Source organism: Paenarthrobacter sp. CC6, from assembly GCF_040560085.1.
Lineage (GTDB): Bacteria > Actinomycetota > Actinomycetes > Actinomycetales > Micrococcaceae > Arthrobacter > Arthrobacter nicotinovorans.
Map to the genome: position 1 here is coordinate 169,732 of NZ_JARDAN010000007.1, position 55,301 is coordinate 225,032.

General features: G+C 63.7%; 59 protein-coding genes (2 of these 59 only partly in view). 36 read left to right on the forward strand and 23 right to left on the reverse strand.

The window, feature by feature from the left end:
- Nucleotides 1-633: the 3' portion of an MBL fold metallo-hydrolase gene (locus PV760_RS07650; RefSeq protein ID WP_018778306.1), read on the forward strand. Its footprint begins 18 nt before the window's first position; the window shows 633 of its 651 coding nt (coding positions 19-651); its start codon lies off the left edge, out of view; the stop codon is at nt 631-633.
- Nucleotides 634-708: 75 nt separating this feature from the next.
- On the opposite strand, the gene PV760_RS07655 is transcribed toward PV760_RS07650, so the two are convergent.
- Nucleotides 709-2,427: a DEAD/DEAH box helicase gene (locus tag PV760_RS07655; protein WP_018778305.1), complete on the reverse strand. Its 1,719-nt coding sequence runs from the start codon at nt 2,425-2,427 to the stop codon at nt 709-711.
- Between the two features lie 413 nt (nt 2,428-2,840).
- Nucleotides 2,841-4,235 (reverse strand): MFS transporter, encoded by a 1,395-nt coding sequence (locus tag PV760_RS07660; RefSeq protein WP_039243009.1) that lies wholly within the window; start codon nt 4,233-4,235, stop codon nt 2,841-2,843.
- Here PV760_RS07660 and soxR point away from each other — a divergent pair.
- Together soxR and PV760_RS07670 are read left to right on the forward strand one after the other, a co-directional pair.
- Nucleotides 4,234-4,758 carry a redox-sensitive transcriptional activator SoxR gene (soxR, locus tag PV760_RS07665; protein ID WP_193590066.1) on the forward strand — a complete coding sequence of 175 codons (525 nt, stop codon included), beginning with the start codon at nt 4,234-4,236 and terminating at the stop codon, nt 4,756-4,758. The two genes, PV760_RS07660 and soxR, sit on opposite strands and share 2 nt — an antisense overlap.
- 109 nt (nt 4,759-4,867) lie before the next feature.
- Complete coding sequence (locus tag PV760_RS07670; protein WP_018778302.1) at nt 4,868-5,584, forward strand: SAM-dependent methyltransferase; 717 nt, start codon at nt 4,868-4,870, stop codon at nt 5,582-5,584.
- On the opposite strand, the gene PV760_RS07675 is transcribed toward PV760_RS07670, so the two are convergent.
- Nucleotides 5,581-6,618 carry an Lrp/AsnC family transcriptional regulator gene (locus PV760_RS07675; RefSeq protein WP_018778301.1) on the reverse strand — a complete coding sequence of 346 codons (1,038 nt, stop codon included), beginning with the start codon at nt 6,616-6,618 and terminating at the stop codon, nt 5,581-5,583. The two genes, PV760_RS07670 and PV760_RS07675, sit on opposite strands and share 4 nt — an antisense overlap.
- A gap of 139 nt (nt 6,619-6,757) precedes the next feature.
- Between PV760_RS07675 and PV760_RS07680 the strand changes: the two genes are divergently transcribed.
- Together PV760_RS07680 and PV760_RS07685 are read left to right on the forward strand one after the other, a co-directional pair.
- On the forward strand, nt 6,758-7,975 hold the full coding sequence (locus PV760_RS07680) for a M20 metallopeptidase family protein (RefSeq protein ID WP_039243011.1): 1,218 nt from the start codon (nt 6,758-6,760) through the stop codon (nt 7,973-7,975).
- Between the two features lie 25 nt (nt 7,976-8,000).
- The gene (locus PV760_RS07685; RefSeq protein ID WP_018778299.1) at nt 8,001-9,293 is read left to right on the forward strand and encodes an MFS transporter; all 1,293 of its coding nucleotides are present in this window, start codon (nt 8,001-8,003) and stop codon (nt 9,291-9,293) included.
- A gap of 76 nt (nt 9,294-9,369) precedes the next feature.
- Here the strand turns inward: PV760_RS07685 and PV760_RS07690 are convergent, their stop codons facing one another.
- Nucleotides 9,370-10,632: an MFS transporter gene (locus PV760_RS07690; protein ID WP_235338964.1), complete on the reverse strand. Its 1,263-nt coding sequence runs from the start codon at nt 10,630-10,632 to the stop codon at nt 9,370-9,372.
- A 91-nt stretch (nt 10,633-10,723) separates the two neighbouring features.
- A complete protein-coding gene (locus tag PV760_RS07695; protein ID WP_354627491.1) occupies nt 10,724-11,941 on the reverse strand; it encodes an FG-GAP repeat domain-containing protein in 1,218 nt (405 codons plus the stop codon).
- A 158-nt stretch (nt 11,942-12,099) separates the two neighbouring features.
- Between PV760_RS07695 and trmB the strand changes: the two genes are divergently transcribed.
- From trmB to PV760_RS07710, 3 genes are read left to right on the forward strand one after another with little or no spacing between them, the layout of a single operon-like run.
- Nucleotides 12,100-13,005 (forward strand): tRNA (guanosine(46)-N7)-methyltransferase TrmB, encoded by a 906-nt coding sequence (gene trmB, locus PV760_RS07700; protein ID WP_039243016.1) that lies wholly within the window; start codon nt 12,100-12,102, stop codon nt 13,003-13,005.
- Between the two features lie 21 nt (nt 13,006-13,026).
- Nucleotides 13,027-13,419, forward strand: coding sequence for a hypothetical protein (locus tag PV760_RS07705; RefSeq protein ID WP_079581949.1), 393 nt, complete (start codon nt 13,027-13,029; stop codon nt 13,417-13,419).
- Entirely contained in the window at nt 13,419-13,904 is a 486-nt protein-coding gene (locus tag PV760_RS07710; RefSeq protein ID WP_354627492.1) for a type II toxin-antitoxin system RatA family toxin, read from the forward strand. The genes PV760_RS07705 and PV760_RS07710 overlap by 1 nt, the downstream gene beginning before the upstream one ends.
- A 31-nt stretch (nt 13,905-13,935) precedes the next feature.
- On the opposite strand, the gene PV760_RS07715 is transcribed toward PV760_RS07710, so the two are convergent.
- On the reverse strand, nt 13,936-14,607 hold the full coding sequence (locus PV760_RS07715; RefSeq protein ID WP_193590070.1) for an anti-sigma factor family protein: 672 nt from the start codon (nt 14,605-14,607) through the stop codon (nt 13,936-13,938).
- Nucleotides 14,604-15,101, reverse strand: coding sequence for a sigma-70 family RNA polymerase sigma factor (locus PV760_RS07720; protein ID WP_064722530.1), 498 nt, complete (start codon nt 15,099-15,101; stop codon nt 14,604-14,606). The genes PV760_RS07715 and PV760_RS07720 overlap by 4 nt, the downstream gene beginning before the upstream one ends.
- Before the next feature lie 151 nt (nt 15,102-15,252).
- Between PV760_RS07720 and PV760_RS07725 the strand changes: the two genes are divergently transcribed.
- Nucleotides 15,253-15,762, forward strand: coding sequence for a COG4315 family predicted lipoprotein (locus PV760_RS07725; protein ID WP_018778290.1), 510 nt, complete (start codon nt 15,253-15,255; stop codon nt 15,760-15,762).
- Between the two features lie 56 nt (nt 15,763-15,818).
- Nucleotides 15,819-16,022 (forward strand): hypothetical protein, encoded by a 204-nt coding sequence (locus tag PV760_RS07730; protein ID WP_018778289.1) that lies wholly within the window; start codon nt 15,819-15,821, stop codon nt 16,020-16,022.
- 105 nt (nt 16,023-16,127) lie between these two features.
- Here PV760_RS07730 and PV760_RS07735 read toward each other — a convergent pair whose 3' ends face one another.
- Nucleotides 16,128-16,976: a DMP19 family protein gene (locus PV760_RS07735; protein ID WP_039243022.1), complete on the reverse strand. Its 849-nt coding sequence runs from the start codon at nt 16,974-16,976 to the stop codon at nt 16,128-16,130.
- A 165-nt stretch (nt 16,977-17,141) separates the two neighbouring features.
- On the opposite strand from PV760_RS07735, the gene PV760_RS07740 reads away from it, so the two are divergent.
- A complete protein-coding gene (locus PV760_RS07740) occupies nt 17,142-20,591 on the forward strand; it encodes a DEAD/DEAH box helicase (protein ID WP_110505249.1) in 3,450 nt (1,149 codons plus the stop codon).
- 25 nt (nt 20,592-20,616) lie between these two features.
- Here PV760_RS07740 and PV760_RS07745 read toward each other — a convergent pair whose 3' ends face one another.
- From PV760_RS07745 to PV760_RS07765, 5 genes are all read right to left on the reverse strand, one after another.
- Entirely contained in the window at nt 20,617-20,889 is a 273-nt protein-coding gene (locus PV760_RS07745) for a hypothetical protein (RefSeq protein ID WP_018778286.1), read from the reverse strand.
- A gap of 68 nt (nt 20,890-20,957) precedes the next feature.
- Nucleotides 20,958-22,136 (reverse strand): MFS transporter, encoded by a 1,179-nt coding sequence (locus tag PV760_RS07750; RefSeq protein WP_039243025.1) that lies wholly within the window; start codon nt 22,134-22,136, stop codon nt 20,958-20,960.
- The gene (locus PV760_RS07755) at nt 22,133-22,798 is read right to left on the reverse strand and encodes a GntR family transcriptional regulator (protein ID WP_354627493.1); all 666 of its coding nucleotides are present in this window, start codon (nt 22,796-22,798) and stop codon (nt 22,133-22,135) included. Before PV760_RS07755 ends, PV760_RS07750 begins: the two co-directional genes overlap by 4 nt.
- A gap of 111 nt (nt 22,799-22,909) precedes the next feature.
- Nucleotides 22,910-23,710, reverse strand: a complete 801-nt coding sequence (locus PV760_RS07760) for a GNAT family N-acetyltransferase (RefSeq protein ID WP_079581941.1) — start codon at nt 23,708-23,710, stop codon at nt 22,910-22,912.
- Between the two features lie 189 nt (nt 23,711-23,899).
- Nucleotides 23,900-24,250 (reverse strand): hypothetical protein, encoded by a 351-nt coding sequence (locus PV760_RS07765; RefSeq protein WP_018778282.1) that lies wholly within the window; start codon nt 24,248-24,250, stop codon nt 23,900-23,902.
- 107 nt (nt 24,251-24,357) lie between these two features.
- Between PV760_RS07765 and PV760_RS07770 the strand changes: the two genes are divergently transcribed.
- Both PV760_RS07770 and PV760_RS07775 read left to right on the forward strand, forming a co-directional pair.
- Nucleotides 24,358-25,008: a CG0192-related protein gene (locus PV760_RS07770; RefSeq protein ID WP_039243028.1), complete on the forward strand. Its 651-nt coding sequence runs from the start codon at nt 24,358-24,360 to the stop codon at nt 25,006-25,008.
- Between the two features lie 203 nt (nt 25,009-25,211).
- Nucleotides 25,212-25,634, forward strand: a complete 423-nt coding sequence (locus PV760_RS07775) for a hypothetical protein (protein WP_055972688.1) — start codon at nt 25,212-25,214, stop codon at nt 25,632-25,634.
- Nucleotides 25,635-25,697: 63 nt separating this feature from the next.
- Here PV760_RS07775 and PV760_RS07780 read toward each other — a convergent pair whose 3' ends face one another.
- Nucleotides 25,698-26,018 (reverse strand): DUF3040 domain-containing protein, encoded by a 321-nt coding sequence (locus PV760_RS07780; RefSeq protein WP_227453578.1) that lies wholly within the window; start codon nt 26,016-26,018, stop codon nt 25,698-25,700.
- A 272-nt stretch (nt 26,019-26,290) separates the two neighbouring features.
- Between PV760_RS07780 and PV760_RS07785 the strand changes: the two genes are divergently transcribed.
- The 15 genes from PV760_RS07785 (at nt 26,291) to PV760_RS07855 (ending at nt 40,185) form a co-directional block, all read left to right on the forward strand.
- Nucleotides 26,291-26,695: an L-asparaginase family protein gene (locus tag PV760_RS07785; protein WP_231949124.1), complete on the forward strand. Its 405-nt coding sequence runs from the start codon at nt 26,291-26,293 to the stop codon at nt 26,693-26,695.
- 488 nt (nt 26,696-27,183) lie between these two features.
- On the forward strand, nt 27,184-28,110 hold the full coding sequence (locus PV760_RS07790; RefSeq protein WP_275776408.1) for an ABC transporter substrate-binding protein: 927 nt from the start codon (nt 27,184-27,186) through the stop codon (nt 28,108-28,110).
- Nucleotides 28,107-28,898: an ABC transporter permease gene (locus PV760_RS07795; protein ID WP_018778276.1), complete on the forward strand. Its 792-nt coding sequence runs from the start codon at nt 28,107-28,109 to the stop codon at nt 28,896-28,898. The genes PV760_RS07790 and PV760_RS07795 overlap by 4 nt, the downstream gene beginning before the upstream one ends.
- Entirely contained in the window at nt 28,895-29,737 is an 843-nt protein-coding gene (locus PV760_RS07800) for an ABC transporter permease (protein ID WP_354627494.1), read from the forward strand. Before PV760_RS07795 ends, PV760_RS07800 begins: the two co-directional genes overlap by 4 nt.
- A complete protein-coding gene (locus PV760_RS07805; protein ID WP_039243034.1) occupies nt 29,730-30,503 on the forward strand; it encodes an ABC transporter ATP-binding protein in 774 nt (257 codons plus the stop codon). Before PV760_RS07800 ends, PV760_RS07805 begins: the two co-directional genes overlap by 8 nt.
- A complete protein-coding gene (locus PV760_RS07810) occupies nt 30,469-32,103 on the forward strand; it encodes an aldehyde dehydrogenase (protein WP_354627495.1) in 1,635 nt (544 codons plus the stop codon). The genes PV760_RS07805 and PV760_RS07810 overlap by 35 nt, the downstream gene beginning before the upstream one ends.
- 14 nt (nt 32,104-32,117) lie before the next feature.
- Nucleotides 32,118-33,080 (forward strand): PDR/VanB family oxidoreductase, encoded by a 963-nt coding sequence (locus PV760_RS07815; RefSeq protein ID WP_209783749.1) that lies wholly within the window; start codon nt 32,118-32,120, stop codon nt 33,078-33,080.
- A gap of 40 nt (nt 33,081-33,120) precedes the next feature.
- Nucleotides 33,121-34,104 (forward strand): VOC family protein, encoded by a 984-nt coding sequence (locus PV760_RS07820; RefSeq protein ID WP_354627496.1) that lies wholly within the window; start codon nt 33,121-33,123, stop codon nt 34,102-34,104.
- Nucleotides 34,091-34,885: an alpha/beta fold hydrolase gene (locus PV760_RS07825; protein ID WP_064722521.1), complete on the forward strand. Its 795-nt coding sequence runs from the start codon at nt 34,091-34,093 to the stop codon at nt 34,883-34,885. The genes PV760_RS07820 and PV760_RS07825 overlap by 14 nt, the downstream gene beginning before the upstream one ends.
- Nucleotides 34,882-35,625, forward strand: a complete 744-nt coding sequence (locus PV760_RS07830; RefSeq protein WP_055972697.1) for an SDR family oxidoreductase — start codon at nt 34,882-34,884, stop codon at nt 35,623-35,625. The genes PV760_RS07825 and PV760_RS07830 overlap by 4 nt, the downstream gene beginning before the upstream one ends.
- Before the next feature lie 49 nt (nt 35,626-35,674).
- A complete protein-coding gene (locus PV760_RS07835; protein WP_039243036.1) occupies nt 35,675-36,511 on the forward strand; it encodes an SDR family oxidoreductase in 837 nt (278 codons plus the stop codon).
- Between the two features lie 28 nt (nt 36,512-36,539).
- Complete coding sequence (locus PV760_RS07840; protein WP_354627497.1) at nt 36,540-38,237, forward strand: thiamine pyrophosphate-binding protein; 1,698 nt, start codon at nt 36,540-36,542, stop codon at nt 38,235-38,237.
- Nucleotides 38,238-38,867, forward strand: a complete 630-nt coding sequence (locus tag PV760_RS07845; RefSeq protein WP_354627498.1) for an alpha/beta fold hydrolase — start codon at nt 38,238-38,240, stop codon at nt 38,865-38,867. It abuts the gene before it with no gap.
- On the forward strand, nt 38,860-39,081 hold the full coding sequence (locus PV760_RS07850) for a recombinase-like helix-turn-helix domain-containing protein (protein ID WP_018778265.1): 222 nt from the start codon (nt 38,860-38,862) through the stop codon (nt 39,079-39,081). The genes PV760_RS07845 and PV760_RS07850 overlap by 8 nt, the downstream gene beginning before the upstream one ends.
- 3 nt (nt 39,082-39,084) lie before the next feature.
- The gene (locus PV760_RS07855) at nt 39,085-40,185 is read left to right on the forward strand and encodes a Rieske 2Fe-2S domain-containing protein (protein WP_354627499.1); all 1,101 of its coding nucleotides are present in this window, start codon (nt 39,085-39,087) and stop codon (nt 40,183-40,185) included.
- 97 nt (nt 40,186-40,282) lie between these two features.
- On the opposite strand, the gene PV760_RS07860 is transcribed toward PV760_RS07855, so the two are convergent.
- Complete coding sequence (locus PV760_RS07860) at nt 40,283-40,807, reverse strand: cupin domain-containing protein (RefSeq protein WP_018778263.1); 525 nt, start codon at nt 40,805-40,807, stop codon at nt 40,283-40,285.
- Between the two features lie 217 nt (nt 40,808-41,024).
- Between PV760_RS07860 and PV760_RS07865 the strand changes: the two genes are divergently transcribed.
- Nucleotides 41,025-41,573 (forward strand): MarR family winged helix-turn-helix transcriptional regulator, encoded by a 549-nt coding sequence (locus PV760_RS07865; protein ID WP_354627500.1) that lies wholly within the window; start codon nt 41,025-41,027, stop codon nt 41,571-41,573.
- Nucleotides 41,574-41,580: 7 nt separating this feature from the next.
- Nucleotides 41,581-42,390 (forward strand): aspartate dehydrogenase domain-containing protein, encoded by an 810-nt coding sequence (locus PV760_RS07870; protein WP_039243041.1) that lies wholly within the window; start codon nt 41,581-41,583, stop codon nt 42,388-42,390.
- Between the two features lie 32 nt (nt 42,391-42,422).
- On the opposite strand, the gene PV760_RS07875 is transcribed toward PV760_RS07870, so the two are convergent.
- The 7 genes from PV760_RS07875 to PV760_RS07905 all read right to left on the reverse strand — a co-directional run bounded on the left by PV760_RS07875 (nt 42,423) and on the right by PV760_RS07905 (nt 49,275).
- Entirely contained in the window at nt 42,423-42,851 is a 429-nt protein-coding gene (locus PV760_RS07875; RefSeq protein WP_018778260.1) for a heat shock protein transcriptional repressor HspR, read from the reverse strand.
- 11 nt (nt 42,852-42,862) lie between these two features.
- The gene (locus PV760_RS07880) at nt 42,863-43,840 is read right to left on the reverse strand and encodes a DnaJ C-terminal domain-containing protein (protein ID WP_210077636.1); all 978 of its coding nucleotides are present in this window, start codon (nt 43,838-43,840) and stop codon (nt 42,863-42,865) included.
- Nucleotides 43,841-44,009: 169 nt separating this feature from the next.
- On the reverse strand, nt 44,010-44,669 hold the full coding sequence (locus PV760_RS07885; protein ID WP_018778258.1) for a nucleotide exchange factor GrpE: 660 nt from the start codon (nt 44,667-44,669) through the stop codon (nt 44,010-44,012).
- A gap of 2 nt (nt 44,670-44,671) precedes the next feature.
- Nucleotides 44,672-46,537 (reverse strand): molecular chaperone DnaK, encoded by a 1,866-nt coding sequence (dnaK, locus tag PV760_RS07890; RefSeq protein ID WP_018778257.1) that lies wholly within the window; start codon nt 46,535-46,537, stop codon nt 44,672-44,674.
- Between the two features lie 314 nt (nt 46,538-46,851).
- Nucleotides 46,852-47,742: a DUF817 domain-containing protein gene (locus PV760_RS07895; protein ID WP_354627501.1), complete on the reverse strand. Its 891-nt coding sequence runs from the start codon at nt 47,740-47,742 to the stop codon at nt 46,852-46,854.
- Nucleotides 47,735-48,526, reverse strand: coding sequence for an oxygenase MpaB family protein (locus tag PV760_RS07900; RefSeq protein WP_354627502.1), 792 nt, complete (start codon nt 48,524-48,526; stop codon nt 47,735-47,737). Before PV760_RS07900 ends, PV760_RS07895 begins: the two co-directional genes overlap by 8 nt.
- A gap of 23 nt (nt 48,527-48,549) precedes the next feature.
- A complete protein-coding gene (locus PV760_RS07905) occupies nt 48,550-49,275 on the reverse strand; it encodes a TetR/AcrR family transcriptional regulator (protein ID WP_354627503.1) in 726 nt (241 codons plus the stop codon).
- Between the two features lie 147 nt (nt 49,276-49,422).
- Here PV760_RS07905 and PV760_RS07910 point away from each other — a divergent pair, with 147 nt between their 5' ends.
- The gene (locus tag PV760_RS07910) at nt 49,423-50,355 is read left to right on the forward strand and encodes an NAD-dependent epimerase/dehydratase family protein (RefSeq protein ID WP_354627504.1); all 933 of its coding nucleotides are present in this window, start codon (nt 49,423-49,425) and stop codon (nt 50,353-50,355) included.
- Between the two features lie 20 nt (nt 50,356-50,375).
- On the opposite strand, the gene PV760_RS07915 is transcribed toward PV760_RS07910, so the two are convergent.
- Nucleotides 50,376-51,227 (reverse strand): phytanoyl-CoA dioxygenase family protein, encoded by an 852-nt coding sequence (locus PV760_RS07915; RefSeq protein WP_354627505.1) that lies wholly within the window; start codon nt 51,225-51,227, stop codon nt 50,376-50,378.
- A 112-nt stretch (nt 51,228-51,339) separates the two neighbouring features.
- Here PV760_RS07915 and PV760_RS07920 point away from each other — a divergent pair, with 112 nt between their 5' ends.
- From PV760_RS07920 to PV760_RS07940, 5 genes are all read left to right on the forward strand, one after another.
- On the forward strand, nt 51,340-52,173 hold the full coding sequence (locus PV760_RS07920) for a helix-turn-helix transcriptional regulator (RefSeq protein ID WP_354627506.1): 834 nt from the start codon (nt 51,340-51,342) through the stop codon (nt 52,171-52,173).
- 178 nt (nt 52,174-52,351) lie between these two features.
- Complete coding sequence (locus PV760_RS07925; protein WP_354627507.1) at nt 52,352-53,410, forward strand: WD40 repeat domain-containing protein; 1,059 nt, start codon at nt 52,352-52,354, stop codon at nt 53,408-53,410.
- Nucleotides 53,338-54,396, forward strand: a complete 1,059-nt coding sequence (locus tag PV760_RS07930) for an NHL repeat-containing protein (protein ID WP_354627508.1) — start codon at nt 53,338-53,340, stop codon at nt 54,394-54,396. The genes PV760_RS07925 and PV760_RS07930 overlap by 73 nt, the downstream gene beginning before the upstream one ends.
- A gap of 26 nt (nt 54,397-54,422) precedes the next feature.
- On the forward strand, nt 54,423-55,217 hold the full coding sequence (gene nagB / locus PV760_RS07935; protein WP_354627509.1) for a glucosamine-6-phosphate deaminase: 795 nt from the start codon (nt 54,423-54,425) through the stop codon (nt 55,215-55,217).
- Nucleotides 55,218-55,261: 44 nt separating this feature from the next.
- Nucleotides 55,262-55,301: the 5' portion of a CPBP family intramembrane glutamic endopeptidase gene (locus PV760_RS07940; RefSeq protein WP_354627510.1), read on the forward strand. It continues 809 nt past the right edge of the window; only the first 40 of its 849 coding nucleotides appear in the window; it begins with the start codon at nt 55,262-55,264; its stop codon lies beyond the right edge, outside the window.

A 55,301-nucleotide genomic window follows, 5' to 3' on the forward strand; every position in this document is an offset into this window, starting at 1 on the left:
TCACTACGTGACGTCACCATTCGCAGCATTTCGGTCAGCGAGATGAACAACAACGTGTACCTGTTGACGTCAAAGTCCACAGGGGCGCAGGTGTTGATCGACGCCGCCGACGACCTTCCAGCCATCCAGCAGCTTCTGTCGGAGTCCGCGGGCGATTCGGCCGAGCCCACCAAGCTGGTCCGGATAGCAACCACCCACCAGCACTGGGATCACGTCCGTGCGCTGGCGGAGCTGGTGGAAGTCACCGGGGCCACCACGTCAGCGGGAGCGGACGACGCCGATGCGTTGCCGGTTCCGGTGGATGTCCGGCTTGGTCACGGCGACGTTGAGCGGTTCGACGACATCGAGCTCACGGCGGTCCACCTGCGTGGACATACCCCTGGCTCGATCGCCTTCGTGTACCAGGATCCGGACGGGCCGGCCCACATTTTCAGTGGAGACTCGCTGTTTCCGGGAGGCGTCGGCAACACACAGAAAGATCCTGCACGCTTCACTTCTCTGTTGAACGACGTGTCGGAACGACTGTTCGACGCCTATCCGGACGATACCCTGGTGCACCCGGGCCATGGACTGCCCACGACCCTCGGAGCCGAGCGGCCACACCTTGAGGAGTGGCGCGCCCGGGGCTGGTAGCACCTGGAGTTGCGGGGCCTGCTCTGCGCTCCATTCCTTCCGGAAAGCGCGTAGAGCGGGCCTCACAACGGGAGGTTAGCGGCCGCGGCGCTCGTTCGAAGCAGGAGCCGACGCGCGGCGGGGACCGCTGCGTGCCGGACGGCCTGCGCCGGATCCACCGCGACCGGAGTTGCCGGAACCCGAACCGTAGGATCCACCGGACGTAGCGCCCGTAGCGGAGGACCATACGGCCTTGTTCCCACCGGTACGCGTAGAGGTGGTGGATGCCGTGCGAGGAGCCGAAGCTGCGCGCTGGCCGGTAGCCGGACGACCACTGCGGCCGCCCTGGCCCTGCGAGCCCGGGACGTCGTTGCGGTGAGTGGCACCGGACTTGCCGCGGCCACGTGAGCTGCGGGCGACGTCGTCGTTCATTGCTGCGCGACGCTCGGCGCGGTTGACGTCGGTGCGAACCGGCTCAGCCGCGACCTTGCCACGTCCGTTGCGACCACCACGGCCGCCGGCCGTGGGAGCAGCCTGTGTGGAACGGCGTGCACGCTTGCGCTGTGCGTTCGCGCCGGTGGACGTGCCGCCACCCTGCGGGGCTTTCGCCGCGAGGAGTGCTGCACGGGTGCGGGGATCGACCTTGTCGGCGATTTCGCCAACGAGGTCGGCAACCAACGGAGAGTTGGCAGTGACGCGCTCAAACGAAACGTCGACGCCGGCAGCCTTCATGAGCTTCTTGACGTCGCTCTGCTGCTCCGGAAGGGTCAGCGTGACCACGGTGCCATCGGAACCTGCGCGGGCCGTACGGCCGGAGCGGTGCAGGTATGCCTTGTGCTCTGTGGGCGGGTCCACGTGGATGACGAGTTCGACGTCGTCAACGTGCACGCCGCGGGCTGCGACGTCGGTTGCCACCAGGACGCGGACGTCACCGTTGGAGAACTCGGCAAGGTTGCGGTCGCGGGCGTTCTGCGACAGGTTGCCATGCAGGTCGACGGCGGGGATGCCGGCGTCGGTGAGGGTCTTGGCAAGCTTGCGGGCGTGGTGCTTGGTCCGCATGAAGAGGACGCGGCGGCCGGCGCCGGAGGCCAATTCAACAATGAGCTGCTTCTTGACGGTCTGGTCGTTGACCACCAGGACGTGGTGTTCCATGGTAGTGACAGCGGCCTGGGGATCGTCCACGGAGTGTGTCAGCGGGTTGGACAGGTAACGGTTGACCAGCTTGTCAACACCGTTGTCCAGCGTCGCGGAGAAGAGCAGGCGCTGACCCTGGGTGGGGGTCATGTCCATGAGCTTCTTGACCACCGGGAGGAAGCCGAGGTCGGCCATGTGGTCGGCCTCGTCCAGCACGGTGACCTCAACGGCTTCGAGGGTCAGGATGCGCTGGCGGATCAGGTCTTCGAGACGGCCCGGGCAGGCGATGACGATGTCGACGCCGGCGCGCAGCGCCTTCTCCTGGCGTGCCTGGGAGATGCCGCCGTAGATGACCGTGGTGTTCAGGCCCATGGCCTTGGCCAGCGGTTCGATGGTGGCGTTGATCTGGGTTGCCAGTTCACGCGTCGGTGCAAGGACCAAGCCCATGGGGCGACCGGGCTTGCGGAAATGCTTGGCTTCGCGCTCGGCCAAGCGGGCCACGAGCGGGATGGCGAAAGCGATGGTCTTGCCGGAGCCGGTGCGGCCACGGCCCAGGACGTCGCGGCCTGCGAGGGTGTCCGGGAGGGTCTTCACTTGGATGGGGAATGCCTCTTCGATGCCGTCTGCAGCGAGGGAATCAGCAATGGCCTTGGGCGTGCCAAGGGCAGCAAAAGTAGTCATAAACTTCATGTCTTTCGGGCGGTGTCCAGTTGCGGACATCGGCCCCCGACGCCGGTTGGGCCAGGGGTTCGCCGAGGAAAAGTCAGGTGGTCTACCGGTTCGCTGCAACAGCGGTGGCCGGGACCAAATAGAACGCGTTCATCGACGCAGGATGTGCCTCTCACATGAAAAATGCCCCGTCGCGCAGCCTTTCAGGCCACCTGCTTCAGGGCGTCACCGCACATCAAGTGTTCCTAGCTTAGCAGTGATGGGGGTGGAACCTTGCATCGCCCGGCGTTGCGGGGCCTGCTATGCGTGCTTCCGGGCGTGCAAAGCGCGCAAAGCGGGCCCCACAACTAACCTGCCCAGCGTTGCGGGGCCTGCTATGCGTGCTTCCGGGCCTGCAAAGCGCGCAAAGCGGGCCCCACAACGGGTCAGGCGTGGTGCGAGAGCTCCGGTTCGGCGTTCGGGGACTTGGTTGCGGCCGCGCGGGCGGCGACCCTCGGCGCCATCAGAACCCCGACGACGGCGATCACCGCCGTAAGTGCGAAGACCGCCGCAAACGGGTTCGTCGTCGTGAATGCCGCAAAGACCAGTCCTGTAGCGGCGAGGGACAGCGCACCGCCTAGGGAGTCGGAGATGGACATGGCCGCACTGTTGAAGCCCTGGTTCTCCTCGGTGGACAGCGCCAACGTCATGACGGACAAGCGCGGGTACATCAGTCCCATCCCGCCGCCGGCAAGGATCCACCCGCCAATGGCAACGGCGGCGGACAGCGCCAGCGCGGCCGTCACGAGGGTGAGGACAATGGCCACCAGCACCAGCGAGGCGCCGATCTTGATGGCGAGGTCATCAGCCAAGCGGGTGCCAAGCCGCCCCTGGATCGCCGACGCCCCGGCCCAGGCCAGTGCCGCACCGGTCAGGGTCAGCCCGGCAAACGTGGGCGTGAATGAATAGCGTTCGGTCAGGAGGTACGGCAGGTAGACCTCGGCTCCGAAGAATGCCGCCGACGCCAGGCCCCGGACCAGGATCACACTGGGCAGTCCCCGCCGGGCGGTCAGTGTCCCGCGCGGCACCAGCGGCCGGACAGCCACCACGGCAAGGACCAGCGCGACGACGGCAATCACCCCACCAACTCCCGGCACCTCAGCGGAGAGGTTCAGGCCGAGGACGGCAACAGCTGCGAGCGCCGCCCATCCCATGCGCCCGAAAGCCCACGGAACCGTTTCGGCGGGAGGCTCGGACGACATGCCCCGGACTGCCGGCACCACCATCAGCAGCGCTGGCACCACCAGGCCCACGACACCCAGGAAGACCCAGTGCCAGCTGCTCAGCTGGGCCACGACACCTGCGGCGAACGGACCAACGAGCGACGGAACCACCCAGGACGCGGCGAAGGCGGCGAAGATTTTCGGGTGCAGCTCGGGTGGGTACACACGGGCCACCAGCACGTAGAGGGCAACGGTCATCGCGCCGCCGCCCAGACCCTGTACCAAGCGCCCGAGCACCAGGATCTCCATGGTTCCGGCCATGCCGGCGATCAGCAGGCCGGCAACGAACAGTGCCACCGAGGAGTACAGGGGCGCCGCCGGACCCCGACGGTCGGACCAGTTGCCGGCCGCCACCATACCCATCACGCCAGTAGCCAGTGGTCCGGCGAAGGCAAGCGCGTAGAGGCTGGCTCCGTCCAGGTCCCGGCTCACGAGCGGCATGATGGTTGTCACTGCGAGGGACTCGAACGCGCTGAGGAATACCAGCGCGCAGGCCCCCACGGTGGCAAGGAGGTAGGGGCGGCCCAGGATTCCGGCCGTTGAGGTGTCTGAGGTCATGGACGCCAGCCTAGAACCTCAACTAATGTTGAGGTCAATCCAGCACACCCCTACCGGAAGAAGGTCCATGCCCACCGCCCCCGCCCACCGGCCACTGACCATTGGTGAGCTCTCCGAGCGCAGCGGAGTGTCGCCGTCGGCCCTTCATTTCTACGAACGCAACGGGCTTATCGAAGCCGAGCGGACAGCAGGCAACCAACGGCGGTACCGGCGTGACACACTCCGGCGCGTCGCGTTCATCAAGACCTCGCAACGGGTGGGACTGCCGCTTAGGGACATCCGGGAGGCGCTGAACTCGTTGCCCGAAGGACGCACGCCCACCAAGAGGGATTGGAGCAGGTTGTCGTTGCGCTGGCGGGAGGAACTCGACCAACGGATCGCAGCCTTGCAGCACCTGCGCAACGACCTCGACGGCTGCATTGGCTGCGGTTGCCTGAGCTTGAAATCGTGCACGCTGCAGAACCCGTCGGACGAACTCGGTGCGTCGGGCGCGGGGGCACAACGGTGGATGCTGCCGGACTAGCCAAACTGACTGCGGGGCAAAACTGCCTGCCGGGCCAAACTGCCTGCCGGCTTTGCCGAAACAGCAAAAGGCATTGCCTTCCGCTGCAGCCTCTTGGCACGCTTGGGTCATGACTGAACACACGCACGACGGCGGCACCCACCAGCACGGCCAACACACCCACGAAGGCGCCCAGCAAGGTGGCTTGAACCTCCATAAGGATGCGGACAACGCCGTGGACATGTGGGACGGAATGTATCGGGAGCGGCCGAAGATCTGGAGCGGGAATCCGAACCCGCAGTTGGTGGCCGAAGCCAAGGACCTGAAGCCCGGCAAGGCCCTCGACTTGGGCTGCGGCGAAGGCGGGGACGCTATCTGGCTCGCGAAGCAGGGCTGGACGGTTACCGCCCTGGACGTGTCCGCCGTCGCCCTTGAACGCGCGGCCGCGCACGCCGAGGAAGCGGGCGTCGCTGACCGGATCACGTGGCAGCAGCAGGACCTGACGGAATGGGAGCCGCAGCCGGACTTCGATCTGGTCTCGGCACAGTTCCTGCATTCGCCCCTGCTGCCGTGGCGTGATTCGGTCACCTCGGCCGCCGGGGCTGTGGCGCCTGGCGGGACATTGCTGGTGGTGGGGCATCACCCGCACGGCCTGCCGTCCTGGAGCCAGCACCACCACGAGGCCGGGCTTTTCTTCACTCCGGAGCAGCTGGCGGGTGCCCTGCGGCTAGATACCGAGCCGTGGTTCGTCCACGTGCTGACAGACCGGGCGCGGACGGTTTCGGGTCCCAGCGGTGAATCGGGCACCACCCTGGACACTGTCCTGAGGGCCACGAAGCGGGCTTAGGCGCCCTCCGGCAGCAGGTCTCCGTAGGGTGGTACGACTGTTCCCGTGGCGGTCGAGTCCGGGTTCAGCATCCACCCCACCCGTTTTGCCGTATTGAGCATCACCACGCTTTCCACCAACTCAATGCCGGGGATCCGCTGCTGGATGGTGAGCTCCATTTCCATGACATCCGCCAGCGAGCGCAGCCACATGATCATGGTGAAGTTGGTGCGCCCCGTGGTGGATGCGGAGAAGCGGATGTTGCGGATGGCCCTGAGCTCGGTGGCTGCGGCCTCGTGCTGACCTGCCGGGACATTGGCGAACCATTGGACGGTGATGGGGAAACCTGAGTACTGCTGGGCTATTTCGCAGCGGAAGGACAGCATGCGGCTGGCCAGGACGCGTCCCAGTTGGCGCTGCACAGTGGCTGGATTCCGGTCCAGCGCCCTGGCGATCTCGGCCGCAGTGGCGCGGCCGTCCCGGGCGAGGAACGGGATGAGCGCCAGGTGTGTCTCCGGCAAGGGCGCCACGACGGTGTCGGGAGAAGACGGGTTGGCGGATTCAGGTCCCGCCAGCGACCGCAATGCCTGCTGTTCCGCCTTGCTGAGCACATTGAGCCGCCACGCGTAGCCGCTGGTGTGGATCCGTGTACAAAGAGCCGTGTGGTACTTGGTAAGTCCCCGTACTTCCTTGAGCCGAGGCAACACCTGCGTGCTGAACTGTTCCAGGTCCTGGGTGATGACCGTCAGTGTCAGGTCGCGGTTACTGGCAGCTTCTTCCACTGTGATGACCTCGGGCAGTTGCGCGACGGCGGCGGTCACCTCGGGCCTGAGGTGCATTTCGCAGTCGATGTCCACCATGGCCAAGCACATGTCCTTGGGATCACCCATCAGATGCGCCGTGGTCCAGGCAGCGCCCGCAGCCCTTAGGCGGTCCCAGCGGGCTGCCAGGGTGGTGGCGTGGACGCCCAGGACGCTGCCGGCGTCGGACCAACTGATCCGGGGCGATATCTGCAAGGCGTTGACCAAACGCAGATCTTCTTCACTGAGCTCCATGAGCCCATTCTCCCAGAAGCGTGCATGAATCGTGTGCTGCAAGCAGCAAAATGCATATTTACAGTTGTTTTCGAGCATGTGAAGCAGGTCACCACAGAATGGCATAAGGAACACATCACCTTATGGATCAGGAGACTTCATGACACTCGCCGCCGACGCCAAAGAACTGCAAGGGGACATCGTCCGCCTACGCCACGACCTCCACCGCGAACCGGAGATCGGATTGCAGCTCCCCCGCACGCAGGAGAAAGTGCTCAAGGCGCTGGACGGACTTCCGTACGAGATCACCCTGGGGAAGGAAACGACGTCGGTCACCGCAGTACTGCGGGGAGGTGCGGCCCACGCTTCGGCTGAGAAGCCCGTGGTCCTCCTGCGCGCCGACATGGATGGTCTCCCCGTGCAGGAGAACACCGGCGTTGACTACACCTCCCGCGTGGACGGCGCGATGCACGCCTGCGGCCACGACCTTCACACCTCCATGCTCGCCGGCGCTGCCACCCTCCTGGCCGAGCGCAGGGAGCAACTGGCCGGCGACGTCATCCTGATGTTCCAGCCGGGCGAAGAAGGCTTCGACGGTGCCAGCTACATGATCAAGGAGGGCGTCCTGGACGCCGCGGGCCGACGCGCGGACACCGCCTACGGGATGCACGTCTTCTCCTCACTGGAGCCGCACGGGCAGTTCGTCACCAAACCCGGAGTCATGCTCAGCTCCTCGGACGGCCTCGTGGTGACCGTGCTGGGCGCGGGGGGCCACGGTTCAGCGCCCCACTCCGCCAAGGATCCCGTCACAGCCGCCGCCGAAATGGTCACCGCCCTGCAGGTGATGGTCACGCGGCAGTTCAACATGTTCGACCCCGTCGTCCTGACCGTCGGCGTCCTGCACGCCGGAACCAAGCGCAACGTGATCCCCGAGACCGCCCGGATCGAAGCCACCATCCGGACCTTCTCCGAGGAGTCCCGCCGGAAGATGATGGAAGCAGTACCCCGGCTGCTGCAAGGTATTGCCGCAGCCCACGGCCTGGAGGCTGACGTGCATTACCAAGAGGAATACCCCCTCACCATCAACAACGACGACGAGACCGCCACCGCCGAAAAGGTCATCGCCGGGATGTTCGGCGAGTCCCGGTACACCCGCATGGCCACTCCCCTGAGCGGTTCGGAGGACTTCTCCCGCGTCCTCGCCGAAGTCCCCGGCACGTTCGTGGGCCTCAGTGCCGTCGCTCCCGGAGCCGACCACACGACGTCGCCGTTCAACCACTCCCCTTACGCCACGTTCGACGACGGCGTCCTCACCGACGGTGCCGCGCTGTATGCAGAGCTCGCCGTATCCCGCATCGCAACCCTCTCCGGCAACTAGCCTCCCCACCCCCTTGGAGAATCACATGACCACCACCGTTGGAACGTCCACGGACGTCAAGGCCCACAAGTCGCATGTGCGGACATTGGTCGGCACCGGCATCGGCAACGCCGTCGAGTGGTACGACTGGGCCATCTACGCCACGTTCTCGCCGTTCATCGCGAGCGCGTTGTTCAGCAGCGCCGACCCCACCTCAGCCGTGCTGTCCACGTTGGCGATCTTCGCCGTCGGGTTCGTTGCCCGGCCGTTCGGCGGGTTCGTGTTCGGCTGGATCGGTGACAGGATCGGCCGCAAGACGTCCATGACCGTCGCTGTGGCACTCGGAGCTGTGGGCAGCCTCCTCATCGGTGTCGCGCCCACGTTCGAATCGGTCGGCGCCTTCGCCTCGGTGATGTTGCTGGTTGCCCGGCTCATCCAGGGCCTCGCCCACGGTGGCGAGCTGCCGTCGTCGCAAACGTACCTGTCCGAGATGGCACCCAAGGAACACCGAGGCTTCTGGGCGACCCTCATCTACACCTCCGGCACCGCCGGAATCCTGGCCGGGACGCTGCTGGGCGCCATCCTCACCGCTGTCCTGAGCAAGGGCGACATGAGCGCCTGGGGTTGGCGCATCCCGTTCCTGATCGGCGGCGCACTGGGCATTTACGCACTGTTCATGCGGGCCAAGATGAAGGAAACCGAAGCGTTTGAGGCCGAAGCTCCGCAGGAGAAGCGCCTGGCCATCTGGCCGCAGATCGTCAAGTACCGCAAGCAGGCCCTGCAGGTCATCGGCCTCACCGTTGGCCTGACGGTTGTCTACTACATCTGGGGCGTCGTGGCACCGAGCTACGCCGCAACCTCGTTGAAGATGGACCGCGGCGCGGCACTGTGGGCCGGCGTCATTGCCAACGTGGTGTTCATCGCGGCGCTGCCGTTCTGGGGCAAAATGTCGGACCGGATCGGACGCAAGCCGGTGCTGATCGCCTCCTCCGCCGGCGCTGCTTTGCTGCACTTCCCCATGACGTGGCTGCTCAAGGACTCGCCGTGGCAGTTGGCGGTGTCGATGTCCGTGATGCTGTTCTTCATCGCCGGCAGCGCAGCGATCGTCCCTGCCGTGTACGCCGAACTGTTCCCGACCCACATCCGCACCATCGGCGTCGGCGTTCCGTACTCCATCTGCGTGGCGGTCTTCGGCGGCACGGCCCCGTACCTGCAGACCTGGCTCGGCACCATCGGACAGGGCTACCTCTTCAATGTGTACGCCGTGATCCTGCTGCTGGTGGGTATCGCGTTCGCTGTCTCCATCCCGGAGACGAAGGGCAAGGACCTGACCGTCTAGCTACTTCGTTGCGAGGCCCGCTCTGCACGCTATTCCCAAAGCAGGGCGGTGGGGACGCCGAGTGGGTCTCGCAACGTTAGACGAAGCGGTCGCGGCCGGCCCGGTAGCCGAAGAAAGCCGCGAGCGAACCGACCACCAGGAACAGGATTCCCGCGGCTGCGAACCCGCCGGTGGCCTGATGGAGTTGCCCCACCATGAGAGTGCCGACCGAACCAACCCCGTAGCCCACGCCCTGCATCATTCCCGAAAGGTGTGCGGCCGTGTGGGCATCGCGGGTGCGGACCATGATCATGGTGAGGGCCACTGCTGTGAGCGAGCCTTGCCCCAGCCCGTTGAGGCCCGTCCAGACCCAGATCAGTTCAGTGGGACCGAAGATCGTCAGTGCGAAACCACCGCCGGTCATCAACGCCACCACCATATTGATGATCCGTTGATCCTTGAAGCGCGTCGCCAGGGCCGGGGCAAACAGGGAGCCGAGCATCTGCAGCACGATCGACACCGAAACAATGAGCCCGGCCGTTGCACCGTCGATGCCCCGGTCGCGCAGGATCGGCGCCATCCACGCGAACACGCTGAACGACATCATCGCCTGCAGCACCATGAACATCGTCACCTGCCAGGCCACAGCCGATTTCCAGACGTTCACGCCACCATGGACGGCTTGGTGCCTTACCGACGGTTGCTTGACGGCCAGCGGCAGGAACAGCAAAAGCACGACGGCGGCCGGCACCACCCAGAACCACAGCGCCGAAGTCCACTGGCCGGTTGCCGTAAAGACCGGATAAGTGAAGCCCGCGCCCAAGGCCGCGGACGCGCAGATCGCTGTGGTGTAGAGGCCGCCCATCAAGCCGAGGCGGTGCGGGAAATCCCTCTTGACCACGCCCGGCAGGAGCACGTTGCACAGCGCAATCGCAGCACCACAGGCCGCCGTGCCCGCGAGAAGCCCCGGGAGATGGCCCACGCCGGGTACGTCCACGGGCCTGAGCAGCAGGCCCGCAGTGAGGACAGCCATGGCGCCCAGGAGCACCCGTTCCGCGCCGAACCTGCGGGCCAGGATGGGGGCAAGGGGCGCGAAGACGCCCAGCAACGTGACCGGCACCGTGGTGAGGACCACCAGCGACCAACCCGGCAGACCGGCGTCGGACGTTATTTCCGGAAGGACCGCGGAGAAGCTGGAGAAGACCGTGCGGAGGTTCAGCCCGATCAGTACCAGGCAGATGCCCAGGTAGACCAGTCCTCTCCTGCCCCTGAGCTGCGTGGGGCCGGCGGCCGGTTCTTCATCGATCTCTGCATCGGCCGCAATCTCGGGCAGGACGGATTTCTCTGGGTAGCCGGGCATCTTCGAGGAGGTCACACGTCCTATTCTGTCAGCCACGTGTTGGGGACGCGTGATGGGGTCATTGTGACCAGCACGCGACCTCAGTTGCGGGCTAGATCAGGGTGTCGAAGTAACCCCAGCCCACGCCTATGTGCGTGTTTCCGAACAGGCCCGCTCCGAACTCCGAATTCAGGAAGAGCCGCATATCGCCTGTTTCATCGATCGCCACAATGTCGTTGAGGGGTTTCAGGGCCGAGTACCGGTTTCCGTAGAGCGGTTCGTAGACGCCGGCTCCGCTGATTTCGGTCATGAGCTCCCAACCGTGGCCCGCGATCGACGGCGGCTTCCAGCCACCGTTTCCGTCTGCGGGGTACTGGTGCAGGATGCCGGCGCCGTCCCTGGCATAGATGTCCACAGCGCCATCGCCGTCGGTATCGCCGGGGGTGGCGATCTTGTTCATCACGTCCCAGCCGGTCCCGACGCGTGATGGTGTCAGCCAGCCGCCGTCGCCGTCTCCCGGGTACAGGTAGAGGTCGCCGGCGGAGTCCCGGGCCAGGACGTCGTTGTTTCCGTCACCGTCGAAGTCCCCCGGGCCAACGACAGTGTCAAAGATGTTCCAGCCCCAGCCAACTTGCCTGGGCGGAAGCCAGCCGCCCTCCCCATCGCCTGGATAGATGTGCAGGGTTCCAGCGCTGTCACGGCCCAGGAGGTCGTTGTTTCCGTCGCCGTCGAAATCACCGGTGGAGAAAACGACGTCGAAAATGCCGAAGCCCCGGCCAACCACTCTTGGTTCTTCGATCGTGTGGTTGTAATAGGTGCACCCGGCGCCGGAAGGACACATTCGGTATTCGGACGAATAAGCATGCGGATAGAGGACCAACGTGCCGTCGTCCGTGCGGCCAAGGAGCTCGAAGTTGCCGCGCCCGGTCCAGCCCATGGAACGGCTGGAGGCGGCGATCGGAGCTGTTTCATCGCTCCGGAAAACTTCCTCTTCGGAGCACACGCCGTGGGCTGTGAACGAAATACGGTTTCCACGGTCTTCGGGGAGCAGTTTCAGGGATTCGCCTTGACGCCCGGCAGGCAGTGGCTCGCCGTTGCTCAGCCACTCCATGACGAAGCCATGCGGGGCCTCAGCTGTGGGCGGGCACACCTGCAGCCCATGGTCGGCGCTGCCGATGGTCAGTTCGGAACCCACGTAGGGCATGCCGAAGATTGGCGGAACCCAATCCTGGTAGTCCGCTGCAGCGGGAGCCGCGCCCAAGGTCGTCGAGCCCAACAACAAGGCGCCCAGTGCCGCCGACTTGAACGCAAATGACCGCAAGCTTCCCATGCTTTCCCCCAAGACCAGTGAGCGCCTCCAAGACCAGTAAGCGCGTCATTGGAGCCGAGCCTAACACTCCCCTTATTTTGATGGTGATGCTTCGTCCAAAGACAAGCGCCCGCCCCCTCGGCAGAGCCCCCTGCCCGAACCCAAGTATTCTGGAAAGGATGAGTGAAACCCCAGATTCCCCGCGCCCTGTCACCCCCGGCAGCCAGGCTTCCTTCGGTACCTACGGTGGCCGCCCGGTCAGTTTCGTGCGCCGCGGCACACGCCTGCAGGGTCGGAGGCAGGCGGCTTGGGAAGAGCACGCGGAGCGCTGGGCCATCCAGGTCCCCCGTCATGTCGCCAACACCTCCGTGCACCCGGATTACACCTTCGACGCCGAGGCTGTCTTCGGACGGAAGGCGCCCTTGATTGTCGAGATCGGTTCCGGACTGGGCGACGCCGTGGTTCACGCCGCCGAGCAGAACCCGGACAAAGACTTCCTTGCCGTCGAGGTTTACACACCCGGGCTGGCCAACACCATCATCAAGATCAACAGCCGGGGCCTGACCAACGTGCGCGTGGTGGAAGCCAACGCTCCCGAGGTCCTCGAATCGATGCTGCCTGCAGGGTCGGTCAGCGAACTATGGGTGTTCTTCCCTGACCCCTGGCACAAGGCACGGCACCACAAGCGCCGTCTCATCCAGCCGGCCTTCGCCTCCGTTGCTGCCAAAGCCCTCCAGAAGGGCGGCTACTGGAGGATTGCCACGGACTGGTCCAACTATGCCGTGCACGTCCGGGAAGTCCTGGCGGGATCCACGGAGTTCGAGAACATGCACGAAGGCGAGCGCAGCGGCGAGGAGAGCCCGTTGACGCAAGTGTGGCAGTCCGGCGTCGAATCCGTTGTGGGCGGTGCGCCCGTCAGGGAGGGCCGCGCGCCGGTCAGTACCGAGCACACCGGCCCGAATGAGGGAGTGGACGAAGAAGGCGGCTGGGCTCCCCGGTTCGAGGGCCGGATCCGCACGAGCTTTGAGAACAAAGCGCACGAGGCCGGGCGTATGATCTTCGACCTCACGTACCGCAAGCTTTAGCCAACGGACTTAGGGGGAATCATGAGCTACCAGCCACCGATCGACTACTACCAACAGCCGCAGAGACAAGGCACCCGGGGTCTGGGCGCCGGCATCACCAGCATCGTCTCCGCAGTCTTGTCGCCGATTGCCGCGGTGGTCAGTATTCCCCTTGGCCTTGCGGCCATCGCCTCGTCACTAAGCCGTTACAACCCGGATAACGACGCCTGGTGGATCGGAGCCCTGGTTCTGGCCGGGGTGGCCGTCCTGCTGTCCATTGTGGCCGTCATCAGTGGCCTCATAGCCGTCTTCCGGGCCGGGCGTATGAACGCAGCACGCATCACTGGAATCATCGGGCTGGCGATCATGGCGGTCAACGTCTTCGGCATTGCCTTCATGGTGTTCCTGGTACTCGGATCAGGGCAGGGATTCTGATGCCACAGGTACGCGCGGAACGCTTCATCCGTTTGGATCCTGAAACAGCTTTTGCCCTCTCCCAGACAACCGGCGCGTTCCGGCTCAAGTGGGATCCGTTCATTTCCGCGCAGGCATTCATGGATGGTGCCCAAGCAGCCGGAAAGGGTGTGCGGACCCGGACCGTTTCGCGCATGGGATTGAAGATGGTCAGCCAATACGTCTCCTACACTCCCCCGCGAAATGTGGGCATGACCATGGTGTCCGGTCCGTGGTTTTTTGAGAACTTCGGCGGCGGCTGGCGGTTCACCCCGGACGACGGCGGCACCCGGGCGGTCTGGAAGTACACCTTTTCGTGCCGGCCGGCGTTCATCAAGCCCGTCGCCGAGAGAGTCGGCGGTTGGCTCCTGGGTCGCGAGATCGAACGACGGATCGAGGCGTTCGCCCGTGCTTGCGAGGACCCTGCGTTGGTGGCTGAGTTGAAAGCCCAAGGCGCCGGCGCCTAGCTTCAGGGCACCTGGTTTCAAGACACCTGGTTTAGGGCACCGAAATGGAAGCCACCGTCTTCTGGGCCTCGTCACGCAGCTCAACCCCGGCGATCCCCGCCAACTGAACGGGTGTGGCACCGGTGATCTTGATCCGTCCACTCGGCGTGGCCGTCCAGCCGCAGGTGCGCTCTTCGGCGCCGTCGCGGCCCTTGACCCAAAGATAGAGAGTGCCCTCAAGCGGCATGCTCCGGCCCTCAACTTCAAGCTCAGTGCCCCAGGTCTTCTTGACCATGTCCACCGTCAGCTGCAAACCGCCGTCCGACTGCACCGAATAACTGGCATCCGGTTTCGGAGGCTGGTTCAACAACGGTCCGGCCAGGAACCCGACCGCGAGGCAAGCAGCGGCGACAGCGCCAACAAAAGCTGCCCACCGGCGTCGTGATTTCCGCCTTCGGACCGCCAGATCAACCAGGACCTTTTCCGGGAGCGGCTCCGGTTCCATTGCCAGCGGCGCAAGGGGTGCGGCCCCGGCGGCTGTGAGGGCCACCGCGTCGGCAGCGGGCACGGCGTCCAGGAGTGCAGGAAGGCTCGCGAGTTCTTCCAGTTCACGCCGACAGTCAGCGCATGATTCGAGGTGGTCCTCAAACGTGCGGGCTTCGCCGGGTTCCAAACCTCCCAGAAGGTAGGCGCCCAGCAACTGGTGGACGGAGTTGCCGTTCATCGTTCCACCCCCATTTCATCGAGGATTGTTCGGAGGGCCTTCACTGCGTAGAAAGCCCGGGATTTCACTGTTCCGGCCGGGATGTTCAGCTGAAGCGCCGCCTCCACCACTGTGAACCGTTGATAGTGCAAGGCCACCAGGACCTCGCGGTGCTCGACGCTGAGCCGGAGCAACGCCTCTTCCATGAGTACCCGGTTCAGGAGCTCGTCCACGCGTTCGGCGGCTGCGTTGTCCGGGAGGTCGTATTCCCCGGTCTCGTGCGGACGCCTCTGGGCTTTGCGGTAGTTGTCGATGATGACGTTCCGCGCTGTCCGGAAGAGGTAGCTGCGCAAACTTCCCGTGATCTGTGGTGCATGCTGCCAAACCTTGAGGATGGTTTCCTGCACAACGTCGTCGGCCTGTTGGGTGTCCGAGGTACAGCTGATGACAAACCTCTTCAGCGCCGTGCCGTGATCGCGGTAAATCGCAGCCACCACGTCTTCGTCCAACGGCATCGGCACCTCCCTCGTCCTGTTTCCGCAGCCCTTCGCCTATACGACGCGCCGAGCCCCAAAAAGGTTCAGCAAGCATGAACCATTCTCACCCGTCCGGCGTCGTAGGGGTTAGCGCCGGCCCTCCCGACCGGCTCGTCTCAAGGAGCTGGACATGAAGAACAAAGTTGGCTTTGGATTGGGTGCATTGATCGTTGCGGCAGCACTGGCGGGGTGCGGCGGCAGTTCGGGAACAAGTACTTCCGCTCCCCCGTCCGCGGCGTCCTCTTCCCCGGCCGCCAGCACCGCAGCTGGTGCTGAGATGAAAACGGCGTCGTCCAGCGCGGGGCAGATCGTGGTGGACAGCAAAGGGATGAGCCTCTACTTCTTTACCAAGGACGTGAAGGACTCGGGCACCAGCGCGTGCACCGGCGCCTGCCTGCAGGCCTGGCCCGTCTTCACCACGACGTCGGACGCGCCCGGCGTTGACGGCGTCACAGGAACGGTGGGAACCATCGCAACGCCTGACGGGAAGAAGCAAGTCACCCTCAACGGCATGCCCCTGTACTACTACGCCAAGGACAAAGCAGCCGGCGACGTCACCGGACAGGGCGTGGGCGGCGTCTGGTACTTGGTCAGCCCGAGCGGGGAGATGATCAAGGGCGCCGCGGCATCCGGATACTGAGCCCGGTACGGTTTCGCCCGTCCGTTAGACTGCCATTTACTCATTGGGGAGGGAAGATGGCAGCGAAAAACACAGCGAAGACACCGCCAAACCTGGGATTCCTTGCATTGCAGGAGGTCGCTTGGACTTTGGGGCTCATAGCCATGGCCATCAACGCGGCAAACCGCGGCTTTGACTGGATCTGGGTCGGCCTGCTCGTCTGCTGGCAGGCTTCCATAGTTTGGGGTTTCGTCAAGCTCAGCCGGGCCAGGACAAGCTAGCCCCAGAACGCGGGAGCGCGCCGAAATCGCCGGAGCGCGCCGAAATCGCCGGAGCGCCACGGCGAATCCGCAGCGCTCCGGCGTTTTCGGCTACATAGGGGCGAATTAGGCGTCCGCGAATTCCTCAGACTCTTCGAACTCCACGGCCGCGATGATTTCCTTCGTCTCCGGGTGGATCATGAAGGCCTCGTCGTCGTCCTCGATCATGAGGTAGTCCCCGTGGTCGGTGGAGAAGTGCCAGGCGAGGGTCTTCACGCCGTCGTGCTCGTAGTTGGGATCGCCCATGGTGATCTTCTCCAAGGAGTAGCCGGCCACATCGCACAATTCGCGGATGATGACCTCGAACTCGGGAGCGTTGGCGAGTGCTTCCTCTTCTGCCTCTGCCTGGCGCTCGGCCAGGTCCGGGATTTGGGCCACACGGGCAGCGATGTGTTCCTCGATCTCATCCTCGGAAAGAACCAGGAGCTCGGACTGGTCGCGCAGGTAGGCAGCGTTGAGATCGATGATGTCCTCTTCCTCAAGCAAGGCTTCGAACTCGCCGTCGAGTTCGTCCAAGGCCACAACCGCGGGAACGGGAGTCTCGGACTCATCCAGCTCGCCGTCCAGGTAGGCCTCCGCTTCCTCTTCCGTCAGCGCGTCAAACGCCGCAGCCGTTCGGTTGAAGAGATCCAGGTGCCGCTCAGCGCCCATGGCTTCGAGCCCGGCGCGGACATACTCATCAACTTCCTCACGCTCCGGCGCGGTGAAGACGTACTGGGCAAAACCGCCGGACAGCGCTTGCGTCAGATAGAAATCCACAAAGTAGCTGTTGAGCGCAGGGAGCGCGATTTCGTCGCTGTTGAGGAGCTCCTGGTACATCTGGTTCACGACGTTGACGTTGGAATCCACAACATCCGCATTGCCGGCTTCGAATCCGGTCTTGTTCAGGACGACGGGGTACTCGTTGGTAGTCATGGGGAATCCTCACTGCTGAAAGCTGATGGTGCTCCGGACACTTTCAACGTACGCGTGGGAGCGGCGCGGCAATCGAGGTTGAGGTTAACGGAGGGCGAAGTTTGGGAGCTGTTTTCTGCTGACTAAGATTGAGCAGATAACCTCCTGCCGAAAGTAGCCCGACGCATGCCGTCCCACACAGACGAATCCTGGGAACTGGCCATTCAGACTCCTGCCATTAACGACCGCTCCCTGGCGGCCGGACTGGCCTATGCCATGGGCAGCCGCGTGAGCGGGATTTCCTTCGACGCGGCAACCGGGCTCCTCCTCGGCAAGGTTCGGGGCAGCGGCCCGCAACCCTATTCGACGTCGGCCAAACTGGTCCGCAAGCCCGCCGGCTGGAGCTGCACTGTGGGTATCTGCAGTTGCCCGGTCCGGAAGGACTGCAAGCACGTCGCCGCGCTGCTCTTCACCGCCGAGGACCACCCCACCATCCGTTCCCAGCTCCTGTCGCAGGCGCCCGGAATCCAAACGTCGCGGCACGGCGCCATGGAACAGGGCGGCTCGGCCCGGCCTGCCTGGGAACAAGCCCTCAACAGGCTGATCGCCAAGCCCGGATCCGCACCCAGCGCGGCAGGAATCCCGCTCGCCCTCCAATTCGAAATTGAAGAGCCCGCGGCCCACTTCTCCTACACAGGACGCCGCGACCCCATGCGCAGCGTCCGCCAGCTCAAGGCCCGCCCCGTCATGATGGGCGCCAAAGGCAAATGGATCCGCGGCGACGTGTCCTGGAACAACCTCAGCTACATCAGCTTCCGGCGCGAGTTCAATGAAGTCCACGTCGAGTGGCTCCAAACATTCCTGGCCGCGCACGGTTCCAGCAACGGACGTCAGCAACCCTCCGGGGCGATGTGGCTGAGCCTCAACGACTTCGCAGCGAAGAACCTGTGGACCCTCCTGGCCGACGCCGCGAAAGCCGGCATCCCCCTCATCCACTCCGCTGGGAGCGAGCCCGTCCGCGTCGAGACCCAGTCCGCCGTCGTCGGGCTCAGCCTGGCGCGCCTTGACGCGGACGGAACCGAAAGCACAACGCCCGACGGCGGGCTGCAGCTCGCGCCGTCCGTCACCTTGGGCGGGGAAGCGGTGGACCCGGGAACCGTTGGCTTCCTGGGAAAGCCGGCCAACGGCATCTTCTTCACCCACGCCGGCGACACCCTGCCCGGCGTGCCACAGCAGAAGAACCTGATCACCCTCGCACCGATCGAGGGCGGCATCAGCGACGAGCTGCTGGAATTCGTCACCGAAGGCCAGACACTCCAGATCCCGGCCGAAGACGAAAGCCGCTTCCTCACCTCGTTCTACCCCAAGCTGCGGCAATCCACGCCAGTGCAGGCCGCTGACGAGTCCGTCGAACTGCCCACCTTGGCGGTCCCCACACTGTCCCTGCTGGCCAACTACGGCAACGACCATAAAGTCCGGCTGCACTGGGAGTGGCACTACAAGTCCGGCACCCTCGTCACGGCCCAGCCACTCTGGCGCCACCCCGACGACCGCGGCTACCGCGACGATCCCGAAGAAGCCCGCATCCTGGAGTCACTTGGCCGGCCGTGGGACGTGGTCCCGGCGCTCGCCGAGTCCGCCACCGGCGGCTGGGGTGCTCCGCGCCTGGCAGCTACCGCTGAACTGGGTGGACTGGACACGCTGGCGTTCACCGAAGAGGTGCTGCCCGCGCTCAAGGACCTGCCCGACGTCGTCGTTGAAACATCCGGCGACATCGCCGACTACCGCGAAGCCGCCGAAGCACCTGTTGTGTCCATCTCCACCAAGGAGACGGCCAGCGGCGACTGGTTCGACCTCGGTATCGTCATCACACTCGAAGGCGAACCCGTCTCATTCGCCGCCGTGTTCTCGGCCCTCGCAGCCGGGATGAGCCGCATGCTGCTGCCCAGCGGCGCCTACTTCTCGCTGGATCTGCCCGAACTCCACCAGCTGCGGGCCCTGATCGACGAAGCCCGTTCCCTGCAGGACAACCCGGACAACAAGGACGGCACCCTGCAGATCAGCCGTTTCCAGGCCGGGCTCTGGGACGAGTTGGCGCAGCTGGGGATCGTGGATGAACAGGCCGCCGCGTGGCGCGAGGCTGTAGGCGGACTGCTCGACGACGGCGTGACCGGACTGCCGCTTCCGGCCGGACTTAACGCTGAGCTTCGTCCGTACCAGCTCGAGGGTTTCAACTGGCTCAGCTTCCTGTACAAGCACAGCCTCGGCGGTGTGCTCGCCGACGACATGGGCCTGGGCAAGACCGTGCAGGCAATCGCGCTGATCTGCGCGGCGAAGGACCTGGCCGCTGAGACAGCGACCGCTGCGCAGGGTGCCTCTGCTGACGTGATCCCCCGGGCTCCCTTCCTGGTGGTTGCGCCCACCAGTGTTGTCAGCAACTGGGCACTTGAAGCGGAGCGCTTTGCCCCCGGGCTGGTGGTCCGCACCGTTGGTGAGACTTTCGCCAAGAGCGGCATGGCGCCGTCGGAAGCACTGACGGGTGCCGACGTCGTCATCACCTCGTACGCGCTCTTCCGCATTGACTATGATGCCTACGCCTCGTTCCAGTGGGCCGGGCTGATGCTCGACGAGGCCCAGTTCGTGAAGAACCACCAGTCCAAGGCGTACCAGTGCGCTCGGAAGCTCCCGGCAAGGTTCAAGCTGGCCATCACGGGTACCCCGCTGGAGAACAACCTCATGGAGTTCTGGGCACTGACCTCCATCGTGGCGCCGGGCCTGTTCCCGAGCCCCAAGAGGTTCGCCGAAAACTACCAAAAGCCCGTGGAGAAGAACGGTGACTCCGCGCAACTGGGCAAGCTCCGGCGTCGTGTCCGTCCGCTCATGATGCGCCGCACCAAAGAGCAGGTCATCAAGGACCTGCCGCCGAAGCAGGAACAAGTCCTTGAAGTGGTGCTGAACCCGCGGCACCAGAAGGTCTACCAAACGCATCTTCAGCGCGAACGGCAGAAGATCCTGGGACTGATCGACGACGTCAACAAGAACCGCTTCACGATCTTCCAGTCCCTGACCCTGCTCCGGCAGCTGAGCCTGGACGCCTCGTTGGTGGATTCCTCGCTGTCCGGCGTGCGCTCATCCAAGCTCGACGTGTTGTTTGAGCAACTGGAGGACGTGATCTCCGAGGGCCACCGCACGCTGATCTTCAGCCAGTTCACCGGCTTCCTAGGGAAGGTCCGCGAGCGCTTGGACGAGGAAGGCGTGGAGTACTGCTACCTCGACGGCAGCACCCGCAACCGCGGCGACGTCGTGAGCGAGTTCAAGAACGGTTCAGCACCCGTGTTCCTGATTTCGTTGAAGGCCGGCGGCTTCGGGCTCAACCTGACCGAGGCCGACTACGTGTTCCTGCTGGATCCTTGGTGGAACCCCGCGTCGGAGGCACAAGCCGTGGACCGCACGCACCGCATTGGACAGGCCCGGAACGTGATGGTCTACCGGCTCGTCGCGAAGGACACCATCGAAGAGAAGGTCATGGCGCTGAAGGCCAAGAAGTCGCAGTTGTTCGCGGATGTAATGGAAGGCGACGCGTTGGCCGGCGGATCGTTGACCGCCGAGGACCTGGCTGCGCTGTTCGCGGAGTAGGGGCGGGGCGCTGTCAGGTGCGATTTCATGCTTTCTCCCGGCCGGCGCCGGCCGGAGTCCCGGTGACCGTGATGTCCACGTCTTCCTCCACGCTGAAAAGACGTTGCCCGACGCCGTTGACGTAGACCCACATTCCGCTGCCGTCCGGCATGACAGCCACGACCACCCCGGGGTTGGGGGCGCCACCGGCGAGTCTCACTTCGACTTCATCGCCCGGCAGGAAGTACTCCCACGCCTTGTAGTACCGCACCGGCAAGGCATCCGGATCCGCCATCACGAACACGGTGCATTTCTCCATTGCGAACCGCCCCCTTACTTTCCCGCCTAATTAGCAGTGCGGCCAAGAGGCAGAACGTGACGGCGAAATCAGTCGTCCAGTCGGACACCCCGCAGCAGCAGCATCGTCCCGCCCACGGCAACTGCGGACGCCAGGAACACTCCCGCCGCGCCCATTCCGACGGCGACAACACCGATGGCACTGGGCAGCACCACTTGGCCAACCCTGTTGCCCGCCAATCTCAAGGCCAGCGCGCGACCCCGTTGGCCGGCGGGGGCCTGCGCTGAAAGCCACGACATGGTCAGGGGCTGCCCGATTCCCAACCCCAGGCCCAGGAACGCCATGACAACGAACAGCAGCCAGGCCGGCATCGGAATGGCCGCCACTGCCAGGGCCACGGTGGAGATGGCCAGGCTCAGGACCAGCAGCTTCATACGTCCCAGCTTGCGCGACATGCTGCCGAGGCCGATGCGGGAAACCATGGAGAACAACGCACGGACAGTCAGCATCAGACCCACGGTGGCCGCCGTCAGGCCGCGTTCGGCACCGAGGGCGGGAAGGTAAACGACGGTCAGGTCGACGACGGCCAGAACCGTCGCGCTCGTGGCAAGCGCCCGGGCTACGCCCGGTGTTCTCAGCAACGCGATCGCCCCGCCCTTGGGCGCGTTCCTGGCTTTGGCCCTGTTTGTCCGGCCGCTGACTTTGCGGGAAATCACGAACGTGGTCAAGAACAGCACCAGGCTCATGCCGACCGAAAGGATGAAGATGGCCTCGGTGTTCGGGTGCACGGTCGCGCCGCCCACCACTGAGATGGCCAACGGGCCGAGGGCCTGGCCCAGTGAGGCGGCGAACGTCAGATACCCGAATGCCGAGTCCAGGCGCGACGACGCCGCGTTGTTCGCCACCACCGCCTGTTGGCCTACCACGCACGCCAGTTGCCCCGCCCCAAGAAGCGCTGTGCCGGCCACCAGCGCAGCCACCGACGTTCCCCAAAACAGCAGGAAAGCAGAACAACCAAGAACGACGGCGGCCCCGATCGCCATGAGGCGACGCTCACCCAATCTGTCCACAAGTCCGCCGATTGGCAGCGCCAGCAGCAACGGGAAAACCGCATAGCTGGCTGCGAGGACACCCAACGCAAACGGCGGAACATCAAGTTCAAGGGCCCGATAGGTGGCAGCAGGGCGGACCAGGAAGGTCACCGCCTGGATCAATGCCGAGTGGACAAGCAGTGCCGTGGACGAGCGTCGGCCCAGTTCGCCGATCATTGGACGTCGAGGCCCTTGTGGGAAATGACCCGCAACGTCTCGTCGCGGGCACCAATGACGTGGTCGAAGGCAACCCGGGCAGCCTTCTCCGCGTCCTTGGAGGCAATGGCGTCCACCAGTAGCCGGTGATTGGCGAGCGCCTCTTCACGACGTTCGGGGGCGTTGTTGGTGAAGTACCGGTACCGTTCAACCTGGCTGGCGATCTGCTCATGAAAGCGCTGTGCCCAGGAGTTTCCGGCGATTTTGGCGATCGCGGCGTGCAGGGCAACCCCGTACTTCATGGCTTCATCGGCAAAGTCCACCAACGCGGCATTGCGGGCCACGATCCCTTGAAGCTCTTCGAGGTCCTTTGCAGTGGCATTGGCGCATGCTTCCCGTGCCATGAGGGACTCCAAGGCGGCCCGGACGTCGTACAACTCGGAAATGGCTTTCTCGTCCAGCGGCGGAACAAGCACTCCACCAGTGGGTTGCTGCTCAAGCAGGCTTTCGGAGATCAGCCGACGGATCGCTTCCCGGAGTGGGGTCCGGCTGACCTGGAGCTCCGTGGCCATTGCCGGCTCGTAGATGCGTTCACCTGGTTTGAGTTCGAGGCTGAGGATTCGCCGCTTCAGCTCGTTGTAAACGAGGTGCGCTCCAGTGTTCCGGGGTTGTGGATCTGCCAAAATTGCCGCCGCTGTTCAGAAGGTTGTCCAGAAGGTTGTCCAGAAGGTTGTCCCGAAGGTGTACTTGTATACATCTATACATGGCAACCATCACCCAAAGCAATGCGGAGGTCAGCCGCGCACCCAGCGGTACGGCGTCGTCGTCGAAACCTTAACCAATCCCGAGCGTTCCAGAATCGGGCGTGAGTACTCGGTCGAGTCGCTCTGGATAAATGCTTTGCCCTGAGCCAATGCTGACTGGGCGCGGCGGGCAGTGAGTGCCCGGTAAACCCCGCGGCCACGCCACTCCGGACGGGTTGCACCTCCCCAAATACCGGCAAATTCGGTTCCGGCCACGGGATCGAGGCGCCCGGCACTGATGACGCGACCCTCCGCCTCGGCGACCCACAGTTCCATGGTGTCGTCCAGTGACATCCGATGCAGCAGGGCATCAGCCATGTCGTTCGAAACCGGCTCGCCGAAGACTTCATCCTGCATCGCTGTCATCGCCCGCACGTCCGGTTCGTCGACGACGCGACGCAACGTCACGCCGTCGGGAAGCGGCACGTCCGCACTCAAGGCCTGGGCTTCGCCGATCATGATCGACTCAGGCGGATCAGCGGTGAAGCCCATATCGACAAGTGCTTCGTGGAGTCCCGGGGCGTGATCATGCCCGCGCGTCTTCCACTCGACCCGGCTGATTCCGGGCTGGTCTTCGAAATAGGCGATCGCTTCGGCAACCAGGCGACGAATGCCATCCCGGCCCGCCCCGCCCAAGTCCCGGTAAGTGATGAACCCGCGCCCACCCATGAACGTGGCCAGCCGGAGCGGACCATTCCCGGTGACCGTGAGGGCGTCCGAAGTCTCCGCATCCGTGCGAAGCTGCTGGTCATAGGCTGCGAGAAGGCGCTTTTTTGCGTCGGGTTGGGTCATTCGGAGAGCCTACTGCAACCGTTCCGGAACTTGGGTAGCCCGGTTCGTTGGATCGCTGCCAAAGATGCCGCGCGCCGCATCGAATCTGCAGCCACGCATCGAAACGGCTGGCGTGGGCGCAGCAAAAAACGCTCCCCCACCATCAAGCCCGCGGGAGCATCAGGTGGGAGAGCGTTGGAAGCGGGAGTACTACTGTCCAGCGGTGCAGAGCTGGCCGAACTTGGCTCCGGCTTCCTGGAAAGCGGTGGTCAGTTCACCCATCCGTTCTTCGTTCGGGTTCTCCTTGGACTGCTCGTCCAGGTATTCGAGGATGGCGGTGACCACGGGCTTCATTTCGTCGGACGCCACGGACTCAATGGGCCGGACAGCGTTCGCTGCACGGGTGGAAAGGGTCCGGCTCGGGTTTTGCGAGATGCCGCCGGCCGCGGCGACGTTCACGCGGTCGCAGGTTTCCTTGGTGGTCAGCTGCTGCTGAGCGGAACAAGCGGAAGCCGAGACAAGCAGCCCGGCAGCGATCAGGACAGTGGTGAGTTTCTTCATGATTCCCTCAGTGGTCGACGTCCCTTTGATTGTAAACAGAGCAGAGCCGAGCCCACGCATCGAACCCTGCTTAGAGACAGGATCCGGGCTGCCCTAGGCTGGGGGACATGGCGATCATACACAAAGCAAACCTGTCCCCCACCAAGCTCGAAATCATCGCTGACTATCTGCCGACGCAGCCGTGGTTCATCCAGGACGGTACCCCGGAACTCATCGGCGCCTACCGCTTCGACGATCCCGCCGGCGAGGTCGGCCTCGAAACACATGTGGTGGCTGCGGGCGAGCGGATCTACCAGGTTCCCCTCAGCTATCGCGGACACGAGTTGGGTGGCGCCGAGGAATGGCTGATCGGCACCATGGACCATTCGGTCCTCGGCAAGCGCTGGGTCTACGACGCCTGCGCCGACCCTGTTTACGTCAAGGCCCTGGCCACGGCCATCCTCACCGGCCAGGAAGAGGCGGCCCTGCTGGTAGAGGGCGAGCCCGAACCCCGACCCAGCAGCGTAACGGTCAAGGGCAGCGGAACGCTCGACGGCGGCGTGCCCGACTTGAGTGCCTCGGCGCCGGTATCGGGGAGTGGCGTGACCATCATTAATGCGGGCGAGCTGCGGTTGAAAGTGACCCGGGTGCTGGATGTGGCAGCAGACGCATCAGCGACCACCGCTGCGGCACCGGAACTTCACCACGAGCTGATCCTGAGTGGACAATGGGCCGGCCTGGAGAAGCCCGTGGAGCTGGCCGCGGTGATCCGGGACTAGCTTGCCCCTTCGGATGTAACGCTCCTTCCCGGTTACCACAGGCCTGGCCACTGCCCCCGGGTTTCGGTTGCAGTGCTGCGCCGGGTACCAAGGATTTATCCCCTTGGCGGGCTGGGTAACCGGGCAGGAGCGCTGTACCTGTTGCGTGCCGCGCCCACGGCGTAGGCTGGCTCACGGGGCCATCTCTCCGTTAGGGGCGCACAATGTACAAACCGCAGAGCATCTTTCCTGCAGTCCAGGATCTTGCGCGGGAATGGGTAACGCACGCGGCAGACGGAACCAGCTCACAGAGCGACGCCGTAGTGCGCTGGGCTTTGGCCAGGATCAACCACGCCGATGTCCCTTCCGTGGTTCATGGCGTCATGCTCACACTGACCGGGAACAAGAAGACAGCCAAAGAAGCCCAACGCACCGCTGCCAAGGCCGTGAAGAGGGCTACGCGCGCATTGTCCCGTCAGACCAGGAAGCCCACCCCACGCCCCTGGGGCTGGTTGATTGCGCTCTTGGCGGGCGTCGTCGGTGCCGGCGCCGTCCTGGCATGGCGGACGATGATGCCTCCCGGCGAACCTGAGCCCGTCAAGAATCCGGAGAACCCGGTTCAGCCACCTGTACCGCCGGTTCCCTGACAGTCCTGCGTCTGCGGGTTCCACGGTCCGCCGATTGCCGGACCGTCTGGCCATTTGGCCACTCTAAGCCGCGGGGCCTTGTCCATGCCGGCCAACGCGCCGCCGGAACGGCGTCCCGGCAAATAGCAGATACGCGCCTGATCCAGCCAACAGGAAGCCCACCACACCCAGCACCAACAGTTGGGTGATGATCCCGGCGATCACCATGACGAAGCCGCAAAGCACGGCAAGGACCCCAAAGGTCGTGCGGGCCTTCGCTCCCCGAAGGCGGCCCGACATCAGCTCATGCGCGAGGTCTGGATCTGTCGCAGCCAAGTCCTGCTCCAGTTCTTCCAGGCTCCTGCGCTCTTCATCCGACAAGGACACCGGACTCTTCCTCACCACGCGAGCAGGCTTGCCTGTCCCGGCATCGCTGCTCATTTACCGGCACGGACGCTGCTTGCCGTGCTCTGACTTCATTATCTTCCCGATCCGGCCATCCAGCCACTGCCCCGGCAGGCGGGAATCGGGCCGTTAATCACGGGTGAAGGGGTCGCGGATCCGGCGGGTGAAAAGTAGCGCACAGACACGGCGATACAGTGGCAGACTGAGTGGGTGTTCTCCTGACCATTCCTACAACGAACAACGAACCACTGATCGGAAGGTTGCGTCTTCCCATGGCCCACAAATCGACCGTCACGCCGACTCCCAAAGCAAAGGTTCACGCCCCACGAAACCGCAAACGCGGGCGAACACTGTTGCTGATTGCAGCTGGCCTCGTCGCCGGGATAGCAGGCGGGGCTTTCGCTGTCCGGATGCTGGTGCCACCCGGCGAACCCGAGCCGGCCAAGGACCCTTTGCGCCAGCCCCCGGAGATCCTGCCCCGGGAAGAGCCGGTAGAGATCTCAACGAGGATGCGACCAGGCGAATGGACTGAAGAGTCGCTTCAGGCCCACATTGAAGACTACCGGCGCCGGATCCGGGAAATGGGCGCCAAGGAATCACAGATCATTACAAACGTGGAGCGCACGGAAGCGGGCGCTGCGCGGGTAGTGGTCAGTTGGGACCGGACCCGGGACTAGCTCCCTTTCCGACGCACGTCCCCGTATTCAAGGGACCACGACGACAGTCACCTCCACGTCGCCGGTAGCCTTCGCGCCCTCGCGCCGAGGCCTTTGAGGCCCTGCCCTGCCCTCCCGTACCCTGCCCTGCCCTGCCCTGAACGCAGTCAGCGGAGACACATCCACGTGCTGCTCCCTGGATGAGCGCGCCCAAAAACCACCAGGCAGCGTCATGAACGGGCGCGATACCGCACTTAACCTGCCATAACCCCTGCCGCCATCCACCCGTCGACATTTCCACCGCGCAAGAACGCGTGTTGACCTGCATCACAAAATCCGCAAGAATCGGTCAAGTCAAAAGATCTTAGTACTAAGACAATTGGTACTGAGTAAATTCACGTCAAGCCACTTTGGATCCTTCCTCGTGCTTGGCCACCCTCGACGCGACAGGAAACACACGGATGCGGAAGACTCTCCTTGCATCGCTTGCACTTGTGAGCGCTCTTGGCATGACCCTCACGGCTTGTGGACAGCCGGCCAGCCAAGGTGGCGGCACTGCAGACGGGAAGCTGGAAAAGACCAGCTTGAATGTCGGCGTGCTTCCTCTTGCGGACTACGCCGCCGTCTATTGGGCGAAAGACCACGGGTACTTCGACAAGGCCGGCCTGGATGTCACTCTGACACCAATCCAGGGCGGACCGATCGGTATCCAGCAGGCCGTCGCCGGCCAGCTGGACCTCAGCTTTTCCAACACCGTCTCTTCCGCCATCGCGGTTGAGGGCGGGGCCCCGGTCACCACGGTGGTCCTGACGAGCAGTCTAGGACCACAGTCCCTCGGCGTCTTCGTCAAGGCTGACTCGCCCGTCAAAGCAATCACCGACCTCGACGGCAAAACCATCGGCATCAACACGACCAACACCATCGGTGACGTAACTTTCCGGAATCTCGTCTCCTCCCAAGGGCTCAACGTTGCTCCCTCATGGGTGGAGGTTCCGTTCAACGAAATGATCGCCGGCGTGCAGGCGGGATCCATCGAGGCCGGCTACCTTCCGGAGCCCTTTGCTTCGGCGGCCGAAAAGGCGGGCCTGCGGCGCGTCGTCGACCTTTCCAGCGGCCCCAACGCCGGCCTTCCCATCTCCACCTTCGTGGCGAGCAACAACTTTGTTAAGGACAACCCCGACACCACGGCGGCGTTCGTTGATGCCGTCTACGCGGCGGGCAAAGACATCACCGGCAAGGAAGCCGACTTCCGGCAGTGGCTGCCAAGCATCGCCAAAGTGCCCGCGGAAGTTGCCGGCACCATGGCCCTTCCCCACTTCGAAACCGCCATGAGCGTGGAGAAAGTCCAGTCCGTGGCGGACATCCTGATCAAGCAGGACATCATCAAGAAGTTTGATGCCGGCAAGTCCACCTACACCACGCCGGGGAAGCAGTGAGGCTCCTCCGGGCCCCCATCGGCCACACCAGGATCTTCGTCCTTGGTGTCCTCGGGACTCTCGGCATCCTGGCGGTGTGGGAGCTCCTGCTCCAGAGCGGGGCGATCTCCAAGCCTGGCCTTCCCGTCCCCACCCGCGTCTTCGGTGAAGCTGCGGGGCTGGCGGCCAACACCGTCTTTCTCAACCAAATGGTCACCACCATTGGTGAGTGGTTGCTTGGGCTCGGAGTCGCAGCCGTGGCCGGCGTCCTGCTCGGAGGCCTGATGGGCGCCTTCCCGAGGGTATTCGTGGCGTTTGAATATCCCGTGGAAGTCTTCCGAACCCTGCCGTCGATCGCCGTCGGACCCATCCTCGTGCTGTTGCTTGGCGCAGGCGTGGCACCCATCGCCATCACGGTAGCCCTGTCCAGCGTGTGGCCCATTCTCCTCAACACGATGTACGGCGTCCGGGGCACCGACGCCACTGCCGTGGCTACCGCCAAAACATTGGGCGTCGGAACGTTGGGACTGCTGATGCGCATAAGGCTCATGAGTGCCCTGCCCTTCGCTTTCACCGGCGTCAGGGTGGCAGCTTCCATCGGGTTGATCGTGACAGTCAGCGCCGAGTTGCTGATTGGCAGCGGACAAGGAATCGGCGGCTACATCCTTCTCGCCAGCACCAACGCCGGGAACCTGGACGCCGTGTACGCCGCCACTCTCATCGCCGGGGTTCTCGGCGTCCTGATCAACACCGCCTTCGCAGTCGTGGATCGAGCAGCCTTCAGTTGGAAGAAAGGACTGGCACAATGACCACCGCCGTTAAGTCGCGTGCACCGCGCATGCATGGCTCCGGCATCGCAGCTGACCGGATACTTCTGCGGCTTGTGGTTCCGGCCGTTCTCGTTGGCATTTGGTGGGCACTGTCCGCTGGACCGGGCACGGGCCTGTTTATTGCCAGTCCCTGGGCGGCGCTCGTGCGCGCCGGCGATGAGTTCCTCAGCCCCGACATCTCATCGTTCTTCCTGGGCGAGGCTACCTTCCAGCACCTTATTCCGAGCCTCGCCAGGGCAATGGCGGGCCTGGCCCTGGCAACAGCCGCCGGGGTGGCGGCCGGCATTGCGTTGGGTTCCGTTCCCGTGCTGGCTTCGCTCTTCCAGCCCCTGATCCACCTTGGCCGCTCTCTTCCCAGTCCAGCACTGCTGGGAGTGTTCTTCCTTCTGTTCGGAACCGGGGATAGCCCCAAGATCTTTCTCATCGCTTTCGGCGTTGTGTGGCCCATTCTGTTCAACACGATCGACGGGGTGAACTCGATCGGCCATCAACGGCTTCAGGCAGCGGCGGTCTTCAAAATCCGCCCCTTGGATGTGCTCTTCAACGTCATCCTGCCCGGCGCCTCGCCCAAAATCTTTGCTGGTGTACGGACATCGTTGTCGCTGTCCCTCATCATCATGATCATTTCGGAACTACAGAAATCCAAGAACGGACTGGGTTACCTCCTGGTCACCACACAGCGGACCTTCGACTACACGAATTTCTGGGCCATCCTGATCGTCCTTGGTCTCCTGGGCGTGGCTCTCAATGTCTTATTCCACATCGTCGAACGCCGGGCTTTGTCCTGGCACCGAGGAGCGACACAACAACATGACTAGCGCAACCAGCACAGAGCAGGCCATTGAACTCGAACTGCAGGCGGTCACCAAATCCTACGGACAGAATCTGGCCGTCAAGAGCATCACAGCAAGCATCCCCCACGGGAAGATCAGCGTCATCGTGGGCCCCTCGGGCTGCGGTAAATCCACACTCCTGCGCATCATCAGTGGCTTGGATACCCCCACCCAGGGAACCGTGACCTTCAACGGCAAACCCGTCAAAGGTGTGCCCGACGGACTCGCTATGGTCTTTCAGGACTACTCACGTTCCCTCTTTCCCTGGATGCGCGTCGATAAGAACATCGCTTTTCCTTTGCGGAGCGTCCCGGTGGAAGAAAGACGCCAAAGAGTACAAGAGGCGATCGACGCGGTGGGACTCACTGGCAAGGAAAAGCTGTACCCGTGGCAAATGTCCGGCGGAATGCAGCAGCGTGCCGCCATCGCGAGGGCACTGGCATCGAACCCCAAGCTCTTGCTGATGGACGAGCCGTACGCATCAGTGGACGCCCAGACACGGTCCGATCTTGAGGACCTTTTGCTGGATATCCACGCTTCCTTGGGGGTGACGGTCCTGGTTGTGACCCACGACATCGACGAGAGCATCTACCTGGCGGACCACGTCATAGCCCTTTCAGCGCCTCCAAGCGTTGTCGCAGAGACGGTGGAGGTGGACCTTCCCCGGCCAAGGGATCAGGTGGCTACCAAGCAGGAACCCCGGTTCGTGGAGCTTCGTGCCCACGTCGCGTCCCTGCTCCGCAGCCATTGAGGCCGGCCAGGCAGTGGACCTCCCCTTTCGCACCATCAATGACGGACGGAACTCGATCATGAACCCCGACAAAACCGGAGCTGCGCCGAGCAAGACGATGCGCCCCTCCCCTGCAACACCCGATGAGATTTACGTCGGAGGCACGTGGCGGCAAGGAGCCGGAAAGCTCATCGAGTCAATCGATCCGGCCACGGGCGCGTGCTTCGCAACGCTGCACGGAGCCACGGTCGATGATGTCGATGCCGCCGTCCAGGCAGGCTTGAAAGCGGTCGAGAACAGTGGTTGGGCGCGGATGCTCCCCCACGAACGGGCCACAGTGCTGCATCGGATCAGTGACGCCATCCTGGGCAATGCGGAAAGAATCGCTGAGCTCCAAACCCTCGACACCGGAAAAACGCTCGCTGAAACCCGCGCCCTCGCCGTCAGTGCCGCGGGCACCTTCCGCTTCACGGCGGCTGCCTTGGAAACTTTGGAGGACGCTCTGACTCCCTCCCGCGGCGACTACCTTTCTGTTTCGATGTACGAGCCCGTGGGCGTGGTGGGCGCCATCACGCCGTGGAACTCGCCGATCGCCAGCGACGCCCAGAAGGTTGCGCCAGCCCTTGCGGCAGGCAACGCCGTGATCATCAAGCCCCCGGTGTGGGCGCCCTGGGTTTCGCTCCTCTTGGCCCGCATTTGTGACGACGCCGGCCTGCCGCCCGGGCTGCTCTCCGTACTGCCGGGACCGGGACGGACGGTGGGTGACGCTCTGGCGCGCCATCCGCAGGTCGGCAAGATCTCGTTCACGGGCGGCACCTCCACCGGACGGACCCTGGGCGCGGTTGCCGCTGAAAAGATCATGCCCATCACGTTGGAGTTGGGCGGCAAGTCGCCCACCATTGTGTTCGCCGATGCCGATCTTGACCAGGCCGTGGCCGGCATCCTGTACGGAATCTTCTCTTCGACCGGCCAGAGTTGCATTGCCGGTTCGAGGGTCTTCATCCAACGTTCGATCTTTGAGGAAGTCCTGAACCGGCTTGTCGATGGGGCCAAACGGCTCCGCGTTGGTCCCGGTTCCGATCCTGCCACGCAAGTGGGCCCCATGGTGACGCACGAGCACAGGGACAGTGTGGCTGCCATGGTGGACGCTGCGTGGCGGGATGGGGCCACTGTGCTCTGTGGTGGCGGGCCTCCGGAAGATGAGGCACTGCATGCCGGAGCCTACTTCCTGCCAACCATCCTGAGCGGGGTGTCGAATTCGGCCGCCATTTGCCAGGAGGAGATCTTTGGACCGGTGGCAGTGGTCCTGCCTTTCGACGACGAAACCGACCTCGTCCGGGAAGCAAACGACACCGTCTTTGGTCTCGCGTGCGGTGTTTGGACGAGCGATTATCGCCGCGCATGGCGCACAGCCAAAGCCATCCAGGCGGGAACGGTGTGGATCAACACTTACAAGCAGTTCAGCATCTCGACGCCGTTCAGCGGGTCCAAGGAAAGCGGGCTGGGCATCGAAAAGGGCCGCGAAGGCATCCGCTCCTATATGCGGCAAAAGAGCATCTACCTGGACCTGTCCGGTAACCCCATCGACTGGGCGGCCCAGCAACCCGCCGTCGAACAATAATGAAAGGCACTTCAGTGAGCACCAGCCCTGCACGCCGCACTTTGCGTGTACACCAGAAAAAGTGGGAGGCCGACGGCGTCACCAGCCTCACGTTGACCGACCCGTCAGGAGCCCCTCTTCCCTCGTGGGTTCCCGGGGCACACCTGAGCCTCCGCCTTCCCAATGGACTCACCCGGGAATATTCACTGTGTTCGGATCCGTCGAGTTCAACGTCATGGACGGTGGCCGTGCTCCGCACCCCCGACTCCCGTGGTGGAAGCAAGTTTGTTCACGAGAACCTCCCAGTGGGCTCGTTGCTTGACGTGGAGGGTCCCCGGACGAACTTCTCATTGGAGGAGGCCGGAAGCTACGTATTGGTGGCAGGTGGGGTGGGTATAACGCCAATCATCGCCATGGCCCGCCAGCTGGAAAGTGATGGCGCGGACTGGTCTCTCCTTTACACTGGCCGGTCCAGGGCCACCATGGCGTTCCTTGATGAAATAGCCGGCATGCCGCAGGACCGTGTGACGGTCCATGCGGATGACGAAGCCAATGGCACCTTCGCGGATATTGCCGGTGCGGTAGGTTCCCTCGACGCAAATGCGCTCGTCTACGTGTGTGGTCCGGAACCTCTCATGAAAGCCGTTGAAGCTGCCCTCGAAGACCCCTCCCGTCTCAGGCTGGAGCGGTTCAAGGCCCCGGTCCCTGCTTCCGCGACCGCCGAGGAGAGTACCGGCTTTGATGTCGTGTGCAAGAGCACCGGCCAGCGCATCACTGTCGGCCCCGACATCTCGGTCCTGGATGCCCTCAACCAGGCCGGAGTCGACGTCCCGAGTTCCTGCACGGAAGGAATTTGCGGCACGTGCGAGGTGGGTGTCGTTGAAGGCGACGTCGACCACCGGGATTTCCTCCTGAGCCCAGCCGAACAAGCCGAAAGCAGATCCATGTTCGTCTGTGTTTCCCGTTGCCGCTCACGGGAGCTCGTCCTGGACCTCTGATCCTCAATCCGCCCACCCAACTCAATCCGGAAGGTTGTCCATGACTTTTTTCGCCGCTGAACCCGTATGCAAGCTCCGATCGCTCCGATCGGTTTCCCTCAAGGTCCCCCGGGCCGTCGCAGCCAAGGATTTTTACCATGAAGTCTGGGGCCTCTCCACCGTGGAGGAAGACAGCGACAGGTTCTGGCTGCGGGGAACAGGTTCGGACCACCACATACTTCGCCTGGAACAGGCCGAGCAGAACGGACTCGGCTCCATCTCGTTCGCCCTCTCCACTCCACGGGACGTGGACGTCGCGGCAGTCAAACTCGCAGCCCTTGGCATTCCGCTGTTCCGGGAGCCCGGTCCCCTGGATGACGCAGCCGGCGGCTACGGGCTGCAATTGGTGGACCCCGAAGGGCGGCTGCTGGAACTGTCCGCGAACGTCCACGCAGTGGTCTCACAGGAACCCGGCGGCAGGCGCGCCCTGCCGCGGAAAATTGCCCACGTTGTCCTGAACACGGTGGACATTGATCGTGCCACCGATTTCTATACGCAAGTGCTTGGCATGCGGATCTCCGACTGGTCGGAGCACCAAATGGCTTTCCTCCGGTGCAATGCCGAGCATCATGTCATCGCCTTCAACCAAGCGCCGTGGTCCTCCGTCAACCACGTTGCCTACGAGATGCAAAGCATCGACCACTTCATGCGCGGGATAGGAAGCCTGAAATCGCACGGTATCGCCCCGCAGTGGGGGCCTGGCCGGCACGGCCCCGGCGACAACACCTTCTCCTACTTCACCGATCCCAACAACCTGGTTTGTGAATACACCTCGGAGGTTGCCCAAGTGGATGAAGACAGTTGGCTCTGCCGCACATGGAGACGAACCCCTGAGCTGTCCGACCAATGGGGAACCGCGGGACCGCCCACGGCAACCGTCCGCAGTGCAATGGCGGGCATTGCCGATCCTGGGTACCGCGACTTGGTACAGCCTGGATCCGGTGACTATTTCCTGAGCATGGAGGCTGTCCATGCCACCCACTGACAAGGCCATGCGTTGGATGTCGTCCGAAGGCATATCCATTGAAATGCGCGGTGCCGGGGTCCCGGTCCTGATGATGCACGGGATCGGCGGCAACGCCAACTCATGCGCCCTCCTGGCGGAACGATTGAGCAGCAACGGTTACCGCACCATCTCCTGGGACGCGCCAGGCTACGGTCAATCCACGGACGCGTCCGTCCACGACGACCATGTGGACGTGGCGGCTGCGTTGATTACGGAGCTGGGCAGCGGTCCCGTCCACGTCTTTGGCACGTCATGGGGTGGCGTCATCGGCACCCAGATGGCAGCACGGTATCCGGAGCTGGTGCGCTCTTTGGTCCTGGCCAGCAGCACCCGAGGGTCCTGCCTGACGAAGGAATCGGCGGACAGAATGCTCAAACGGATCAATGAACTCCGCGACGTCGGACCCGAGGTTTTTGCCGCCAGGCGCTTCCGCAGATTGGTCTCCCCCGTGACGCCGACGACGGTGGCCGACACCGTGCGCCGCGAGATGGCGGCGGTCCGCCTGCCGGGATACTCGGCAGCGGCGCGGATGATGGCCCGGACCAACAACACAGTTGTCCTGACTGCGCTCAAAGTCCCTTCCTTCGTCGTCGTCGGCCGGGACGACTTCGTCACGGGCGTCGAGGAGTCCCGTTTGGTGTCAAAGCTCATCCCTGGTGCCGGGTTCGAAATCCTTGAGGATGCAGGGCACGCCGCATTGCAGGAGCAGCCCGGGCTGATGGCCGACGCCGTGCTCCGTTTCTGGGCGGGCCAGGCATGAGCCGGCTCGTTGTGGTCAGCGGATCCGGCCGGGGGCTGGGATTCAGCATCGCCGAACGGCTCGCCGTTGGAGGGGACCACGTTGTGCTCGCCGAGAAAAGCCCGCAATTGGCAGAATCGGCCCAGGACACCCTGCGATCGCGGGGCCTCTCGGCAACAGCGATCATCACGGACATCTCCGATGCCTCCTCCGTCTCAGCGCTGGCCACGGCTGTGGAAAGACTGGGGGGCGCCCATGCCCTGGTCAACAATGCGGCACTTGCCGACGGGGTGGGAGGGGACGCATTTTGGGAACTCGATGACGACTTCTTCCAACGGGTCATGACCGTCAATGCCTTTGGCACGTGGTTGATGAGCAAGCATTTCTATCCGCAGTTAGCGGTGAAATCCGGCAGTTCCATCGTGAATATTGCCTCGGACGCGGCGCTGTATGGCTCACCCCGGCTTGTGCACTATGTGGGGTCGAAGGGAGCGGTGCTGTCCATGACCCGGACGATGGCCCGCGACGCCGGCCCGGCCGGCGTCAGGATCAATGCCGTGGCTCCGGGGCTGACCCGGGTGGAAGCAACCGAACGGGTCCCGGCTGACCGCTTCCAGCTCTACCAGGACCGCCGGGTCCTCGCCCGGGAGCAGACTCCTGACGATGTGGCCGGCGTGGTGCAGTTCCTGATCTCGGATTCAGCAGCTTTCATTACCGGCCAAAACATCGTTGTTGATGGCGGATTCGTCATGGGTCAGTAGCCAGCGCAGTGATGACCCCCTTGAACATCAAAAAGAAGGAGAACCGTACGTGGACCTGCAGTTGAAAGATCGGACAGTGGTGGTGACGGGAGCCAGCTCAGGCGTTGGCCTCGCCACCGCACGGCTTCTCCTGGGCGAAGGAGCCCGGGTAGCGGCATGCGCACGGGACGTGGACCGGCTTGAGGAAGCGTTCAGCGAATTCTCCTGGGCCGACCCGGATTCCATCCTTTTGGAATCCTGCGATGTCACGGACCGGAACGCTGCCGATGCCTTCATCACCACCACACTGAAGCGCTTCGGTGGCATCGACGGACTGGTCTGCAACGCAGGACGATCGCTGATGGCAACACTGGAAGACACCACAGACGAGCAATTCCGGGAAGAGTTCGACCTCAAGATTTTCGGTGCCTGGAACATGATCCGCTCCGCGCGCGCGTCGCTTGCCCGCTCGGCGTCCGCCGTCGAGGTAAGCCAACCGCCGTCGTCGACGACCCGCCGGCCGGGCGCGGCGATAGTCAACGTCAACGCCATCCTGGCCCGGCAACCGGAACTTCGCCTTGCGGCGACGTCTGCAGCCCGGGCCGGGCTGCTCAACCTGACGCACTCGATCGCCGAGGACCTGGCATCGGACGGCATCCGCGTGAACTCAGTGATGCTCGGGCTCATCGATACAGGCCAGTGGCGACGGCGCTTCGAAAACGCGATGTCCGACCTCGGATACGCCGACTGGAGTGCCGAAATAGCCAAGGACAGGGGCATCGGACTGGGCCGGTTCGGCACAGCGGAGGAAGTGGCTTTCCACATCGTCACGCTGCTTTCGCCACTGAGCGGCTATACCACCGGAACCACGGTGGAAGTCGGCGGCGGCGTGAACCGGTACGTCTGACAACCACTCAAGCTACGAAAGGGACTCGATGTCACAGAAACAATCAACCAACGGACCCAACGGCGGGGACGTACTGGTCAGGGTGATGCGCCGTCACGGGATCGACACCGCCTTCGGCGTCATCAGCATCCACAACCTCCCCCTGGTGGAAGCCGTGGACCGTGAACTTACCTTCATCCCCATGCGCCACGAAGCCGCCGCGGTGAATGCAGCCGATGCTTACGCCAGGGCAAGCGGCAAGTTCGGTGTTGCCCTGACCAGCACCGGTACCGGAGCCGGCAATGCGGCCGGCTCCATGGTGGAGGCGTTGACGGCGGGAAGCCGCGTCCTGCACATTACCGGCCAGATCGACAGCGAATTTCTCGGCGGGAACCGCGGGGTTATCCACGAGGTTCCACGCCAACTGCAAATGCTGGACGCCGTCTCCGGATACGCGCGCACCATCTTCAACTGCAAGGACGCCGAAGCCGATCTGGAGGAGGCCATTGCCCACCTGCAGTCGCTGCCGCATTCCCCCTCCAGCATCGAATGGCCCACTGACCTGCAATACCTGGCGCGCCCCGATGAGCAGCGGGCCATCGAGGCCGCTGAGCGGCTTCCCCCCGAGGTGGATGCCGATGCCCTCAACGAGGCAGTCGAATTGTTGGCCGCATCCAAGCGCCCGGTGATCTGGGCAGGTGGCGGGGCTTCCGGAGCAGGCGAAGCGCTGGCGTCCCTCATGGAGCGTCTGGGAGCCGGGCTGCTGAGCAGCAACTCCGGGCGGGGCGTTGTTCCCGAAGACCACAATCTGGTCATCGGGAACTTTGCCACTACGCCGGAGGCATCAAGGTTGCTGGCGGAGGCGGATCTGCTGCTCAGCATCGGCACGCACTTCCGATCCAACGAAACCAAGCACTACCACCTGGCGTTGCCCGCGCCCCATATCCAAATAGACATCGACGCCGACGCCATCGGCCGCGTCTATCCCGCCGATGTTGGGCTGCTTGGTGACGCGCGGAGCATCCTGGCCGCCATCAACGGGCAGCTGGACGCCCGGCGGGGCCCGCATCAGTCCGACACCGATCCGGCCGCAGGGTCCTGGCCGAAGAGGGTCCGCCAGGTCCGCTACTCCGTCCGGGAACAGCTCTCCGGTTACATCGGTGGATACGCCGAGGTCTGCGAAAGCATCCGTCAAAGTTTCCACCGCGAATCGGTCATCGCCAGGGACGTGACGATTCCTTCCAGCCAGTGGGGCAATCGGCTGCTTCCGATCTACGCAAGGGAAACCAACGTCTTTCCCGTTGGTGGTGGCATCGGCCAAGGCCTGGCCATGGGCATCGGCGCAGCTTGCGCGCGGCCGGAGGTTCCCACTGCAGTAATGGTGGGCGACGGCGGCCTGGCCGTCCACCTTGGAGAGCTCGCTTCCTTGGCCGGTTCAGGCGCATGGTGTGTGGTGCTCGTGTTCAACGACGGCGGTTACGGTGTGCTCCGAAACCTCCAGGAGGCCAATGGATTTGCGCGGGCGGGAGTGGATCTCAGAACTCCCGACTTCGAGCTGTTGTCGCGTTCGCTCAGCCTGCCGTTTTGGCGCGTAGAGTCACCGGGGACCTTCGACCAAGCCTTGGTTGAAGCATTGGACGTCCGCGGACCGGCCGTCATCGAAGTTGACGTCACAGCGCTGGTCCCCCAGCCGGGACCTTTTGTTCCTCCCGTCCACATCCCGCAGCCCGGGCACGAGGAGGCCTGAATGGAAACTTTGAATTTCAGCGACCCTGGCCTCGGCCGTGTCATGGACACAGATTCCCCGGATGGGCTGTCCATGCCCAAGTACCCCGTTGTCTGCCTGAGTGGTTCCGGCACTACGGACTCGTGGTTCTCTTTCCAGCGTGATGACTTAGGCGCCCGGGTGTGGGCCGAGGAGCAGGCTTCCGCTGCTGCTGGGAGCGCCCGGGGCTGGGCGGAGTCTGCTGCTGTTGCCTTGAAGAAAGCGGAGAACGGTCCGGTACACATCGTGGCAACCGGCCCTGATGTCCTGGGCGCCGTCATTCTGGGTTCAACCCATCCCGGGCTGGTGATGAGCCTCATCCTGGGCGACCCGGAGGTGGACCCCCAGGATCTCCAGCTGGCCGGCGTGATGTCCGAGGTACAAGCTCCCACGCTGGTGATTGCAGCAGCACCAACCCTCGATACGGACATCTCAAAAGCTCAGAGCGTGGCCGGAGGCATCCGGAACGGGGTCTTCGTCATCATCGACCATTGCGGGATCCCCGCTCACCGGAACCGTCCCGGCTCCTTCAATGAGTGGGCCACATCGTTCATCAAGATCGCAGAAGGCCTGCACGCCTTCACCCGACCCGAAAAGGATGGAAATGCCTGAACTGTATCTGGATCCAGCCCAGTCGCGCCTGGGGAAACCCCTTGGTCCCTACGAGAAGAAGCTGTCAGGAGCGTTGGCGGAGATCTTTGGCGGGGGGACGCATGACTTGGAAGGAGTCATTGCGGGACTCAACACCCTTGGCTTGCACGCACCAAACGGCGAGCCCTGGAACGAAGAAAGCTTCCGTGCCGAAATGCGACGACTAGGAGAATAGCCCATGACCATCACAACAGCTCCGACCTCCGGACAAGCAGGCGCCCCGGTATCACGACCAGTCGGAAAGAAGAAGTACGCAGTGGGCGTACGCCATCACATGGATGCCGCCGAATTGGCCGCCAGTGGCCTTCGCGACCGCTGGTACCCCATCATCCCCTCGCGGTTCGTCGGTGCGGGAGCCATGGTCAAGGTCAAAAGGCTGAACATCGACTGGCTGCTGTTCCGTGACGCCCGGGGGCAGGTCCGCATGCTCGAGGACCGGTGCCCTCACCGTAGTGCACCGTTGTCTGTGGGCCAGCACCTGGGAGACAGGATTGCTTGCAAGTACCACGGCGTCCAAGTGGATGGGACCGGAAAAGTGGTTTCCGTTCCAGGGATGCCCGGCTGTGCTTTGGAAGGCAAGACTGCCACGGTGTCGCTTTCCGTTGTTGAAGCTGCAGACACGATCTTTGCGTTCATGCCGCTCACGGAGGATTCCGAGGTACCGGAATTCAAGGTCCCGGACCGGCTGGCTGATCCCGCCGTCGCCTGGTTTTCCAACTATGCCGAGTGGAGGGGCCCTTGGCGCTTCTACATGGACAACGTTCTGGACCCCATGCATGGCGCCTTCCTGCACCGTGAATCACATTCAATGTCCGGCGGCGATACCAGTGCGCGGTTCCGGATCCGTGAGACGGAACGGGGATTCTTCTTCGAGAAAACAGATCAGCGCGGCGTCAATTTCGACTGGGTTGAGTTCTGCCGCGACGGCATGGACTACGTTGACCTGGAAATTCCGTACGCCCGGTCGGCGGGACCAGGCGGCGTTTTCGGAATCGTGGGAATGTCGACGCCGATCGACCAGGAGACGTCCGCCGTCTTCCACTGGCGTACCCGGCGTGTATCCGGCTGGGAACGGGATGTGTGGAGGTTCATGTACAAGGCAACCCTGGAGGAAAAACACTGGGTGGTCCTGGAACAGGACCGCGAGGTTCTTGAGGCCCTGGCAGCTGACGCAGACAGGGAAGAAAATCTGTACCAGCACGATCTCGGCGTAGCCAGGATTCGCAGAATCCATCAGGCCGATGCACGCGAGCAAGCCGCCAAACTGGAAGCGCTGTAGCTTCAGGACCCGGTTGTCGCTTGAGGTATCGCGGTCACACACAAGTACGCCCGGAGCCTGCCAGTAGGCTCCGGGCGTACTTGGTTGCCGACTCGTACTACCGGGTTACCCCGTGCATTTCGGAGGACGGCGGGTAGAAAGGAATCTCCGGCTTCCTGGAGCCGATAATGACGCAGATCAATGCGTCTTCGTCGCTGACCGTCCGAAGGCTCCTGGGTACACCGGCAGGTACACGGATCAAATCGCGGTAACCCAGAACCCGGCTCGCCTTCTTGGTCCCGTCTTCGACATCGTGAACGCTGAATTCAACCTGTCCCTCGAGAACGAAGAACACTTCTTCCACGTCGGGATGAGTATGTTCCGGACCTACGCATCCCGCCGGGAGAACCATGTTGGAGAAGGTGAAATGCTCCGCTTGGAGGACATTGGTATCACCGGAATGGTCCCCCGTGGCGCCTGAACCGATGTAACGGACCTGACCACGACGGAACTTGGCGCCGGCCTTCGTTTGGAACTTCAGGGTGTCGAAATCGACCTGCCGCGTGTCCCTTGAAGCGATGGACGAATCAATCATCGCTTCAAGTTCGGGCGTGGTCTCCGTTGCTGCAACAGCTTCACTCATGATGGACCTCTCTCGTTGCTACTGCCTTGTTGCGGACGTCTTCGATGACGCCGCATTCAACTATCTCCTTGGATCTAGTTATCTCAACTCTAAGATAACCAGATCTGAGTGACAAGCAGGACAAACCCGATGGACTCACGCACCAATCTTCCTCGTACTGAGAAAGTCAGTGCTAAGTTATTTATGAAAAGGGCAACCACGATGAGAATGGACCACCATGGGTAAGCAACCGGACACCAGCGACACAGTGGACAGCATCCTCGAGGATTGGGCCCGCGAGAAGCCCGGACTGGACGCCGGTACCATCGGCGTCTTCGGGCGCTTGGCCCAGATCATCATCAAACAGCGCGTCATTGAAAACTCAGTTTTCGAAAAGTACGGCCTCACCCTGGCCTCCTTTGACGTGCTGGCAAACCTGCGCCGCTCCGGTGAACCACACCGGAAGACAGCCGGCGAGCTGGCAAGTTCGTCAATGCTGACCACTGGCGGGATCACGTTCAGGCTAGACCGCATGGAGGAACAAAACCTCATCGAGCGGGTGCGCACGCGTACCGACCGACGCGTCGTCTACGCGCAATTGACCCCGCACGGCAAAGACGTCATCGACTCCATTTTCGAGGAGCACCTCGCCACACAGCGCCAGATGCTGGCCGGGCTGAACGCCAAGGAAATCACCCAGCTCAGCGGGCTCCTCAGGAAGGTGTCCGCTTCCATCGACCACTTCGAGGACGGACAGTCAGTACCCACCGCTGACGCCGGAAAGTGAAACAGGAATGACGTCCCATCGCATAGGAATCATCGGCTACGGAGCCATCGGCGCGCGCGTCGCCGAGGACATCTCCCTGGGCAAGGTGGTGGGCGCAGAACTGGCCGGCATCATCAGCCGCACCGACAACGGAACCGGGCGTCCCGCCGTCGAACGCCCCTTCCCTTCGCTGACCTTGGAAGCGGCCCTGGAGTGCTGCGAGCTGATCGTGGAGTGCGCGGGGCAGTCCGCCGTGGCTGAATACGCTGAAAAGATCCTGGGCGCGGGCGTAGATTTCCTGATCACCTCCATCGGCGCCCTTGCCGACCAGGGCCTGGCAGCACGCTTGAACGCGTGCGGTCCAGGGAGATTGTTCATGACGTCGGGCGCAGTGGGCGGGCTCGACCTCCTTGAAGCCGGCGCAAGGGAAGCCGCCTACGATTCCGTGGTGGTTTCCACCACCAAACTTCCTGAAACGCTGGTCCAACCTTGGATGGAACAGGAGCAAGCCGATGGGATCCGAGCGACCACAGAACCGCTGGAGGTCTTCCTCGGCTCAGCCCAGGAAGCGGCACGGCTGTTTCCGCGCTCACTCAACGTCGCAGCGGCCGTGGCTGAGGCCGTCGGGGATTGGGACGGCGTGCAGGTGCGGCTGACGGCCGACCCGAAGGCCTCACTGACCAGCCACGTCATTGAAGCCTCGGGCCCCTCCGGCGAATACCGCTTCGAGATCCGCAACAACCCCAGTCCGCAGAACCCGAGGACCAGCGGGATAGTCCCCTTTGCCGTCCTCCGGTCCTTGGAAGCGGCGATCGGCGAACGCGGAGGGCTGGTCTAGCTAAGCCTGCTTCAGCTGCATTGATGCGGGGATCAGCGGTCCTCCGCCGGCCGCGGCCGCCACACGACAACTGCCTGGGAACGACCCCGTGGCCGCTGCCCGCGGGCAAGGCTGACGACGTCGCCGGCAGCTCCCGCCGCGAAGATGCGCGCATCCATCGGCGTGCGGCGCCGTGACAGTTCCTCGGTCAGTTCAGCCACCCGGTACTGCAGCGCGGCCACCTGGTTCTCAAGGTCAAGGATGCGCTTGATGCCCTCGAGGGAGACGCCGGACTGCGAAAGGCGCTGGACCTCCCGCAGTTTATTGACGTCGTTCTGGGAGTAGCGGCGGGACTTGCCGGGGGCGCGGCTGGGCGAGACGATGCCCAGGCGGTCGTACTGGCGCAACGTCTGCGGATGCATGTCAGCGAGCTCCGCAGCGACGGAGATGACAAAGATCGGCTGGTTGACGTCGATTGCCATGACCTGCCTCCTTACAACCGGGCCTTCGCGGCCAGGTCGCGACGCGGGTTCGCGTCAATGGTGGCAGCAGCGAACGCCTTGACAGCTTCTTCCGCTTCTTTGTTCAGGTTTTGGGGAACCGCGACGTCGATGGTCACCAGGAGATCGCCGGTCGCCTTGGACGTCTTCACGCCACGGCCCTTGACCCTCAAGGTACGGCCAGAGGGTGTGCCCGCCGGTACACGCAACTTGACGGTGTCGCCGTCGAGCGTTGGAACCTCAATGGTGGCGCCGAGCGCCGCTTCCGCGAACGTGACAGGCACGTGGATGCGGATGTTGTCGCCGTCGCGCTGGAAGAAATCGTGGGGCTTCACGCTCACGGTGATGATGAGATCACCGTTGCCGGCAGGACCGACGTTGCCCTTGCCACGCTGACGGACCTTCTGCCCGTCCTTGATCCCGGCTGGAATCTTGACGTCGATCACGTTGCCGTTGCTTTCGCGCAGGCTCACCGTGGTGCCTTTGATGGAGCCGGCGAAGGAAATGGTGGTGGTCGCCGTGCGGTCCGAACCTTTCTGCGGAGCCCGCTGGAAACCGGTCTGGCCGGCACCGCCGAATCCCCCGCCGAACAAGTCGGCAAACTCCGGAGGGATGCCTCCGCCCGCAGGCTGACGGGCGCCTGGTCCGCCGCCGAACAGGCCGCCAAAGAGGTCCTCGAACCCACCGTTGGCACCCGCACCGCCACGCCCGGCTCCCGGAGCAAACCGGGCCCCGCCACCCATGGCACGGATGGCATCATACTGCTGCCGGTCCTCAGGACTCGACAACACCGAGTAAGCCTCGGAAATGTCCTTGAACTTCTTCTCCGCAGCAGCATCCCCGGAATTCGTATCCGGGTGGTACTGCCGGGCTAGCTTGCGGTAAGCCTTCTTGATATCCGCGTCGGACGCGTCCTTGGCGATACCAAGGATCGCGTAAAAATCCTTTTCAACCCAGTCCTGGCTGGCCAAGAGCGTTTCCTTTCTAAAACAAACAAAACGTACGGCGAGACTACCTCTAAGCCGTAGCGGATGAGGGGGCCCGGGAGTGGCATCGGGCCTGCCGGAGCGTGGCGGCCGAGTCCGTAGGACTTAGCCGCCACGCGTAGGGGCGGGGCCCCCTCATCCGCGAAGGCGGAGGTTAGGCCGGAACCGCGACAATCACTTGGGCTGCACGCAGGACACGCTCTCCTGAGCGGTATCCGGAGCGCAGCACCTGGCTGACGGTGTCAACCTGGATGTCCTCGCCGGGCTGCTGGATGAGTGCCTCGTGGATGGTGGGGTCGAATTCGACTCCCGTGTCCGCGATGCGTTCCAGTCCGTACGTCTTCAGCGCGTTCTCCAGTTTGGTGGCGATCGCGGCGAAGGGGCCGTCCTCGAGGTCACCGTGCTGGCGTGCGGCGTCGACGTCGTCCAGCACCGGGAGCAGGGAGTTCAGGACGCCGATGACGGCCATCTCCCCTGCTACGGCGCGGTCGCGTTCGACGCGCTTGCGGTAGTTGACGTACTCAGCCTGGAGGCGAAGGAGATCGTTGCGGAGCTCCGCTGCCTGGGCTTCAGCTGCGGCACCGGAGGCTACCGACTCTTCAGCCGGCACCTCTACCCCGTTGAGGATTTCCTCAGCCTGGGAGAGCGCATCGCCGTCCGAGGGAGCTGCATTGCCTTCGCTGTGAGCCGTGGCTTCGCCTTCAGGGTGGCGGGCTGCCCCGGTTTCCGGGTCAACCTTGCGGTTGTCCCGAATAACCGGCTTGCGCGGCTCGTTGCCTTCTGAGTGCTCTGCTTCGTTGCCGTGATGAGGCATGGCTACTTCTTCGCTTCGTCTTCGTCGATGATTTCGGCGTCAACGATGTCTTCGTCGTTGGCTGCCTTGTCACCGGCAGGTGCGCCTTCAGCGCCGGCACCCGGAGCATCAGCTGCGGCGGCCTGCGAGTAGATGGCTTCGCCGAGCTTGGTCTGGGAGGCCTGGAGCTTCTCGAACGCGGTCTTGACGGCGGCGTCGTCGGTGCCTTCCAGTGCGGACTTGAGGGCGTCGACGTCGGCCTTGACCTCAGTCTTGACCTCTTCCGGCAGCTTGTCGTCGTTGTCGGCGATCAGCTTGTCCACCGAGTAGGCGAGCTGCTCTGCGGAGTTACGGGTGTCCGTAGCTTCGCGGCGTGCCTTGTCCTCTGCAGCGTGCTCTTCGGCTTCACGGACCATGCGGTCGATGTCGTCCTTGGAGAGCGCGGTGCCACCGGTGATGGTCATGGACTGTTCCTTGCCCGTGCCCTTGTCCTTGGCGGAGACGTGGACGATGCCGTTGGCGTCGATGTCGAAGGTGACCTCGACCTGCGGGACGCCACGCGGTGCCGGAGCGATGCCGGTCAGCTCGAACGTGCCCAGCGGCTTGTTGTCGCGGGTGAATTCACGCTCGCCCTGGAAGACCTGGATGGCCACGGACGGCTGGTTGTCGTCAGCGGTGGTGAAGGTCTCGGAACGCTTGGTGGGGATGGCTGTGTTGCGCTCGATGAGGTGCGTCATGACACCACCCTTGGTTTCGATGCCGAGGGACAGCGGGGTGACGTCGATGAGGAGGACGTCCTTGCGCTCGCCCTTGAGGACACCGGCCTGCAGTGCGGCACCAACGGCCACAACTTCGTCCGGGTTGACACCCTTGTTGGGCTCCTTGCCGCCGGCGAGTTCCTTGACGAGCTCGGAGACAGCAGGCATACGGGTGGAGCCACCGACGAGGACAATGTGGTCGATGTCGGAAACCTTGATGCCGGCTTCGGCGATGACGTCGTGGAACGGCTTCTTGGTGCGGTCCAGCAGGTCCTTGGTGAGGTCCTGGAACTTGGCACGGGTCAGCTGCTCATCCAGGTGGACCGGGCCGTCAGGGGTGACGGAGAGGTACTGGAGGGAGATGTTGGTGCTGGTGGAGGAGGACAGTTCCTTCTTGGCCTGCTCTGCAGCTTCGCGGAGACGCTGGAGGGCGATCTTGTCCTTGGAGAGGTCGATGCCCTTGACCTTGAGCTGGCTCAGGAGCCACTCGACGACGCGGTTGTCCCAGTCGTCGCCACCGAGGCGGTTGTCACCGGCGGTTGCGCGGACCTGGATGGTGGAGAAGTTGTCTTCGTCCTTGCCAACCTCGAGGAGGGAGACGTCGAAGGTTCCGCCACCGAGGTCGAAGACCAGGATGAGTTCGTCTTCCTTGCCCTTGTCCAGGCCGTAGGCCAGTGCAGCCGCGGTGGGCTCGTTGACAATACGGAGGACGTTGAGGCCTGCGATTTCGCCGGCTTCCTTGGTGGACTGGCGCTCGGCGTCGTTGAAGTATGCCGGAACGGTGATCACAGCGTCGGTGACCTTTTCGCCCAAGTAGCTCTCGGCGTCGTTCTTGAGCTTCATGAGGATACGCGCGGAAATTTCCTGCGGCGTGTACTTCTTGTCATCGATTGCGACGCTCCAGTCGGTGCCCATGTGGCGCTTGACGGAGGCGATGGTGCGGTCGATGTTGTTGACGGCCTGGCGCTTGGCGATTTCGCCGACCAGGACTTCGCCGGACTTGGAGAACGCAACTACGGACGGCGTGGTGCGGCCGCCTTCTGCGTTGGCGATGACGGTGGGCTCGCCACCTTCGAGAACAGAGACCACGGAGTTGGTGGTTCCGAGGTCGATACCTACTGCACGTGACATATCTTGTTTCCTTTCAATGGCCGATGTTGGAGATTGCACCTGGCAGTGGTCCGCTGGGCGGTTGACCTGTCGGGAGCCTGCTCAACAATCGGCTAGTTGAGCGTTCTGCACTCAACTGTACTCAGCCCTGGATTTAAGTCAATCCAAAGTTGAGTCTAGTGCGCTCAACTTTCTGGAAGATGCCCCCGAGACCCCCGGAATCACGCGGCAAAAAGGGGTTGTTTCGCCTACGGTGAACTAGCGGTGAAGCCTCACGACGCGCACAATGCACAGCGCCACTCACCCGTAGCGATGACACCCACATCCGGGTGTCACTAGTGAATTTGGGTGGCGTCAGCCGTTTGGGTGGCGTCAGCGGCGTCGAGCGGTTCCGGTTTGTAGACCCACGCCACCAGCACGACGGAAATGATCATCAGCAGGAACCACGCCAGGAGTTTGTCGATGGAAACCGCCTGCCATCCGTTCAGCTGGTTCGGATACAGCCACGCACGCGACCACGTGCCGATGTTCTCGGCGAACCAGATGAACAGCGCCACCAGCAGGAACGACACCAGAATCGGCATCTTGAAGCGGCGGTGGAACACCCGGAAGTGCATCACGCACCTCCCGTAGACAAGCACGACGGCGGCAAGCAGCACCCAGCGAAGGTCAAGGATGTAGTGGTGCGAGAAGAAGTTGACGTAAATCCCCGCCGCAACAAGGGCCGTGATCCACCGCCGCGGGTAGCGGTCGAAGCGGAGGTCGAACAGCCGGAAAACCCGCACCATGTAGGAACCCACGGCCGCATACATGAACCCGCTGAACAGCGGCACCGCGCCGATCCGCAGGACACCCTCGGCCTCATACGCCCAGGAGCCCACGTCCGTCTTGAACAGTTCCATCACCGTTCCCACCACATGGAAAAGCAGGATCACCCGCAACTCCCGCAACGTCTCCAGCTTGAAGCTGATCATGAGCACTTGGATGACGATCGCGGCAATGGTGAGGAAGTCGTTGCGCGCCAGTCCGGCGTCGGCGGGATACCAGAGGCGGGCCGCGATGATCACCGCAAGCAGCGCGGCCCCGAACACACACGCCCACGCCTGCTTCAGCCCGAAAACCACAAACTCCGTGAGCCGGCCACGCAGCCGTCCGCCGTCCGCACGGTCAAGGTAACGGTGGGCAGCCCGGTCAATGGACTCTTCAACGGAAGTGGGATTACGCATGTGGTGCCTTGGCGTCGACGGCAAGTTGCTTCAAGTAGTAGTCCCGCGGCCAGTGCCGGATCCGCTCCGGCAGCCTGGGGTAGACCCGGCCCAGGCCCTTCATGGTCCGGTCGAACCGTCGGGCGTGGCCGGGGCTCCATGGGAAACCAAAAGCTTCCCGGACAGGCGCGGGCAGGAGCCCGGCCGTGAGGAAACGGGCCAGCGGCATGGCCAGGCGCAGCAACCGCGGACCGCCGGATGGATAGAGCAGTTCCCTGGCGACTTTGAGCGCCTTTGCGTCCGGCCGCAACGCCTCAACCTGAGCCTGCCAGTACTCGGCGAAGGCGGACCGGTCGCGTGGCCACATTCCGGGTGGAAGCTGGAGCGCCGTACCGATCCGGGCATAGTCGCGGTAGATGCTGTCGGCGGTCTCCTCGTCGAGCTGTCCGTGGACCTTTTCGTACACGGTGACGGCGGTGTCGTAGAGGGTGGCGACCACCCAGAGCTGGGACTCGGCATCGAACGCGCTATAGCCCGCGGAGGTGGCATCGGGGCTCCGCCGGACCGGCGCGTGCGCCCGGTTGACGGCGCGTCGGACGGCCTTGAGCTGTTCCTCGGAACCATAGATCACCGCGTACACGTAGGTCATGGTGGCCCGGAGCCTGTCCATGGGGCGCTCCGCGAAGTTGCTGTGCTCGGCTACGCCGTGGCCCACACGCGGATTGGCGATTTGCAGGAGAATGGCGCGGCCGGCACCGGCCAGCAGGACGCCCTCCGCGCCGATATCCGCCAGTCCTCGAGCCATCCGAATACTCTAGCGCCCCAACCTTAGAGCCCGGCCACGCCCTGAAGGACGGACAACTGGTGCTCGAACAACTCGTCGCGTGCCTTGAAGGTGTCCTGGCCGTACTGACCGAAAACCTCAAAACTGATCGCCCCGAAAACGGACGTCCACACCAGCACACCGCGCGCCAGGGACGGATCCGACACGGAGAGCTTCAGTTCCGAGCGGATGGCTTCCAGGTCCGCCGCCAACGCCGGAGGAATCACGACGGCGGGACCCACCCGGGCGTCCAGGACGCCCGCCCGCTGGGCGGAATCGAAGATGCCCACCAAGCGGAAGATGACGCGGGTTCCCGGGACGGTGGTGCGCTCCCCCGGAGCTTGGTATCCGGGCACCGGACTGCCAAAGAGGAGGGCGTAGCTGGCGGGTTCCCGGAGAGCCCAGTGCCGGACCGCGCGGCCCAGGGCCTTGAATTGCCCGGCAAAGTCACCGTCCGGAACTGCTGCCACGGCCGCGTCCACTTCGTCGCCGAGCTCGTTGTAGCCGTCGATGAGCAGGAGTGTAAGGAGTTCGTCCCGGTTCTGGACGTAGCGGTAGACCGCAGAGGATACGACACCGAGGTCCCGGGCCACGGCACGCAGGGAAAGGGCAGCGGCCCCATGGACCGCAAGGTGCTCGCGTCCGATGCGCACGATGTCGACCAGGGTTTGGGCGCGGGCACGTTCGCGCGGAGTAGCTGGTCTACTTTTGGGCGTTCCGGTGGACGGCATGAGTCCAGCTTGCCATAAGAGAGAGCGTCGCCAACAAATGAGAGCACTGCTCTTGACATTGATTGAAAGGGCCGTCATTCTGGATTCAGAGAGCAGTGCTCTCGCTTTTGATCAGGCCATCTGCCGCTATCCCGAAAGAAGAACCCCATGTACGTTGTGACCGGAGCAGGACCCGTTGGATACACCGTCGCCGAACAGCTCGCGGAGCAAGGCCACCAAGTCCGCATCCTGACCCGATCAGGCAGCGGCCCGGAGCACCCGCTGGTGGAAAGGATGCGGGTAGATGCCTCCGACCCCGGTCAGGTCTCCCATGCATTCCAAGGCGCCCATGCGGTGTTCCACTGCATCCACGGAAGCGCCTACCGTGCCGCGGCCTGGGCAGCCGAACTTCCCCAGGCCGAGCACACCGTGATGGATGCAGCGGCAGCCGTGGGCGCCGTCGTCGTGTTCCCTGAAAGCCTGTACTCCTACAGCGAGCCCGACCGGATCATGACCGAAGTCGGGCCTCGCGCCGCGGACGGCGGTAAGCGCGGCATCCGCACCGCGCTGCTGAAGGCACGGCAGGCACATGCGGCCAATACCGTCAGCGTCGTGGCCGGCGACTTCTTCGGGCCGCGCGTGAAAATGGCCCACGCCGGCGAGCGCATGGTGAAGCCCATCCTGGCAGGCAAGGTAGTGCAGGTCATCGGGAGCACCCGCCAGCCGCACTCCTTTACCTATGTACCGGACCTCGCAGCCGCCATGATCGCTGCGGCGCATAAGCCGGAACTCTGGAACCGTGTGCTGCATGCCCCCACCGGTGCCGCCGTGACCCAGCGGGAAATAGCCGAAGCGCATGCGGCTGCCGCCGGTGTTGCTGCACCCAAAGTGAGCGCCGTGCCCGGATGGGTGCTGCGGGTGGCGGGCCTATTCTCTACGGACATGCGCGAACTGGCCGAGTTGTTGTACCAGTTCGAGCGGCCGTTCGTGATGGATTCCTCGGAAAGCCAGCGGCTCCTGGGGCTCGACCCCACCCCTCTGGCCGAAGCCACGGCGGCCACGGTTGCGTGGTGGCGCGGCGCGGTCCAGCAGCCCAAGTAGAGGTGCCGCACGGCTGCGGCTCAGAGGCCGTCGTCGTAATTCCAGTGCTCCTGCCAGCGCCAGTCGATAGGTTCGCTCAACCGCTGATAACGGATATCCGTGGACAGCCGCATGGTGCCTCCGCGGTCCATGTTGTCCAAGGCAGCGTGCACAATGTGAGCCGAGTGGACCACGACGTCCCCAACCTCGTAATCGGCCACCAGCCATCGTGCGTTACGTTCGTCCGCCAACCCCGGAAGGTCGGCGGTAATGGACGCAGCGGGAAGTTTCAGGGTCCCCTCGCGCTCGTCTGCCATCACCCAGTGGTGGCTGCCCTCAAGGTAGGTCAAACCGCCGCGCTGACGGGGGCAATCGCCCAGCGGAATCCACATGGAGAGCACGCGATCGCTGCCCTCGCGGAGGTAGACGAGATCGTAGTGTGCCTGGGTTGCCGTGCCGATGCCGCTCTCACCGGGCTTGGTGTGGCGAATGATCTTGCGCCGGTGCAGATGGACGTCATCGGCGAGAAACCAGGCAAACCAATCGGCAATTCCCTCCGCCGTGCACAGCGCCTGGTACTCCGGGCCCGGGACAATGCGATCAAACAGGCCCCGGCGCAAGGCGGCCCTGTCCGCGTCGCCCTCAGAGGCGATACCGTCACGGGGATCGGTGCCGGGTGCGAAGACATTCGCCTCGGCCAATGAAGCAAAGTAGAACTCCCTGAAATCCAGGAGCTTGTCCGGTTTCAACTGACCCTTCAAGTAGAGGTATCCGTCCCGGCGAAGCCGTGCCCACAACGCGTCGCGATCACCACGTTCGGAGGAGGGCACCGGTTCAAGCTCGGCCAAGCGGGTTTCCGATTCGTCCAGGACGTAGCCATTCGAGGTCAACATAGTCACCACCTTGGCATCGGCGCCGAAGGAAGTGAATGGACTCCCGTTGGCGATCACTTGGACTTTTGCGAGCCTTGTCTTTCTTGTTCAAGCAAGGGCAACATTGGAGGCCATGGACAATTGGTCGAGCTATCGGCAACCCGCCCACCCGCTACGGGACCTGGGCTTGGCGTGCCTGGGCGCCGGTGAGCAAAGCGGTGTTCTGCCCTCCTTTTCCGAGAGGACATTGAGCAGCCACGCCATGGTGCTGGTCTCCGAGGGGTCCGGTCATTTCACGATGGATGGCGCCCGGCTCGAAGTCCAGGCTCCCGCTGTGATCTGGCTCTTTCCGGGGGTAAGCCACGGCTACGGGCCAGGACCCCTTGGGTGGAAAGAGCACTGGCTCCTCTTTTCCGGGCCCATGGCGCGAGCGATGGAGGAGCTGGGGTGCTTCGCCCGCACCAGCCCCTTGGTCCGAATTGACGGCCACGCAGATAAGGCGGGACTTGGACTTTTTCCCCAGCTGCGGGCCGCCCTCTCAACCGCTGGGCGGCATGGAGACCTTGAGGCCTCAGTGCTCTGCCAAAGAATCCTCGTCGAAAGCGGCCGACGCACCATGGACCCCGGCCTTCCGGGCCGGGACGACAAGCTCCTCACCGCGCTGCACGAACTGGCCCATCTGCCACTCAGCCTGTCCCAACTGGCCGCATCAATGGAGGTTTCCGTCCCCGACCTCAGGCGTACAGTCCGGGCTGCTACCGGGACAGGCCCCAAGGAGCTCGTTCTGCAGCTGCGCATATCCCGTGCCCAGTCGCTCCTTGCCGATACGGCCCTGTCCGTTCAACGGATCGCTACGCTCACCGGCTACGACGACCCCGCCTACTTCAGCCGGCTCTTCACCAAGAAAACCGGCCACTCTCCGATCCAGTTCCGCCGTTTACACCACAGGGATACGCCTCTGCCATGACGGTGCCCCGACAGTTGAACACCGGCAAGGACGGGCACCACCCAATGTCTGAAAATGTTCGAATCATGGATTTCCCGTTCTGCGGCTGAAACCCTGAGTGAAGTGCACAGTGCGGATCCGGACCGCTCCAAGCGCCATGAATCCACCCCCACGGGACACTCAATGAGGAGAACTTTCCATGTCCACCTTCGCCATCAATCGCCGTCAGTTGCTGCAGACCGGGGGCATCGGCGGACTCGCCGTAGCGCTGTCAGCAATGTCCCCCGGCGCCGCAGAGGCCGCCCGTCCGCTCAACACTTGGGCGCCTCAGATCACGGACCTGGGACCCGCCGTCGTCCAGTTTTCGCTCATGAGTTCGCTGCTTGTGGGCGACACGGTCTATATCGGATCGCGCAACTTGAACCCGGTACGGGTGATTGGATACCACCTCCCCACAGGCACCATCACGTCACGGACGGACCTCGGCGCGGGGTACAGCATCCAGGCTTTGGCCGCCGACTCCACCGGCCGCTACCTGTACGCAGGTGTGCTGCGCGATGGAATCGATGGAAAGCCGAACCTGTACCGCTGGGACCTCCGAACGCCCAACGTGCCCGCAGTGGGCGTGGGCGAAACCGGCGACCGTGACATCCGGGCGCTGTCCGTATCCCCTGATGGCAAGGTCTACGCAGCAGGTGGCGGTGAAACCACGAAGGCCCCTTCACTCTGGGAATACGACCCCGCCACGAATACCGTGACCAACTGGGGTACCCCGGACCCCGGAGCCACCATCGCCCAGGCTGTTGCCGCTACCGCTGACACCGTGTACTTCGGCACAGGCAGCACACTGGGCGGCGGCAATGGCTCCAGCCCGGCGCGCCTGTTTGCGTTCGATCGGACAACGAAAACCTCCACGAACATCCTTCCGGCGGACGTGGCCACCGGTGTCTCAGTGACCTCGTTGAGTGTCCTGAACGGACAGCTGGGAGTAGGGGTCAAGGGACCAGGAAAGTCCGTGCTGATCAACCTGGCGGACCACTCTAAATTCACGATCATCGCCAAGACCGGCGTGATGTTCCGGCAGTTGGGCAACGACGTCTTCTTCGTCAAGGAGCCGGGCGTCTGGTCCTACAACATGGTCAGCAAGAAGATCACCCAGATCCTCACAGAGGATGTTGGCGCCATGTGGGGTCTGACGTCTACGGCAATAAGGCGCTCACTGTTTCCTCTTACGACGTCATTGAAGTCGATCCTGTAGCGAAGACCGCCGTCAAGCATGACCTCACACAGGCTGGAGCACCGGGCGGGCCGCAGCTTTGCATGGGCCTCGCCGCGGGCGCCGGGGACGTTTACGTGGGCGGCACGGGAACCATTGCGCGTCACCAGTTGGCGTCAAACCAGGTTTCCTACCTCCGCGCGACGGGCGAGGCCAAGGACGCCGTAGTGGTGGGCGGAATCCTGTTCACGGGCCAGTACAACTCCAGGGGCATCTACTCCTACGATCCCTCTACCGGGCAGCTCCCCTATCAAGTGGCGGCCCTCCCTGCCGGACAAAACCGCCCCTTGGATGTCTGTTGGGACGCCGTCAACGGGCTGGTCATTGCCGGCGCGCAGAACGATACCGGCGGTGGCGGCTGCTTCGCCGCCTACAACCCGGTGACAACGCAGGTCATCACCAAGGTCAATCCAATCGATGCCCTCCAGATGGTCCGGGCAGTGGCCACAAAGGACGGAGTGGCCTACCTGGGCGGGGACAACATCTACGCCACCGGCCCCCGAAGCACCGTGGTTGCCTGGGATCCGTTAGCAAACCAGGAGCTTTGGCGCCTTCACCCGGGCCAGCCCCAAGGGATCGCTGCAATGGCCATCCACGGCAAGTTCCTCTATGGCATGTCTCGGAAGGCTGCGGGCCTGTTCGTCATTGACCTCGACACCCGCCAGGTGGTTCACCGGGGCGACTTGAGCAGCGTCTGCACCGACTTCGGCGCCCTCCAGGTTAGCCGCGGGATTGTCTACGGCGTCTCCGACACCACGGTGTTCCGCATTGACCCGATCACGTTCGCGGCGTCCGTTGTTGTGGCTGACATCAATGGCGGCTGGTACAGCGGTCCGCACATCACAGCGGACGAAGACGGCCTGCTCTACACGCTTCAAGGCCCCAACCTGGTCCGGATAGATGACTTATCGCTGGAGGGGAAGTTGAAGAAGGACAAGAAGGACAAAAAGCCTTCGAAAGAAAAGTAGGACCCTCCAGCAAGCAAAGGAATCCCATGGCAGAAGTCATTATCGTCCGCGACCAAGCAGAGGCAGGAAACGTAGCCGCGTCGATCTTCGCGCAGCAGATCCAGGACAACCCAGCCACCGTGCTGGGGCTGGCCACAGGTTCGACCCCGCTAACCACGTACGCAGCATTAGCCAAGGCGGTCAGGGAAGAGGGCATCGATGTTTCCCGCGTACGCGGCTTCGCCTTGGACGAGTACCTGGGCGTCCCGCCGGAGCACCCGGAGAGCTACCGCTCCGTGATCACCCGCGAAGTAGTGAAGCCCCTGGGATTGAACCCGGATCACGTGTTCACTCCGAGGGGCACCGGCCCTGACATCACCCAGGCCGGAGCAGAGTATGAAGCCATGATCGCCGAGGCCGGAGGCATCGACCTCCAGATACTAGGCATCGGGTCCAACGGGCATGTGGGTTTCAATGAACCGGGCTCCTCCCTGGCTTCCACCACCCGGATCAAGGCTCTGGCCGAACAAACACGCAAGGATAACGCCAGGTTCTTCGCCTCGCCCGAGGAGGTCCCCACCCACTGCATCACCCAAGGCCTGGGCACAATCCTCCGGGCCAGGCACTTGGTGCTCCTGGCCTTCGGAGCCAACAAAGCGCAGGCTGTGGCAGCCGCGCTTGAAGGTCCAGTGTCCGCGGCCGTGCCAGGCTCTGTCATCCAACAGCACCCGCGGACCACGGTGATTATTGACGAAGATGCCGCTGTAAACCTGGCACATGCCGACTACTACCGGCACGCCAGGCGATCGGCTGGGGAACTGCACGAAGTAGTAGGTTTTTAGCGGGGGGCGAGGGCAACCCGAGTTCCGAAAAAAGGGGGCAGTAAATGGGGAAGGAAGCACGCATCTCCGGTTGGAAGGCTTTCT

Bases quoted from the DNA above. Each gene is read 5' to 3' on its own strand.
- PV760_RS07855 (WP_354627499.1), top strand. From the start codon at position 39,085: ATGACCATCACAACAGCTCCGACCTCCGGACAAGCAGGCGCCCCGGTA.
- PV760_RS07865 (WP_354627500.1), top strand. From the start codon at position 41,025: ATGGGTAAGCAACCGGACACCAGCGACACAGTGGACAGCATCCTCGAG.
- PV760_RS07720 (WP_064722530.1), bottom strand. From the start codon at position 15,101: ATGCCGTTGGACGAAGACGTGGTGGCTGCGATTTACCGCGATCACGGC.
- PV760_RS07680 (WP_039243011.1), top strand. From the start codon at position 6,758: ATGACACTCGCCGCCGACGCCAAAGAACTGCAAGGGGACATCGTCCGC.
- PV760_RS07925 (WP_354627507.1), top strand. From the start codon at position 52,352: ATGTCCACCTTCGCCATCAATCGCCGTCAGTTGCTGCAGACCGGGGGC.
- PV760_RS07840 (WP_354627497.1), top strand. From the start codon at position 36,540: ATGTCACAGAAACAATCAACCAACGGACCCAACGGCGGGGACGTACTG.
- PV760_RS07830 (WP_055972697.1), top strand. From the start codon at position 34,882: ATGAGCCGGCTCGTTGTGGTCAGCGGATCCGGCCGGGGGCTGGGATTC.
- PV760_RS07825 (WP_064722521.1), top strand. From the start codon at position 34,091: ATGCCACCCACTGACAAGGCCATGCGTTGGATGTCGTCCGAAGGCATA.
- PV760_RS07785 (WP_231949124.1), top strand. From the start codon at position 26,291: ATGGCCCACAAATCGACCGTCACGCCGACTCCCAAAGCAAAGGTTCAC.
- dnaK (WP_018778257.1), bottom strand. From the start codon at position 46,537: ATGTCACGTGCAGTAGGTATCGACCTCGGAACCACCAACTCCGTGGTC.
- PV760_RS07910 (WP_354627504.1), top strand. From the start codon at position 49,423: ATGTACGTTGTGACCGGAGCAGGACCCGTTGGATACACCGTCGCCGAA.
- PV760_RS07850 (WP_018778265.1), top strand. From the start codon at position 38,860: ATGCCTGAACTGTATCTGGATCCAGCCCAGTCGCGCCTGGGGAAACCC.
- PV760_RS07750 (WP_039243025.1), bottom strand. From the start codon at position 22,136: ATGATCGGCGAACTGGGCCGACGCTCGTCCACGGCACTGCTTGTCCAC.
- nagB (WP_354627509.1), top strand. From the start codon at position 54,423: ATGGCAGAAGTCATTATCGTCCGCGACCAAGCAGAGGCAGGAAACGTA.
- PV760_RS07820 (WP_354627496.1), top strand. From the start codon at position 33,121: ATGACTTTTTTCGCCGCTGAACCCGTATGCAAGCTCCGATCGCTCCGA.
- PV760_RS07740 (WP_110505249.1), top strand. From the start codon at position 17,142: ATGCCGTCCCACACAGACGAATCCTGGGAACTGGCCATTCAGACTCCT.
- PV760_RS07675 (WP_018778301.1), bottom strand. From the start codon at position 6,618: ATGGAGCTCAGTGAAGAAGATCTGCGTTTGGTCAACGCCTTGCAGATA.
- PV760_RS07735 (WP_039243022.1), bottom strand. From the start codon at position 16,976: ATGACTACCAACGAGTACCCCGTCGTCCTGAACAAGACCGGATTCGAA.
- PV760_RS07695 (WP_354627491.1), bottom strand. From the start codon at position 11,941: ATGGGAAGCTTGCGGTCATTTGCGTTCAAGTCGGCGGCACTGGGCGCC.
- PV760_RS07790 (WP_275776408.1), top strand. From the start codon at position 27,184: ATGACCCTCACGGCTTGTGGACAGCCGGCCAGCCAAGGTGGCGGCACT.
- PV760_RS07655 (WP_018778305.1), bottom strand. From the start codon at position 2,427: ATGACTACTTTTGCTGCCCTTGGCACGCCCAAGGCCATTGCTGATTCC.
- PV760_RS07715 (WP_193590070.1), bottom strand. From the start codon at position 14,607: ATGAACGGCAACTCCGTCCACCAGTTGCTGGGCGCCTACCTTCTGGGA.
- PV760_RS07745 (WP_018778286.1), bottom strand. From the start codon at position 20,889: ATGGAGAAATGCACCGTGTTCGTGATGGCGGATCCGGATGCCTTGCCG.
- PV760_RS07725 (WP_018778290.1), top strand. From the start codon at position 15,253: ATGAAGAACAAAGTTGGCTTTGGATTGGGTGCATTGATCGTTGCGGCA.
- PV760_RS07760 (WP_079581941.1), bottom strand. From the start codon at position 23,710: ATGACCCAACCCGACGCAAAAAAGCGCCTTCTCGCAGCCTATGACCAG.
- soxR (WP_193590066.1), top strand. From the start codon at position 4,234: ATGGACGCCAGCCTAGAACCTCAACTAATGTTGAGGTCAATCCAGCAC.
- PV760_RS07690 (WP_235338964.1), bottom strand. From the start codon at position 10,632: ATGCCCGGCTACCCAGAGAAATCCGTCCTGCCCGAGATTGCGGCCGAT.
- PV760_RS07800 (WP_354627494.1), top strand. From the start codon at position 28,895: ATGACCACCGCCGTTAAGTCGCGTGCACCGCGCATGCATGGCTCCGGC.
- PV760_RS07705 (WP_079581949.1), top strand. From the start codon at position 13,027: ATGAGCTACCAGCCACCGATCGACTACTACCAACAGCCGCAGAGACAA.
- PV760_RS07775 (WP_055972688.1), top strand. From the start codon at position 25,212: ATGTACAAACCGCAGAGCATCTTTCCTGCAGTCCAGGATCTTGCGCGG.
- PV760_RS07920 (WP_354627506.1), top strand. From the start codon at position 51,340: ATGGACAATTGGTCGAGCTATCGGCAACCCGCCCACCCGCTACGGGAC.
- PV760_RS07670 (WP_018778302.1), top strand. From the start codon at position 4,868: ATGACTGAACACACGCACGACGGCGGCACCCACCAGCACGGCCAACAC.
- PV760_RS07660 (WP_039243009.1), bottom strand. From the start codon at position 4,235: ATGACCTCAGACACCTCAACGGCCGGAATCCTGGGCCGCCCCTACCTC.
- PV760_RS07710 (WP_354627492.1), top strand. From the start codon at position 13,419: ATGCCACAGGTACGCGCGGAACGCTTCATCCGTTTGGATCCTGAAACA.
- PV760_RS07805 (WP_039243034.1), top strand. From the start codon at position 29,730: ATGACTAGCGCAACCAGCACAGAGCAGGCCATTGAACTCGAACTGCAG.
- PV760_RS07765 (WP_018778282.1), bottom strand. From the start codon at position 24,250: ATGAAGAAACTCACCACTGTCCTGATCGCTGCCGGGCTGCTTGTCTCG.
- PV760_RS07845 (WP_354627498.1), top strand. From the start codon at position 38,238: ATGGAAACTTTGAATTTCAGCGACCCTGGCCTCGGCCGTGTCATGGAC.
- PV760_RS07905 (WP_354627503.1), bottom strand. From the start codon at position 49,275: ATGCCGTCCACCGGAACGCCCAAAAGTAGACCAGCTACTCCGCGCGAA.
- PV760_RS07685 (WP_018778299.1), top strand. From the start codon at position 8,001: ATGACCACCACCGTTGGAACGTCCACGGACGTCAAGGCCCACAAGTCG.
- PV760_RS07870 (WP_039243041.1), top strand. From the start codon at position 41,581: ATGACGTCCCATCGCATAGGAATCATCGGCTACGGAGCCATCGGCGCG.
- PV760_RS07915 (WP_354627505.1), bottom strand. From the start codon at position 51,227: ATGTTGACCTCGAATGGCTACGTCCTGGACGAATCGGAAACCCGCTTG.
- PV760_RS07875 (WP_018778260.1), bottom strand. From the start codon at position 42,851: ATGGCAATCGACGTCAACCAGCCGATCTTTGTCATCTCCGTCGCTGCG.
- PV760_RS07770 (WP_039243028.1), top strand. From the start codon at position 24,358: ATGGCGATCATACACAAAGCAAACCTGTCCCCCACCAAGCTCGAAATC.
- PV760_RS07730 (WP_018778289.1), top strand. From the start codon at position 15,819: ATGGCAGCGAAAAACACAGCGAAGACACCGCCAAACCTGGGATTCCTT.
- PV760_RS07885 (WP_018778258.1), bottom strand. From the start codon at position 44,669: ATGCCTCATCACGGCAACGAAGCAGAGCACTCAGAAGGCAACGAGCCG.
- PV760_RS07900 (WP_354627502.1), bottom strand. From the start codon at position 48,526: ATGGCTCGAGGACTGGCGGATATCGGCGCGGAGGGCGTCCTGCTGGCC.
- PV760_RS07860 (WP_018778263.1), bottom strand. From the start codon at position 40,807: ATGAGTGAAGCTGTTGCAGCAACGGAGACCACGCCCGAACTTGAAGCG.
- trmB (WP_039243016.1), top strand. From the start codon at position 12,100: ATGAGTGAAACCCCAGATTCCCCGCGCCCTGTCACCCCCGGCAGCCAG.
- PV760_RS07895 (WP_354627501.1), bottom strand. From the start codon at position 47,742: ATGCGTAATCCCACTTCCGTTGAAGAGTCCATTGACCGGGCTGCCCAC.